The sequence below is a fragment of the Nocardioides sp. Soil777 genome (assembly GCF_001428425.1).
Taxonomy (GTDB): domain Bacteria; phylum Actinomycetota; class Actinomycetes; order Propionibacteriales; family Nocardioidaceae; genus Nocardioides; species Nocardioides terrigena.
Genome location: NZ_LMSN01000018.1, coordinates 112574 through 167607 on the forward strand (window position 1 = coordinate 112574; position 55034 = coordinate 167607).

A 55034-nucleotide genomic window follows, 5' to 3' on the forward strand; every position below is an offset into this window, starting at 1 on the left:
ACCCGGACCATCTCCTCGGCCATCCGCCACGGCTCGGGCACGTGCTCGAGGACGTTGGAGGAGTAGCAGACGTCCACCGAGGCGTCCGCGAACGGCAGCTGCATGCCGCTGCCGATGACCGTGCCGGCCCCGATGTCGCCCGCGCCGGCCAGCTCACCGACGTCGGAGTCGAGGGCGAGGTACGTCGCGCCCGCGGCCCGGAAGGCGTCGCGGAAGTAGCCCGGGCCGCCGCCCACGTCGAGCAGCAGAGCGCCGTCGAGGTCGGCGTACTGCCCGACCTGCGCAGCGGAGTCCTGGGCCAGCGCGGTGTAGAAGCGCGCCGGGTCCGGCTGCTCGTGGCGGAACTCCCCGAAGAGGTGGAGTGAGCGCCTCAGGTCGGCCCGCCAGAGTCGCCGTCCCGGGGAGGTGGGGGGCACCTCGGCGGGACGGGTCTGGCTCGGCACGCGCAGACCCTACCCCGCGGTAGCTGTAGGTTGTGCGGCAATGTCCGACGTCCACGACCTCTCCGGCCGCCACATCGCGTTCTTCTCCTGGCGGGACACGCACAACCCCGAGGGCGGCGGCGCGGAGCGCTACCTCGAGAAGATGGCCGACGGTCTCGTGGCCCGCGGCGCCCGGGTCACCATCCTCTGCGCGGCCCACGCGGCCGCGCCGCCGGACGAGACCGTGGACGGCGTCCGCTTCCTGCGTCGCGGCACCAAGCTGAGCGTCTACAAGGAGGGGGTCTCGGCCCTGGTCCGCCGCGAGCTGGGCCGCGTCGACGCGGTCGTGGATGTGCAGAACGGCCTCCCGTTCTTCACCCGCGCCGCCACTCGGAGACCGGTCATCGTGCTGGTGCACCACGTGCACCGCGAGCAGTGGCCGGTCGTCTACCCGGGCCTCAGCGGCCGGGTCGGGTGGTGGATCGAGCGCCGTCTCGCCCCGCGCCTCTACCGTGCCTGCCAGTACGTCGCCGTCTCTCGGGCCACCCGCGGCGAGCTCGTCGACCTCGGGGTCGACCGCGAGCGCATCGCCGTGGTGCACAACGGCACGGACCCGGTCATCCCGGTCGGCGTCGGCAAGGCGCCCCACCCCATGATCGCGGTCGTCGGCCGCCTCGTCCCGCACAAGCAGGTCGAGCACGCCATCGACGCGGCGCTGGCGCTGCGGACCCGCCATCCTGACCTGCGGCTGCACGTCGTCGGCAGCGGCTGGTGGGAGGCCGAGCTCCACGCGTACGCCGAGGCGCGCGGCGCCGGGGACACGGTGGTGTTCGAGGGGCACGTCGACGAGCGGCGCAAGCACGAGGTCTACGAGCAGGCCTGGCTGCTGGGCCTGCCCTCGCTCAAGGAAGGGTGGGGACTGGTGATCGGCGAGGCCGGCATGCACCGGACCCCCACCGTGGCCTACCGCTCGGCGGGCGGCACGCGCGAGTCCGTCGCCGACGGCCGCTCGGGAGTGCTCGTCGACGACGAGGCCGAGTTCACCGCGGTGCTCGGTCGTCTGGTCGACGACCACGAGGAGCGGGCCCGACTCGGCGAGGGGGCACACGCGATGAGCCACCAGTTCACCTGGGGCCACGCGCAGGAGTCCTTCGCCCACGTCGTGGCGAGCGCGCTGCGCGGCGAGATCATCGACAGCCAGGACCCCGACGAGGAGTGAGGCCGGTCCGTACACTGCGGTCCGGCATGGGCACGACCGACTGGCCGCGCCCGCGGGATCACTCGGAGACGGTGCCGTACTCGAGGGCCGGGGCCTCGGCGTTGGCCGGGGACTGGTCGGGGGCACCGGTCTGGGACGAGATGACGCCCATCAGCGTGGTGACACCAAGAACTGCTCCGGCAACGATGCTCACGAGCGGCGCAACGACAGATCCCATTGTGGATGACCCTCCTCAGGTACGACGCGGACCCTACCAGCCAGTACGCCCCCGTGCGCCATTTCGAGCGGCGAATACCCCACGCGTCATCCGCGCCGGCGTCGGCGCCGCCACAGCCCCGCCGCCAGCGCCGCCGTCGGAAGCAGCAACCAGGCCGCCCACGCGGTCGCCATCGCGACCCGCCGCGCACCCGACACCGGCACCTCCCGGGCCGGGCCCAGCTCGACCACCGTCAGGTCGCCGGCCAGCGTCGTCGTGCCCGCCACCGCAGGCACGGGGTAGCCCTCGATCTGCTCGACCACGACCACGGAGACCCCGGCCGCCCGCAGCGCGGCGGCCCGAGCCTCGGGCGAGGGGGCCTCGAGGGCGGTCTGCACCTGCGCCGTACGGGGGCCCTCCCCCGCGATGCGCGTGCCGGAGACGACGAGCTCGTCGTTGACCACGACCGGCCGGTCCGGGTATCGCCCGAGCGGGTCGAGCACACGCCGCCCGCCGTTGTTCCACACCGGGGCGCGGTAGCTCACGAAGGGCAGCGAGACCGCGTCACCGACCGGGGCAGCCGAGACCGCGTCCCGCGCGTCGTCGTACGCCGCCGGGTAGGACACGGCGGCCAACCGGCCGCTCACCCCCCACACGGCGTCCGGCATCAGGCTCAGCGGGACGAGCGCGAGGACGCCGCCCACCAGCACCCGCGACGCGCGGTCGGGCAGTCGCTCGAGCAGGCCGTCCACCGCGATCGCCACCAGCACCACCACGAGCGGCAGCGCGAGCCCGAGCAACCGGGAGCCGTCCCGCAGCAGTCCACCGCCGGGCACGTTCGCGGCCAGCCATCCCAGGACACCGGGGGCCGCCCAGCTCAGGACCGCCAGCCCGTAGCCCACGCCCCAGCAGACGACGAGGCCCGCGAGGCCGGTCACGCGGGCGCGACCCCGGGCCAGGCGGACGACCCCCGCCCCTGCCGCCACGACCAGCAGCACGGTCAGCGCCACGCCCGCCCAACCGGTGCGTGAGGTGGGGACCACCTCGGCGTTCCAGATGCCGCCGGAGGACAACGCCGCCAGGGGCCCCGGCAGGAGACCCTCGCCCGCGGTGGCGAACAGCTCCGCGCCGGCCGGGTCCGAGGTCGCCGACGACGGCTGGACGAGGCCGGCCACCACCCAGGGTGCGTTGGCCACGAGGAGCCAGCCGAGGAGGACCAGCGTGCGGCGGGGATCGCCGCGCCGCGTGCCCGCAGCCAGTGCGGCGACCGCCGTCACCAGCCCGGCGCTGGCGCTCAGGCTGCCGAGGAGCATCAGGAGCGGCACCCGCAGCGGCAGGGGCCGGCCCCGGTCGCTCCCCCGCAGCGTCACAAGCAGCCAGGGCAGGACGGCGTACCCGACGAGCAACGGCCAGTGGCCGATCAACAGGCGCTCCACGACGAACGGGCTCCACACCGCGATCGTCACGGCCACCAGGCGCGCGGCGACCGAGCGCTCCGCGACCAGGGCCGCGGCGCCGGTTCCGGCGCCCACGAGTGCCCCGACGAGCACCACCTTCTGCAGGAGGACGGCGGGAACGACGGCGTCGAGCACGGCCACCACGGCGTCGGAGGGGACGGCACGCGGCAGTGCGCTGCCGAGACCCAGGGTGTCGCTGCGCAGGTCCAGCTGCGGCACCCACACCATGTCGTAGCTCAGCACGTAGCCCCACCCCAGCGCCGGACCGAGCATGAGGAGGGACAACAGGAGTGCCCAGGCGGCGGGGAGGGCCGCGACCGTCCTCGACCGCGCCGTCGTGCCGGCCGGGGCAGCCGGGCGCTCTGCGGACACCACTCCTCCTCCGGGCCGATCGGGTGCTCCGGGCGGAGCGGGCGGGCGTCCGACCCTACTGGCAGGCGACCCCTTAGGCTCGCCCCGTGCCAGCCTTGGAACGTGCCCGCACGCTGGCGCAGACCAGCGCCGGCATCGCGATCGCGATGGGCATCATGAACATCGCGACCTACGCGTTCACCATGCTGGCGACCTATCTTCTCGGTCCCAAGGACTACGGCGCGCTCATCGCCGCCATGAACTTCCTGATCGTGGTCAGCGTGCTCTCCCTCGGGTTGCAGGCGACGGCCGCCCGTCGCATCTCCGCGGACCGTGGTCACGTCGCGCAGATCGAGCGCTCGATCATGCGCGTCACCTACCGCGCCGCCGCCGCGCTCGGGCTCCTGCTCCTGGCCTTGACCCCCGTCATCGACCGCGTGCTGCGTCTCGACAGCCTACCGACCACGGCGCTCATCGCCGTGTCCGCGGTGCCGCTCACCATCATGGGCGGCCAGGCCGGGATCCTGCAGGGCGAACGACGGTGGGCACCCCTGGGCCTGGTCTACGTGGCCGCGGGGCTGCCACGCCTGGTGATCGCCACCGCGTTGATCGTGGTCGCTCCCGGGGAGTTCACCGCCCTGCTCGGCGTGACCATCGGCTTCTTCGCACCGGCCGTCGTCGGGTGGTGGGTGCTGCGCGGCGGGCGCCATGCCGGGGACGCCAGTCCCGAGCACGGCGGCACCGCGATCCTCAAGGAGAGCCTGCACAACTCCCACGCGCTGCTGGCGTTCTTCGCGCTCTCGAACGTCGACATCATCGTCGCCCGCAACGTGCTCTCCGACCACGATGCCGGCCTGTACGCCGCCGGGCTGATCATCAGCAAGGCGATGCTCTTCCTCCCGCAGTTCGTGGTGGTGGTGGCCTTCCCCGCGATGTCCACCGTCCACGAGCGGCGCCGGGCGATGGTCCGCAGCCTCACCCTGATCGCGGGCCTCGGCGTGCTCGGCACCTTCGCTGCGTGGCTGCTCGCGCCCCTGGCCATGGTCTTCGCGGGCGGAGCCGGCTTCTCCGAGATCCAGCCGTACCTGTGGCTCTTCGCCATCCTCGGCACGCTGTTGTCCATGATCCAGCTGCTGGTCTACTCCGTCCTGGCCCGCCGGGGTCGCTGGACCGTGCTGGCCGTGTGGGCCGCTCTGGCCGTCGTGGTCTCCGTGGGCCTCATGCGGGACACGCTGCTGGGCCTGCTCACGACCGTGGTCGCCGCGGACGCCGTCCTGCTCGTGGTGCTGCTCGGCGCCACCGTCCACGTCCTGCGGGAGCAGGCGACCAGCGCCCCGGTGGCCGCCCCCGTCGTCTGACGCCCCTGCGCACCTGCGGCGGGTCGCCTCAGTGCGCCGCCTCGTGCCAGCTGCGTCCGGTGCCGACCGACACGTCGAGCGGGACCGCGAGGTCGGCGGCCGCTCCCATCTGCTCGCGGACCAGGGCGGCGAGCGCCTCGCGCTCCCCCGTGGCGACCTCGAACACGAGCTCGTCGTGGACCTGCAGCAGCATGCGCGAGCGCAACCCCTGCTCCGCGAGGACCGCCTCGACTCCCAACATGGCGACCTTGACCAGGTCGGCTGCCGAGCCCTGGATCGGCGCGTTGAGCGCCATCCGCTCGGCCGTCTCGCGCCGCATGCGGTTGTCGCTCGTGAGGTCGGGGAGGTAGCGGCGACGTCCCATGATCGTCTCGGTGAAGCCGGAGCGGCGAGCCTCGTCGACGATGCCGCCGAGGTAGTCACGGACCCCGCCGAAGGTCTCGAAGTACTCCTCCATCAACCCGGCGGCCTCCCCGGTGCTGATCCGCAGCTGCTGGGAGAGGCCGAAGGCGGACAGGCCGTAGGCGAGGCCGTAGTTCATCGCCTTGATCTTGGCCCGCTGCTCGGTGCTGACGGCGTCTGCGTCGACGCCGAAGACCCGGGCGGCGGTGATCGAGTGGAAGTCCTGGCCCGAGCGGAACGCCTCGATGAGCAGGGCGTCCTCGGAGAGGTGCGCCATGATCCGCATCTCGACCTGGCTGTAGTCGGCGGTCATGAGGCACTCGTGCCCCTCACCGACCACGAAGCCCTCGCGGATGCGCCGTCCCGCCTCGGTGCGGATCGGGATGTTCTGGAGGTTGGGATCGGTGCTGGACAACCGACCCGTCGCCGCGATGATCTGGTTGTAGGTCGTGTGGATCCGCCCGTCGGAGGCCACCGTCTTGAGCAGCCCCTCGACGGTCTGCCGCAGCCGGATCACGTCGCGGTGGCGCAGGAGGTGCTGCAGGAACGGGTGCTCGGTCTTCTCGAAGAGCTGCTGCAGCGCGTCGGCGTCGGTGGTGTAGCCCGTCTTGGTGCGCTTGGTCTTGGGCATGTCGAGCTCGTCGAAGAGCACCACCTGCAGCTGCTTGGGCGACCCGAGGTTGATCTCCTTGCCGATGACGTCGTAGGCGTCCTGCGCGGCGGCGCGGACCTGGTCGCCGAACTCGGACTCGAGCCCCTCGAGGTAGTCGGTGTCGACCGCGATGCCGGTCTGCTCCATCCGGACCAGGGTGTCGATGAGCGGCAGCTCCACGTCGGCCAGCAGCTGGGTGCCCCCGTGCTCCTCGACCGCGGCGTCGAGCGCCGCGGCGAGGTCGAGCACCGCCTTGGCCGTCAGCATCGCGACGTCGCTCGTGCCGGTGTCGTCGATCGCGTCCAGCGTGAGCTGGTCGGCGTCGCCGGTGTCCTGTCGGAGCTCGCGCTTGAGGTAGCGCAGGGTCAGGTCGGCGAGGTCGTAGGAGCGCTGGTCGGGCTGCACGAGGTAGGCCGCGAGCGCGGTGTCGACGGCCAGGCCGCCGAGCCGCCAGCCCCGCGCCGCCAGCGCCAGGATCGGCCCCTTCGCGTCGTGGAGCACCTTGGGACGCTCCGGGTCGGCCAGCCAGCCGGCGAGGGCCTGGTCGTCCTCGGGCGACACGTCGGCCACGTCGACCCAGGCAGCGGTGCCGTCGGCGGTGGCCACCGCGAGGGAGACGACCTCGCCCGTGCCCGCCCGCCAGGAGCCCTGGACGGCCACGCCGACCCGCTCGCCGGCCGACACGTGGGCCTGCAGCCAGGCCGCCACCCCGCCGGCGGGGAGCCGCTCGCCGTCGAGCTCGAAGCCCTCCTCGGCGACCTCGCCGCCCGGGTCGGGGTCGATGGTGTCCATGAGGCGGGTGCGCAGCTCGCCGCGGAACTCCAGCTCGTCGAGGAGCTCGAGCCCGGCGGTGCGGTCCCAGGGCTGGCGGGCCAGCTCACCGGGTCGCACGGGCAGGGTCAGGTCACGGACCAACGCGTTGAGACGCCGGTTGCGGATGACGTCGCCGAGGTGCTCGCGCAGCGCCTCGCCCTTCTTGCCGGTGATCTCGTCGGCCCGGGCGATGACGTTGTCCAGCCCGTCGAACTGGTTGATCCACTTCGCGGCGTAGCCCTGGCCCACACCGGGCACGCCGGGCAGGTTGTCGGAGGTCTCGCCCACGATGGCCGCGAGCTCGGGGTAGCGGTAGGGCGGCACGCCGTACTTGTCCTCGACGTAGGCCGGGGTGAGGCGGGCCAGGTCGCTCACGCCGCGCATCGGGTAGAGCACGGTGGAGGTCTCGGTGACGAGCTGGATGGAGTCGCGGTCACCGGTGAGGATCAGCACCTCCATGCCCTCGGCCACGGCCTGCGTGGTGAGCGTGGCGATGATGTCGTCGGCCTCGTAGCCGTCGAGCTCCATGTGCGTGATGTGGAGCGCGTCGAGGACCCGCTGGATCAGCGGCAGCTGGCTGCTGAACTCCCCCGGCGTCTTGTTGCGCTTGGCCTTGTACTCGGCGTACTCCTCGAGCCGGAAGGTCTGGCGCGACTTGTCGAACGCGACCGCGACGTGGGTCGGGACCTCGTCGCGCAGCACGTTGACCAGCATCGAGGTGAAGCCATAGACGGCGTTGGTGTGCTGCCCCGAGGCGGTGGCGAAGTTCTCCACCGGGAGCGCGAAGAACGCGCGGTAGGCCAGCGAGTGGCCGTCGAGGAGCAGGAGCCGGGGGCGAGGGGAATCCGTCTGCGACACGTCGCGACTCTAGCCGCCGCCACCGACACCCCGACCAGCCCGTCACCCGTCGTACGACGCCTCCCGTCGACACTCCCGGGGCGTCGGCCACAATGGCCGGCATGACGGAGAAGCCCACCACGGACCCCACCACCATCGACGTCGACGAGTTCGTCGCCCGCATGCCGGAGGGCATGGGCGCGCTCAACGCCACGATGGGCATCGAGATCACCGAGATCAGCGCCGAGCGGATCGTGGGGACGATGCCGGTCGAGGGCAACACTCAGCCCTACGGACTGCTCCACGGCGGGGCATCCGTCGTGCTGGCCGAGAGCCTGGGATCCATCGGCTCGGCCATCGCGGCGGCACCGGACCGGATCGCGGTGGGCGTCGACATCAGCGCCACGCACCACCGCTCGGCCACGTCCGGCACCGTCACCGGCGTCGCCACCCCGGCGCACATCGGACGCAGCATGGCGACCTGGGAGGTCGTGATCTCCGACGAGCGGGGCAAGCGCGTGTGCACCTCACGGATCACGTGCGCGTTGATCCCGGCCCGTTGACACCGGCTCGCTGACCGACGCGGACGCCGGCCCCGCAGGGCCGGGCCGGGTCAGCCGGCGATGTTCTCGCGGCTGATGCGCCGCGCCGCGAGCACGCGGTCGATGTGGCGGGAGCCGGCCGGGCGGGTGGCCGAGCGACCCGCCGAGCGACGGGCCGAGAGCTTGGCGCGTACGGCGACCGTGGTCGCGGCCCGCAGGGTGGCCTGCGGGGTGAACGACAGCCGGGCCATGAAGCGGTTGGCGTCGCGCGAGCTGGCGACCGCGGCCGTGGAGATCGTGGCGATGCCCTGGGCCTCCGCGAAGCGGACGGCCGCCTCGATGAGGGCGGAGCCGACGCCGTGACGGCGGAACTGCGGCAGCACGTGCGGCGAGACGGCGAGCACCGCCGGCTCGAGGTTGAGCGGGGTGAGCGTCGTGGCGCTGAGGTGGATCGCGCCGGCCACCTCACCGTCGTACTCGGCGACGACGATCGACTGGCCGGGGTCGGAGCCCGCCTCGTCGAGCACGCGGGCGAGGTCGGCGAGCTGCTCATCAGCCGTCCCGCGCCGCAGGATGTCGCCCCACAGCTCGCGCAGGGCGGGCAGGTCGTCCACGACGGCAGCGCGCACGGTCACCGGTGTCCGGCTCATGCTCCAACTCCCCAAGATCAGCCCCGTACTGGTGAGTCCCCCGTCCACCGGATCTGTCCGGCGCACCCCCGGACCCTACGCCCGTCGGTGGCGCGGTGTCCCGGGAGGTGCCGAAGATTTGTCCTCAGACGCCGAGGTAGGCCTCGCGCACGCTGGGGTCGTCGAGGAGCTCGGCCCCGGTGCCGGTCTTGACGATGCGCCCGGTCTCCAGTACGTAGGCGCGGTCACTGCGGGACAGGGCCTGCTTGGCGTTCTGCTCGACCACCAGGATCGTGGTCCCCTGCTTGGAGATCTCGGTGATGATGTCGAAGATCTGCTGGATGAGCATCGGCGCCAGGCCCATGGAGGGCTCGTCGAGCATCAGCAGCTTGGGTCGGGACATCAGGGCCCGTCCGATGGCCAGCATCTGCTGCTCGCCCCCGGACAGCGTGCCGGCCACCTGCTTGCGCCGCTCGCTCATCCGCGGGAAGAGGCCGAAGACGCGGTCGTAGTCCTCCTCGATGGCGGACTTGTCCTTGCGCGTGTAGGCGCCCATGTTGAGGTTCTCGGTGACGGTCATGCCCGGGAAGATGCCGCGACCCTCGGGCGTCAGCACGAGGCCCTTGCGCATCCGCTGGTCGGCGCGCAGCCTGGTGACGTCCTCGCCCTCGAAGACGACCTTGCCCGCGCTCAGGCCGCGCACCCCCGAGAGGGCCCGCATGGTCGACGTCTTGCCGGCGCCGTTGGCGCCGATGAGGGACACGACCTCGCCTTCGGCCACCTGCACGCTGATGCCGTGGAGGGCCTCGATCTTCCCGTAGCTCAGGACGGCGTTCTCAAGCTCAAGCAGCATCGTCGGGCTCTCCCAGGTAAGCGGCAATGACCTTCGGGTTGCGGGCGACCTCGGCGGGCAGCCCGTCGGCGATCTTCTGTCCGAACTCGAGGACCACGATCCGGTCGGTGACCCCCATGACCAACTTCATGTCGTGCTCGATCAGCAGCACCGTGTGGCCGAGGTCACGGATGCGGCGGATGAGGCCCATGAGGTCCTCCTTCTCCGCCGGGTTGAAGCCGGCTGCCGGCTCGTCGAGGCAGAGCAGCTCGGGCTCGGTGGCCAACGCCCGCGCGATCTCCAGGCGTCGCTGGTAGCCGTACGGCAGGTTGCGGGACAGCTCGTGGGCCCGGTCGGCGATGCCGACGAAGCGCAGGAGCTCCATCGAGCGGCGACGACCGCCGCGCTCCTCGAGGGTGTGCCGGCTGATCCCGAAGATCTTGGCCATCTTGCGCCGGAACGGGTTCTCGGGCAGCTCGTCCTCGCTCGGACGGACGCGGTAGAGGCGGAACAACGCGCCGAGCACGCTGGTCTTGTGCCTCGCATCGCAGCCGACCATGACGTTCTCCAGGGCGGACAGCTCCGGGAAGAGCCGGATGTTCTGGAACGTGCGGGCGATGCCCATCTGGTTGATCTTGTGGGACTTCACCCCCGCGATCTCCGTGCCCTTGAACCGGATGGTGCCGGAGGTCGGCGTGTAGACGCCGGTCATCGCGTTGAAGCAGGTCGTCTTGCCTGCACCGTTGGGGCCGATGAGACCCAGGATCTCGCCGCGGCGGATCTCGAAGTGCACGTCGTTGAGCGCGACGACACCGCCGAAGCGCAGGGTCACGTGGTCCACCTCGAGCAGCACGCTGCCCTTCTCGCCCGACGTGTGGATCGCGATCTTGTCGTGGTCGGAGGTGTCCTTCAACACCGGTGTGGTCTGGTCAGACATCAGTCGCCGCCTCCTCCGCCTCGTGCTTGCGATCCTCGAACTCACGTGCTCTTCGCCTGCTCGGCACCAGGCCCTGCGGACGCAGGATCATCACCAGGACCAGCGCCACGCCGAAGGCGAACGGTCGCCACTCCTGGAACTCCCGGAACCGCTCGGGCAGGTAGGTCAGCAGGAAGGCCCCGAGCAGCACGCCGTAGACGTTGCCGGACCCACCGATGACCACCATGGCCACGAACAGGAACGAGAGCTGGACCATGAACGCGTTGGGCTCGACGTACTGCTGCTTGCTGCCGAACAGGAGCCCGGCGATGCCGCCGACGGCCGCACCGATGGCGAAGGCCCACAGCTTGAACTTGAACGCGGCCACACCCATGATCGCGGCCGCGTCCTCGTCCTCGCGGATCGCCAGCCACGCGCGACCCACCCGGCTGCTCTCGAGCCGGAAGGCCAGGAAGATGACCAGGATCAGGATGCACAGGGCCAGCCAGTACCAGCGCTCGGCGTCGACGGTGTTGAAGAAGGGACGGCCGTCCACCTCCGGGCCGGGCGGCACGGGCACGCCACTGATGCCGGTGGCACCGTTGGTGACGCCGTCCAGGTTGCGGGCCGTGATGCGGATGATCTCGCCGAAGCCCAGCGTCACGATGGCGAGGTAGTCGCCGCGCAGGCGCAGGGTCGGCGCTCCGAGGATCACGCCGGCGGTGAGCGACATCGCGATCGCGATCGGGATGCACATCGCGAAGGGGACGGCCCACTCCTCGGAGAGGCCGAACCGGTTCTGGATGCTCTCCACGACCGGCGACGACGGCGACCCGAACAGGGCGATCGAGTAGGCGCCCAGGGCGTAGAAGCCGACGTAGCCGAGGTCGAGCAGTCCGGCGAAGCCGATCACCACGTTCAGTCCGACCGCGGCGATCATGTAGACCACCACGAGGAACAGCACGCTGGCCCAGTCCGAGCCGCTCGAGCTGAGGTCGGTGCGGATGTAGGCGAACGGCAGGATGTTGAGGAACGGCAGGTAGAACGCGAACGCGATCACCAGCAGCAGTCCGACCTTGCGCGCCCAGTTGGGGGCGGCGGCGAGCCGGTCCCGCAGCTTGAGGCCACGGTAGGCGTCGAGGATCTGGCTCATGCGCGTGCCTTTCCGAGGGACTCGCCCAACAGGCCGGTCGGGCGGAACATCAGGACAACGACGAGGACGACGAAGGCCGTGACGTTGGCCCACTCCGAGCTCCACACGGTCGAGGCGTAGACCTCGGCGATGCCGAGGAGCAGGCCACCGACGAGTGCGCCTCGCAGGTTGCCGATGCCGCCGAGCACGGCGGCGGTGAACGCCTTGAGCCCGATGATGAAGCCGATGTCGAACTTCGTGATGTCGTACTGGATCGTGTAGAGCAGCGCCGCCACACCGGCCATCGCGCCACCGAGGACGAAGACCAGCATGATCACGCGGTTCTGGTTGACACCCATCAGCGAGGCGGTGTCGGGGTCCTGGGCGACGGCCCGGACGCCGCGACCGAGGCGGCTCTTGTTCACGAAGGTGTCCAGCGCCATCATCATCACGATCGCGCCCACGATGATGATCACGCGGGTGTTGGTGATGGTGAGGTCGATGCCGGGGATGGTGAACAGCTCCTTGGTCTCGAGGACCGAGGGGATGTTGACCGTGACCCGGCCGAACGGCGGGCCGAAGAGGACCTCGAAGACCTGGCCGAAGAGCTCGACGAGCACCAACGAGCAACCGATGCCGGTAATGAGGAAGATGAGGGGTGGCGCGCCCTTCTTGCGCAGCGGGCGGTAGGCGATCCGCTCGACCGCCAGCGCCGTGCCTGCCGAGGCGATCATCGCCGCCAGGAGTGCCAGGAGGGTGGCCCCGATGACGACGGGAAGGGTCTCACCGGTGGAGACCCCGAGCACCGTGTAGACGCCGAGCACGGTCCAGGTGCCCACCATGAACACCTCGGAGTGGGCGAAGTTGATCAGCTTCATCACGCCGTACACCATCGTGTAGCCGAGCGCGACGAGCGCGTAGATCGATCCGCGGGTGATGCCGTCGAGCGTGTGACGGTCGAGGCCGCTGAACAAGGCGTCGAAGTCCACTCAAGGACCCCTCTCAGACTCAGGCCCCGGTCGGGGCCAAGGATCGGGGGCGACCGGTCATCCCGGCCGCCCCCGCGGTGCTTGGTGCTACTTGTGGGTCAGGCCCAGGTCACGGAGCGACCTCGACCTCCGGCACCAGCGTGCCACCCTCGTTCTTGTAGGCCCAGTAGGACACGTTCTCCTGCGGGACGTCGCCGTTCTCGTCGAACGCGATCTCCTTGCTGAGGCCCTCGCCGGTGTAGCCGTCGACGAACGTCTCGACCTCTTCGCGGGTGCGGGCACCGTCGTCGAGGGCCGCCAGGAAGACGGTCATCGCGTCGAAGCCCTCGGCGGCGTAGGCGCCAGGCGCGTTGCCGAACTGCTCCTCGTAGTCGGCAGCGAAGGTGCTGTCCTCCTCGATGGGGGCGCAGGGGCACATCACGACCGCGCCCTCGCCGGCGTCGCCCACCGCGTTGCCGAAGTCGGCACCGTAGAGGCCGTCACCACCGACGAACGGGGCTTCGATGCCGGCGTCGCGCATCTGCTTGAGCAGCGGCGCGGCCTCGGCGATGTAGCCACCGTAGAAGACGGCGTCGGGAGCGGCGGACTCCATCTTGGAGATGGTGGGCGCGAAGTCGGTCTGGCCGACCTCGGTCTTGTCGCGCTGGACCATCGCGTCGCCGAGGGTCTCCTCGACGCGGTCGGCCAGCGGCTCGCCGTACGCCTCGGAGTTGTCGACCACGAACACCTTGGAGGCGCCGACCTCGTCGGTGAGGTACTTGGCGATCGCCGCACCCTGGTAGTCGTCGTAGGGGACGAGGCGGTGGAAGACCTCGACCTGGTCCTCCTGCGTGAGGTCGGTCGCGGTGGCCGACTGGCTCACCATGGTCACGCCGGCGTCGTTGTAGATGCTCTTCGTCGCACGGGTCTCGCCCGAGAAGGCGCCGCCGATCACACCGATGAAGGTCTCGTCGCCCGCGATCTGGGTCGCGACCGGGGTGGCCTTGGCCGGGTCACCCTCGGTGTCGAACTTCTCCAGCGCGACCGTGCAGTCCTCGTTGTCCCACTGCTCCAGCGCCAGCTCGGCGCCGTCGACGGACGGGAGCACGATGCTCGCGTTGGCGCCGGAGAGGGCGCCCATCACGCCGATCTTGAAGTTGCAGTCCTCACCGGAGGCGCTGCCGCCATCGTCGGTGTCGGTGGTGCCACAAGCGGATGCCGTGACGGTCAGGGCGAGTGCGAGTGCACCCAGCCCCACTCGAGTGTTACGCCTCAAGGCCTTCTACCTCTCGTCAGGTCTCCGGCTCGACTACCGGGGACGCAGAGTTCATGGAGGAAGGCAACCCGCACACCGAGTCGACCGCGTCCCTCCGTCGCGGAAACGTACACCTCCGGGACCCGCCCTGTAAGCACCTTTGGATGCACACCCCGAAACATGACTAATCCGTTACCGAACCGTGCGCCCCGATCAGGAGGGTGTGGGGCTCCCCGGGCCGTGCTCCACAACTCCTTCGGCGACCTGGCGCATCGACAGGCGAAGATCCATCGCGGTCTTCTGGATCCACCGGAAGGCGTCCGGCTCGGTGAGCCCGAGCTGCTCCTGGAGGACCGCCTTGGCTCGATCGACCGCCTTGCGCGTGGCCAGCGACTCGGAGAGGTCCGCGACCTCCTTCTCGAGGACGGCCATCTCGCCGAAGCGACTGACGGCCATCTCGATCGCCGGCACCAGGTCGGTGCGGGAGAACGGCTTGACGAGGTAGGCCATCGCCCCGGCGTCGCGGGCCCGCTCGACGAGGTCTCGCTGGGAGAACGCCGTGAGAATCACGACCGGGGCGATGCGGGCGCCGGCGATGTGCTCGGCCGCGGCGATGCCGTCGAGGACCGGCATCTTGACGTCCGTGATCACCAGGTCGGGGCGCAGCCGCTCCGCCAGCTCGATCGCCTGCTGGCCGTCCGAGGCCTGGCCCACGACCTCGTACCCCTCCTCGGCCAGCATCTCGGCGAGGTCCATGCGGATCAGGGCCTCGTCCTCGGCGATGACCACGCGGCGTACGGCGGGAGCGGGGTGGGTGTCGGGCTGCGTCACGGCCGCAAGGCTAGTCCGATACGGTTTCCTCGCCGAACCGCCCCGGTACTCCAATGGCAGAGAGAGTGGTCTCAAACACCATCCAGTGTGAGTTCGAATCTCACCCGGGGCACAGCCACTGATGTCGGTGGCCGATGGCACGGTGCACCCGTGTACGACGCGCCGGTACGGATCGCCGCCCTCGAGCTGGTGGCCCGCGGGGCGAGCCTGAGCGAGGTCGCTCGCGCAACGGGTGTCCACCGCTCGACGCTCCGGGCGTGGCGCGACGCGGACAGCGCCCTGCCGGTCGAGTGCTTCCGGTGCATCTCCTTGCACCCTGCCCGGGGAGACGCCTACTCCGCCCTGCTCGGCTACTACCTGGGCGACGGGTGTGTCTCGACCTTCCGGCGCCACACCACGTTGCGGGTCTCGTGCGACGCCACGCTGCCGGGGATCATCACCGACGTCTCCCGCGTCGTCGGAGACATGCACCCGTCCGGCGGGGTCTTCCACGTCGCGGCCCCCGGCGTCGTGGTGGTGTCGACGAACTGGAAGCACTGGCCGTGCCTCTTCCCCCAGCACGGCCCGGGCCGCAAGCACGACCGCCCCATCGTCCTCGAGGACTGGCAGCGGGACGTGGTCAGTGCACACCCGGCCGACTTCCTGCGCGGGCTCTTCCACTCCGACGGCTGCCGGGCCGACAACTGGGCCACGCGGATGGTGGGCGGCGAGAAGCGGCGCTACGACTACCCCCGCTGGCAGTTCACGAACCGCTCCGACGACATCCGCGCGCTGTGCTGCTGGGCGCTCGACCTGGTCGACGTCCCGTGGCGCCGGTCCGGCCGCTGGGTGGTGTCCGTGTCACGACGCGAGGCGGTGGCGCGGCTCGACGAGCTGATCGGCCCGAAGACCTGAGCACTGCGCCAGGAGCAGGAAGGGCGATCAGCGAGGGCGGCGGTATGCCGGAGCGACCCCGTTGATCGCGTCGCCCATCCGGTGGATGCGCAGCGCGTTGGTGGAGCCGGGGATGCCGGGGGGCGAGCCGGCGATGATGACCACGAGGTCACCCTCGTCGACGCGGCCGATGTGCAGCAGCGCCTCGTCCACCTGGCGCACCATCTCGTCGGTGTGCTCGACCTCGGCGCCCTGGAAAGTCTCGACCCCCCACGTGAGGGCGAGCTGCGAGCGCGTGCGCGCCTCGGGGGTGAACGCCAGGACCGGGATCGGGCCGCGGTAGCGCGAGAGGCGCTTGGCCGAGTCCCCGCTGACGGTGAAGGCGACGAGGAACTTGGCACCCACCGCCTCGGCGACCTCGGCGGCCGCCTTGGCGATGATCCCGCCGCGGGTGTGCGGCTGCCAGTCGATCGAGCGCATGTGGTGCAGCCCGTGGTCCTCGGTGGACTCGATGATCCGGGCCATGGTCTGGACGGCGGTGATGGGGTGCTCCCCCACGCTCGTCTCGCCGGACAGCATCACGGCGTCGGCACCGTCGAGCACCGCGTTGGCGACGTCGCTGGCCTCGGCACGGGTCGGGGCGGGCGAGCCGATCATCGACTCGAGCATCTGGGTCGCCACGATGACGGGCTTGGCGTTGCGACGGGCCTTCTCGATGATCCGCTTCTGGTGGATCGGCACGTCCTCGAGCGGGCACTCCACCCCGAGGTCGCCGCGGGCGACCATCAGGCCGTCGAAGGCGTCGACGATCTCGTCGATGTTGTCGATCGCCTGCGGCTTCTCGATCTTGGCGATGACGGGGATGACGATCCCCTCCTCGCGCATGACCTTGCGGACGTCCTCGGCGTCGGCGGCACTGCGCACGAAGCTGAGGGCGATGAAGTCCACGCCGAGGTGCAGCGCCCAGCGCAGGTCCTCGGTGTCCTTCTCCGAGAGCGCAGGCACGGACACCGCGACACCCGGGAGGTTGATGCCCTTGTTGTTGCTCGCCTTGCCGCCGACAACCACCTCGGTGACCACGTCGGTCTCGGTGACGTCGACGACCCGCAGCCGCAGCTTGCCGTCGTCGATCAGGACGGGGTCGCCGACCTTCACGTCGCCCGGCAGTCCCTTGTAGGTCGTCCCGCACACGTCGACGTCACCCGGCACGTCGCGCGTGGTGATGGTGAACGTCGCGCCGCGCTTGAGCTTGACCGGGCCGTCGGCGAAGGTCGCCAGCCGGATCTTGGGGCCCTGGAGGTCGGCGAAGATGCCGACCCCGTGGCCCGACTCGTCGCTGGCGCGCCGCACCAGCGTGTAGACGGCCTCGTGGTCGGCGTACGCCCCGTGGCTCATGTTGAGGCGGGCCACGTCCATGCCGGCGTCGACGAGTTCACGGACACGCTCGGGGGTGGACACCGCAGGGCCGAGGGTGCAGACGATCTTTGCTCTACGCACACCTCGACCCTAGCGGATCTTTGATCGATCCAAAGGTCCCCGTCCGGTGAATGTCGGACGAACCGGCGTCAGACCACGAGGGGACGGTCGGTCGGCCTCACCGGCGACGGCAGCGTCGTCGAACCGGTGAGCCAGGTGTCGACGGCCGACGCGGCCGCACGCCCCTCGGCGATCGCCCACACGATGAGCGACTGACCGCGGCCCACGTCGCCGGCGACGAAGACGCCGTCCACGCTCGAGGCGTACGACGCGTCGCGCGCGACGTTGCCCCGCGCGTCGAGGTCGACGCCCAGCTGCTCGATGAGACCGGGCTGCTCGGGACCGGTGAAGCCCATGGCGAAGAGCACCAGCTGCGCGGGGATCTCGCGCTCGGTGCCCTCGATCGGCTGGAACTTCGCGTCGACCTCGATCAGGCGCAGGCCCGACACGTGGCCGTCGTCGTCGCCGAGGAACTCCTGGGTCGAGACGGCGTACATGCGGTCGCCGCCCTCCTCGTGCGCCGAGGACACCTTGAAGGTCATCGGGTAGGTCGGCCACGGCTGGCCGGACGGACGGTCCTCCGGCGGCTGGGCCATGATCTCGAGCTGCGTGATCGAGCGGGCGCCCTGGCGGATCGACGTGCCGAGGCAGTCGGCACCGGTGTCGCCGCCACCGATGATCACGACGTCCTTGTCGGTCGCGGTGATCTGCCCCTCGACCTCCTCGCCGAGAGCGACGCGGTTGGCCTGCGGCAGGAACTCCATGGCCTGGTGGATGCCGCCGAGCTCCCGGCCGGGCACCGGCAGGTCCCGCGCCTGGGTGGCGCCCATGGCGAGCACCACGGCGTCGTACCGCTCGGTGAGCTGGTCCCCCGTCAGCGTGGCGCCGACGTCGACCCCGGCGCGGAAGACGGTGCCCTCACGGCGCATCTGGTCGAGGCGCCGGTCGAGGTGCTTCTTCTCCATCTTGAACTCGGGGATGCCGTAGCGCAGCAGCCCGCCGATCTTGTCGGCGCGCTCGTAGACCGCGACCGTGTGCCCGGCCCGGGTGAGCTGCTGGGCCGCCGCGAGCCCCGCGGGACCCGACCCGATGACCGCGACGGTGCGACCCGAGAGCCACTCCGGCGGCTGCGGGCGGACGGCGCCGGACTCCCACGCGCGGTCGATGATCGAGACCTCGACGTTCTTGATGGTCACCGGGTCCTGGTTGATGCCCAGGACGCAGGCCGTCTCGCACGGCGCGGGGCACAGCCGCCCGGTGAACTCCGGGAAGTTGTTGGTCGCGTGCAGCCGCTCGATCGCACCGTCCCAGTCGTCACGCCAGACCAGGTCGTTCCACTCCGGGATGATGTTGCCCAGCGGGCAGCCCTGGTGGCAGAACGGGATGCCGCAGTCCATGCAGCGGCTGGCCTGGGTGCTGATGATGGGCAGGAGGGCGCGGCCGATCCCGTCGGGGTAGACCTCGTTCCAGTCCTTGACACGCTCCTCGACCACGCGTCGCGTGGCGACCTCGCGGCCGTTCTTCAGGAATCCCTTCGGATCAGCCATGAAGCACCTCCATGATCCGTGCGTTCGCCTGGTCCTCGTCGAGGCCCTCCGCGAGGGCCTCGGCGCGGGCGTCCAGCACTCGCTTGTAGTCGCGGGGCATCACCTCGGTGAAGCGGCCCAGCGCGTTGTCCCAGTCGTCGAGCAGCGCGGTGGCGACCGTCGAGCCGGTCTCCTCCGCGTGCCGGGTGACCAGGGCCTTGAGCTGCTCGACCGCGTCGCCGGTGACGGGGCCGAGGTCGACGAGCTCGGGGTTGACCCGGCCCTCGTCGAGGTCGAGCACGAAGGCGTGGCCGCCGGACATGCCCGCGGCGAAGTTGCGTCCGGTCGGGCCGAGCACCACCACCACGCCGCCGGTCATGTACTCGCAGCCGTGGTCCCCGACGCCCTCCACCACCGCGGTCGCGCCGGAGTTGCGCACGCAGAAGCGCTCGCCCGCCTGGCCGCGGAGGTAGATCTCGCCCGACGTGGCGCCGTACGCGATCGTGTTGCCCGCGATGATCTGCTCGTGGGCCTCGAACGTCGCCGACCTGTCGGGACGTACGACGATGCGCCCGCCCGAGAGGCCCTTGCCGACGTAGTCGTTGGCGTCGCCCTCGAGGCGCAGCGTGATGCCGCGCGGCACGAACGCACCGAACGACTGCCCCGCCGACCCGGTGAAGGTGATGTCGATGGTGCCGTCGGGCAGGCCCTCGCCTCGGTAGCGCTTGGTCACCTCGTGGCCGAGGATCGTGCCCACGGTCCGGTTGACGTTGCGGACCTGCACCTGGGCGCGGACGGGCTCGCCGTCCTCCAGCGCCGGTGCGGCCAGCTTGACCAGCTCGTTGTCGAGCGCCTTGTCGAGCCCGTGGTCCTGGCCGTGCGTGCAGCGCAGGTCCTGGTGCTCGAACTGCCCGAACTCACCCGAGCGCGAGGCCTGGTGCAGGATCGGCGTCAGGTCGAGACCGGCGGCCTTCCAGTGGTCCACCGCCTGCGCGATGTCGAGCGACCCCACCTGTCCGATGGCCTCGTCGAGGGTGCGGAAGCCGAGCTGCGCGAGCAGCTCGCGCACCTCCTCGGCGATGTAGGTGAAGAAGTTGACGACGTACTCCGCCTTGCCGCTGAAGCGCTCGCGCAGGACGGGGTTCTGCGTCGCGACGCCCACGGGGCAGGTGTCGAGGTGGCAGACGCGCATCATGATGCAGCCGCTGACGACCAGCGGGGCGGTGGCGAAGCCGTACTCCTCCGCGCCCAGCAGGGCGGCGACGACGACGTCGCGCCCGGTCTTGAGCTGGCCGTCGGCCTGGACGACGATGCGGTCCCGCAGACCGTTGAGCAGCAGCGTCTGCTGGGTCTCGGCCAGGCCGAGCTCCCACGGTCCGCCCGCGTGCTTGAGCGACGTCAGCGGCGACGCGCCGGTGCCGCCGTCGTGGCCCGAGATCAGCACCACGTCGGCGTGCGCCTTGGACACGCCGGCCGCGACGGTGCCGACGCCGACCTCCGACACGAGCTTGACGTGCACGCGCGCGCTCGGGTTGGCGTTCTTGAGGTCGTGGATCAGCTGCGCCAGGTCCTCGATCGAGTAGATGTCGTGGTGCGGCGGCGGGCTGATGAGCCCCACGCCCGGCGTGGAGTGCCGGGTCTTGGCCACCCACGGGTAGACCTTGTGGCCGGGCAGCTGGCCGCCCTCGCCGGGCTTGGCGCCCTGCGCCATCTTGATCTGGATGTCGTCGGCGTTGGTGAGGTACTCCGACGTCACGCCGAAGCGTCCCGACGCGACCTGCTTGATCGAGCTGCGGCGCTCGGGGTCGTGGAGCCGGTCCGCGTCCTCGCCGCCCTCACCGGTGTTGGACTTGCCGCCCAGCCGGTTCATCGCGATGGCGAGGGTCTCGTGCGCCTCCTGGCTGATGGAGCCGTAGGACATGGCGCCGGTCGAGAACCGCTTGACGATCTCCGAGACGGGCTCGACCTCGTCGATGCTGATCGGCTGCCGGCCGGTGGCCTCGCCGTCCTTGAAGCGGAACAGCCCGCGCAGCGTCATCAGCCGCTCCGACTGCTCGTCGACCCGCGAGGTGTACTGCTTGAAGATGTCGTAGCTGCCCGACCGGGTGGCGTGCTGGAGGCGGAAGACCGTCTCCGGGTCGAAGAGGTGCGGCTCGCCCTCGCGGCGCCACTGGTACTCGCCGCCGATCTCGAGCTCGCGGTGGGCGGGCGCGATGCCGCCCCGCGGGTACGCCGTGGCGTGCCGGCGGGCGACCTCCTCGGCGATGGTGTCGAGCTCGATGCCGCCCAGCTTGGACGTGGTGCCGGTGAAGTAGCGGTCGACGACGGACTGCGAGAGCCCGACGGCCTCGAAGATCTGCGCCCCGGTGTAGGACGCCACGGTGGAGACGCCCATCTTGGACATCACCTTGAGGACGCCCTTGCCCAGGCCCTTGATGAGGTTGGCCACGGCCTTCTCGGGCTCGGCCTTGACGTAGTAGCCCTCCCGCGCGAGGTCCTCGACGGACTCCATGGCGAGGTAGGGGTTGACCGCCGCGGCGCCGTAGCCGACGAGCAGCGCCACGTGGTGCACCTCGCGGACGTCACCGGCCTCGACCAGCAGGCCGACCTGCGTGCGCGTCTTCTCCCGCACCAGGTGGTGGTGGACCGCGCCGGTCAGCAGGAGCGACGGGATCGGGGCGAGGTCGGCCGTGGAGTGCCGGTCCGAGAGCACGATGATGCGCGCTCCCCCGGCGATCGCCTCCGACACCTCGGCGCAGATCTCGTCGAGCCGCTGCGCCAGCGCCTCGCCGCCGCCCGCGACGTCGTACAGGCCGCGGGAGACGTGGGTGATGAAGCCGGGCATGTCGCCGTCACGGTTGATGTGGCGGATCTTGGCCAGGTCGTCGTTGGAGATCACCGGGAAGGGCAGCACGACCTGACGGCACGACGCGGGGGTCGGCTGGAGCAGGTTGGCCTCCGGACCGATGGTGCCGCTGAGCGAGGTCACGAGCTCCTCGCGGATCGCGTCCAGCGGCGGGTTGGTGACCTGCGCGAAGAGCTGGGCGAAGTAGTCGAACAGCAGCCGGGGCTTCTCGCTGAGGGCCGCGATCGGCGTGTCGGTGCCCATCGAGCCGAGCGTCTCGGCACCGGTGTTGGCCATCGGCGTGAGCAGGACGCGCAGCTCCTCCTCGGTGTAGCCGAAGATCTGCTGGCGCCGCGTCACGGAGGCGTGGGTGTGGACGATGTGCTCGCGGTCGATGACGTCGTCGAGGTGGATCAGGCCGGCGTGCAGCCACTCGTCGTACGGGTGCTCGGCCGCCAGCTCGGACTTGACCTCCTCGTCCTCGATGATCCGGTGCTCGTCGGTGTCGATGAGGAACATCCGGCCCGGCTGGAGGCGGCCCTTGCGGACCACCGTGGCGGGGTCGATGTCGAGCACCCCGACCTCGGAGGCGAGGACGACGAGACCGTCGTCGGTGACCCAGTAGCGCGAGGGGCGCAGGCCGTTGCGGTCGAGCACGGCGCCGATCTGCGAGCCGTCGGTGAAGACGACGCAGGCCGGGCCGTCCCACGGCTCCATCATCGAGGAGTGGAACTGGTAGAACGCACGTCGCTTGGCGTCCATCTCGGCGTGGTTCTCCCAGGCCTCCGGGATCATCATCAGCACCGAGTGGGGCAGCGAGCGACCGCCCATGTGCAGCAGCTCGAGGACCTCGTCGAAGGACGCGGAGTCGGAGCTGCCGGGCGTGCAGATCGGGAAGAGCCGGTCGAGGTCGCCGGGGATGAGGTCGCTGGAGAGCAGCGCCTCGCGGGCCCGCATCCAGTTGCGGTTGCCCATCACGGTGTTGATCTCGCCGTTGTGCGCGATGAAGCGGAACGGGTGGGCAAGCGGCCAGCTCGGGAACGTGTTGGTTGAGAAACGCGAGTGCACGACCGCCATCGCCGACGCGATCCGCTCGTCCACCAGGTCGGGGAAGAAGTGGCCGAGCTGGTCGGTGGTGAGCATGCCCTTGTAGGCCAGGGTGCGCGAGGAGAGCGACGGGAAGTAGACGTCCGTCTCGTGCTCGGCCCGCTTGCGCAGGCAGAAGGCGAGGCGCTCGAGGGCCATGCCGCTGACACGCTTGGCGGAGCCGGACACGAAGAGCTGCACGAAGGTCGGCATGACGCTGATCGCGGTGGCCCCCAGCGTGGAGGGGTCGACCGGGACATCACGCCAGCCGAGGACGGTGAGGCCCTCCTCGGTCGCGATCTGCTCGATCCGCGCTCGGGTGGCGGCCACGGCCGCGTCGTCACCGGGGATGAAGGCCGTCCCGACGGCGTAGCTGCGCTGCGCCGGGAGGTCGAAGTCGACCACGGCGCGCAGGAAGGCGTCGGGCACCTGCATGAGGATGCCCGCACCGTCGCCGGAGTTGGTCTCGGCTCCGGCGGCGCCGCGGTGGTCGAGGTTGCGCAGCGCGGTGAGCGCCTTGGCCACGATGTCGTGGCTGGCGACACCGGTCAGGGTGGCCACGAACGCCACGCCGCACGCATCGTGCTCGTGGCGGGGGTCGTAGAGCCCTTGTGCTTCAGGTCCGGCCCCAAGTCCGGAACGTGCTCCGGGTGCGGGCGGCGGGAAGGCGTGCATCTGGCTTTCTCCCGTCGTCGTTCGCCGGACACACCGCACAGTCCCGCGTGGTGCGAGGTGCTCGTGGTGGGGTCCGGCGGTGGATGTGGCGATCGGCAGGGGACGGCGTTGGCCCGCGCGTCAGGAAATCTATCACCGGCGGCGCCACGGGGTGAGACGGCGATCTCAGCCCTCAGACGCCCCGGTCGCCGGACGGGTGGTCGGCTCCTCGTCGTCGGCTCGGTCGTGGTCGAGGCGCTCCTGGGTGTAGACCTGCTCCTCGCGGCCCGGACGCCTGACGGCGGACCACGCGAAGTACGCCGCCGCGAGCACGAAGAGCACGATGGAGGTCCAGACGTTGAGCCGCAGGCCGCCCACGTCGATCAGCTGGACCTCGTCGATCCGCAGGTTCTCGATCCACACCCGGCCGAGCGTGTAGAGCATCACGTAGAGCGCGGCCACCCGCCCGAAGCCGAGCCGGAACCGCTTGTCCAGCCACACCAGCAGCGCGAAGGCTCCCAGGCACCAGAAGAACTCGTAGAGGAACGTCGGGTGGTACGTCGCGACGTCCGGGTAGGCGTCCGGCCGGTGGGCGGGGTCGATCTCCAGCGCCCAGGGCAGGTCGGTGGGACGACCGTAGAGCTCCTGGTTGAACCAGTTTCCCCAGCGCCCGATGGCCTGCGCGACCAGCACCCCGGGAGCGATGGCGTCCAGGAGCGGGAGCAGCTTGATGCCGCGCAGCCGAGCGCCGATCATCACGCCCACCGCACCCAGGGCGATCGCGCCCCAGATGCCGAGCCCACCGCGCCAGATGTACAGCGCGGCCACGGGGTTCTCGCCCTCCCCGAAGTACAGCTGCCAGTCGGTGAGGACGTGGTAGAGCCGGCCGCCGACGAGGCCGAACGGGACGCCCCAGATCGCGAGGTCGCCGATGTCCCCGGCGCGGCCCCCACGGGCCTGCCAGCGGCGCTCACCGATCCAGATCGCCGCGACGATGCCGAGGATGATGCTCAGGGCGTAGCCGCGGATCGGCAGCGGTCCGAGGTACCACGTGCCCTGGCTGGGGCTCGGGATGGAGTGGACGAGGATCTCGGGCAGCACGGTCAGGGTGCTCATGACTCACTCAACAGGGTCTCGATGTCGGCGGACAGCTGGGCCGGGGACACGTCCTGGTTCCAGAACGCCGGCGCCTGGCCGGACGCGTCGACCGCGATCACCTGGGAGCCGTGGCTCCCGAGGTCGAAGCCACCGCTCTCGAGCTCCTCGGCGTCCGCGACGAAGATCCCAACGCTCTCGCCGAGCTCCACGGTCTCGTCCCGGCTGGCCCGGCCGCCGACGGCGGTCACGCCCGCCTGCTCGATGCCGTAGCCGTCGAGGTAGTCCTGCATCACCGGCGGGGTGTCGACCTTCGGGTCGGTGGTGACGAAGGCGACCTGGACCTGGGACCGGTCGTCCTCGTCGAGGCGGTTGACCGCGCCGGCGATCGAGGACATCACCAGCGGGCAGACATCGGGGCAGGTCGTGTAGCCGAAGAAGACCAGGGTCAGCCGGGCACCCGGGTCGGCGAGCGACAGGTCCTCGCCGGTGGTGGTGGCCAAGGTGGTGCCCGCGACCTCGAAGGGCGGGTCCACGAGGGTGCCGGTGAACTCGGTGGCGCTGCTCGAGGAGCCTCCGCAACCGGCCAGCAGGACCGCGGACAGGAGGGCCGTCACCACGGCCCCGGGGGTCCTACGCACGACGCACCCCACCTGCCAGGTCCTCGGTGAGCACGCGCAGCGCGGACAGCCCCGCGCCCGGGTCGTCGGCGTGGTCCAGCAGGGTGCGGACGAAGGCGGACCCGACGATGACGCCGTCGGCGTAAGACGCCACCTCGGCCGCCTGGTCGCCGGTGCTGACGCCGAGCCCGACGCAGACCGGCAGGTCGGTGGTCGCCTTCGTGCGCGCGACGAGTGGGCCGGCGAGGTCGCTGGTGGTGGTCCGCGCCCCGGTCACGCCCATCACGGCGGTCGCGTAGACGAAGCCCCGGCACGCGGCCGTCGTCATGGCGACCCGGTCCTCGGTGCTGCTGGGGGCGACGAGGAAGACCTTGTCGAGACCGTGGGCATCGGCCGCCTCGATCCACTCACGGGCCGAGTCGGGGGTGAGGTCGGGCGTGATGAGGCCCGCTCCCCCGGCGGCGGCGAGGTCGGCGGCGAAGCGCTCCACGCCGTAGCGCTCGACGGGGTTCCAGTAGGTCATCACCACGGTGGGCGTCCCGGTGGCGGCGACCGCCTCCACGACGCGCATGACGTCGCTGGTGCGGGTGCCGGCCTCGAGGGCGGCCTGGGCGGCCGCCTGGATCGTGGGCCCGTCCATCACCGGGTCGCTGTAGGGCAGGCCGACCTCGATGATGTCGCAGCCGGCGTCGACCATGGCCAGCATGGCCTCGATCGAGCCCTCCACGCTCGGGTAGCCCGCGGGCAGGTAGCCGACCAGCGCGGCGCGCCCCTCGGCGCGGGCGGTCGCGAAGGCGGTGGCGGTGGTCGCGCTCACTCGGGGTCTCCGGTCTCGTCGTCGGGCTGGCCGAGCTTGAACCACTCGGTGGCGGTGCCCATGTCCTTGTCGCCGCGGCCGCTCAGGTTGATGAGCACCGTGGCCTCCGGCCCCTTCTCGGCGGCCAGCTCGCGGGCCACGTCGATGGCACCGGCCACGGCGTGGGCCGACTCGATCGCCGGGATGATGCCCTCGGTGCGGGCCAGCAGGGCGAGGGCGTCCATCGCCTGGGTGTCGGTGATCGGGCGGTAGGTCGCCCGGCCCGTCTGGGCGAGGTGCGCGTGCTGCGGCCCGACGCCCGGGTAGTCGAGGCCGGCCGAGATCGAGTGCGACTCGACCGTCTGGCCGTCCTCGTCCTGCAGGACGTAGGTGCGGGCCCCGTGCAGGACCCCCGCCTCACCGGCGTGGATGGTGGCCGCGTGCCGCCCCGTCTCGACCCCGTCGCCGCCGGGCTCGAAGCCGTAGATCTTGACGTCCTCGTCGTCGAGGAACGCGGTGAACAGCCCGATGGCGTTGGACCCGCCGCCGACGCAGGCGGCGATGGCGTCCGGCAGGGCGCCGTACTGCTCGAGGACCTGGGCGCGCGCCTCGTCGCCGATGCCGCGGGTGAAGTCGCGGACCATGCTGGGGAAGGGGTGCGGGCCGGCGGCCGTCCCGAAGAGGTACGCCGTGTGGTCGACGCTGGCGACCCAGTCTCGCAGCGCCTCGTTGATGGCGTCCTTGAGCGTCGCGCTGCCCGAGTCGACCGCCACGACCTTGGCGCCGAGGAGATTCATCCGGGCGACGTTGAGCGCCTGCCGACGCGTGTCGACCGAGCCCATGTAGACGGTGCAGTCGAGCCCGAAGTAGGCCGCCGCGGTGGCGCTGGCAACGCCGTGCTGCCCGGCGCCGGTCTCGGCGATGACGCGCTGCTTGCCCATCCGGCGGGTGAGCAGCGCCTGCCCGAGCACGTTGCGGATCTTGTGGGCGCCGGTGTGGTTGAGGTCCTCGCGCTTGAGCAGGATCCGGGCGCCGACCTGCTGGGAGAGGCGCTCGGCGTGGTAGAGCCGGCTCGGGGTGCCGGCGTAGTCGCGGCAGATCGCCTCGAACTCGGCGACGAAGGCCGGGTCGGCCATCGCGTCGTGCCACGCCTGGGTGAGCTCGTCGAGCGCGGCGACGAGGGCCTCGGGCATGAACCGCCCGCCCCATGTGCCGCCGTAGTAGCCCTGGTCGTCGGCGTCGTACTGGCTGACCTGCTGGCTCATCGCTGCACTCCTGTCATGGCACGTACGGCGCCGGTGGGGTCGCCGTCCCTGACCAGCGCCTCGCCGACGAGCACGGCGCGCGCGCCCTCGCCCACGAACCGGGTCACGTCGTCGGGGCCGCTGATCCCCGACTCGGCCACCAGCACCCGGTCCTCGGGGACGAGGGGGGCGAGGCGGCCGAAGGTGTCGTTGTCGACCGCGAGGGTCTTGAGGTTGCGCGCGTTGACGCCGACGAGCTCGGCGCCGAGGGCCACCGCCCGCTCGGTCTCCGCCTCGTCGTGGACCTCGACGAGCACGGTGAGCCCGAGCTCGCGCGCCTCGTCGTGGAGCCGGCGCAGGTCGTCGTCGTCGAGGGCGGCCACGATGAGCAGCGCGAGGTCGGCACCGGCGGCGCGGGCCTCGACGAGCTGGTAGCTCGTGACGATGAAGTCCTTGCGGAGCACCGGGGTCTCGACGGCCGCGCGAACGGCGACGAGGTCGTCGAGCGATCCCCCGAAGCGGCGGCGCTCGGTGAGCACGGAGATCGCCGCCGCACCGCCCGCGGCGTAGGCCGCGGCGAGGGACGCGGGGTCGGGGATGTCGGCGAGATCGCCCTTGCTGGGGCTCTTGCGCTTGACCTCCGCGATCACGCTGGAGCCGGGGGCGCGGAAGTGCGGCATCGGGTCGCGGGCGGGGTCGACGTCGGCCAGCGCGGCGCGGACGTCGGCGAGCGGCCGGACGGCCTCGCGACCGGCGAGGTCCTCACGGACGCCGACGATGATCTGGTCGAGCACGGACATGGGGTCAACCCTCTCACTCCACCGGTGGCGGGGCCGACGGTGGCTCAGGCTGCGAGCCAGGACCCCGGCAGGTTGCGCGCCACGGTGAACACCACGGCCACCCCCATCCCGACCACCCAGACGGCGGTGGGCACGGTGAGGGGGCGCATCGCCTCTCCCCCTCGCCACAGCACGACGACCCGTCGCAGCCAGAGCACGAGCACGACGGGGAGCGCCACGACGAGGAGCAGGTTGCTGGACGCGGCGGCCGAGAGGTCGAGCTGGGTGAGGTCGTGGACCGCACGGAGGCTGCCGCAGGCAGGGCAGTCGAGGTGCGTCAGCACCTGCGTGGGGCACCAGCCCCAGCTGCCCGGCCGGTGGGGGTCGCGGACGGCGAGCGCGAGGGTCGCGACCGCGACGAGGGCGGCGGCACCGAGCGGTGCGGCGAGCCGCTGCGCCCGGGCGCCCATCAGGTCAGTGCGGGTCGCCGTGGAACCCGAGCCGGGCCATCACGAGGAAGAGCGGGAGGGCGACGACGCCCAGCGCGATGCCGACCCAGAAGAGCGTCATGCTGACCGGCGAGAGCATGAGCGCGATCGAGCCGACCAGGAAGCCGAGCATGGCCACGCTCACCGCGGTCCACGCAGCGGGGGTGTTGCCGTGGTTGTTGGCCATGGGTGCTCCTTTGGTGCGAGGCGTGCGGTGCTGGCGAGGGGCGCGATCGGCGACCCCGATCGGACGCCGGTCAGTCTAGGGGCCACTACCGGTCGGTCGGGTCATGCCCCTCGTCGAGGGCCTTCCAGATCTCCAGGTTGCCCTGCGGTTCGGCGGGTGCCGCCTCCCCTGCCGGGGCGTCGTAGCGGCGACCCATCTCGGGCCAGGCGGGCACGAGGCGGACGGCGAGCAGCGTGGTGACCACGCAGCCGACGGCGGCGAGGCACGCCGCGGCGTACCAGCCGGTGAGGTGGACGTCCGCGGTGTCGGCGCCCGACGCGGCCATGAGCTGGTCCGCCACCGAGTCCTGCAGGGTGAAGAGCGCCCACACCGTGGTGACGACCAGCCCGACGGCGGCGAGCGCGGCGACGCCCATCACGAGCCGGCGGAAGCGACCGCGGGTCACGAGAACGACCCCCCAGCCGGCGAGCACGACGAGGCTCAGCGCCCCGGCGAGCGGCATCTCCCCAAGCCCCTCGGCCACCGCCGAGCCGACGACGGCGGCGTCCCCGGCAGTCTCGGTGCTCAGCTGGCCGGACGTGCCCTCGACCCAGGCCCGGGTGCCGGCGACGGCCGCGAGGCCGGCACTGGCCAGCCCGGCGAGCACCACCGGCCCGAAGCCGGTCCGGGGACGCTGCTCGTCGTCGGGCGCCGGCGTTGAGGACTCGGGCGTCGAGGGCTCGGGCGCTGAGGGCTCGGGCGTCGAGGGCTCAGCCATCGAGCCGGTCCGCGTCGAAGCAGGTGCGGTCCCCGGTGTGGCACGCGGCGCCGACCTGCTCGACGCGGATCAGCAGGGTGTCCCCGTCGCAGTCGAGCCGGACCTCGTGGACGTGCTGGGCGTGGCCGGACGTCTCGCCCTTGACCCAGTACTCCTGGCGCGAGCGGCTCCAGTACGTCGCCCGGCGGGTCTCCAGGGTGCGGGCCAGCGCCTCGTCGTCCATCCAGCCGAGCATGAGCACCTCGCCGGTGTCGTGCTGCTGGACGATCGCGGGCACCAGTCCGTCGGCCGAGCGCTTGAGGCGGTCGGCGATGGCGGGGTCCAGGTCGGTCACCCCTCCAGTATCAGGGGTCGATCCGCTCGCCCTCGCGGCGGCGCCACGTGGCGGCACACTCGGCGGTGACCGGTCCCGGCGCCGGCATGTCGCGGCCGTCCCACGTCCTGATCGCCTGCACGTCGCGCGTCGTCGACACGAGGAAGGCCTCGTCCGCGCGCTGGGCGACCTCGATCGGCTCGTCGACCTCGCGACCACCGCACCACTCGAGCACCAGCGCCCGGGTGACTCCGGCCAGGCACCCGCTCGCCAGCGTGGGGGTGCGCAGCTCGCCGTCGACGACGTAGAAGACGTTGGAACCGGTGCCCTCGCACAGGTGTCCGACCGTGTTGGCGAAGATCGCCTCGGTCCCGCCCTGCCGCTGGGCGTGGGCGAGCGCGATGACGTTCTCGGCGTACGACGTGGTCTTGAGCCCCGCCGTCGCCCCGCGCTCGTTGCGTGTCCAGGGCACGGTGGCGACCGTGGTCGACTCCCCCGTCGGCTCGAGGGCGGACCAGGCCACGACGAGGGTGGCCGGGCCGTCCCCGCGTCCCGAGCCCATCGGCGCCGGCCCCGCGGTGTAGGTGATGCGCAGTCGCCCGAGCGGGTCGCCGGCACCCTCCAGCACCGCGTCGATGCCGCGGCGCACCTCGTCCTCGTCGGGAGCCTCGAGCCCGAGACCGGTCGCGGACCGGGCCAGGCGGTCGAGGTGGCGGGTGAGGGCGAACGGGCGGCCGTCCAGGGTCTTGACGGACTCGAAGACACCGTCACCGACGGTGAACCCGTGGTCGGTGACCCCGAGCACCGGGCCGGTCGGGTCGGTCAGCAGGTCACCGTTCATCCACGCGCGCATGGGGTCACTCTAGGCAGCCGGGACCCCGCGGAACCGCCCGGGAACACGCGGTGGGGGACCCGGTTTTGGCACCCGCCGCACCGTCGGCTAATGTTCCACTCGCACTTCCCGCCGGGTCACCGGAGGGGAAGCGCAGGCGGACATAGCTCAGTTGGTAGAGCGCAACCTTGCCAAGGTTGAGGTCGCGAGTTCGAGTCTCGTTGTCCGCTCGGAGAGGTCTCTCCACCGGGTCCCTCCCTGGAGGGCCCCCCGCGGTGGGTTGGCCGAGAGGCGAGGCAACGGACTGCAAATCCGTGTACACGGGTTCAAATCCCGTACCCACCTCCACACAAGTCAAGACCTGGGCGATTGGCGCAGCGGTAGCGCGCTTCCCTGACACGGAAGAGGTCACTGGTTCAATCCCAGTATCGCCCACCAGATCGACGAACAGCCCCTGACCTGCGAAGCCGCAGCTCAGGGGCTGTTTGCTTCTCTCGCCCGATGGAGGCGGGGGCTTCTCCTCAGAGCAGCCCCAGGTCGTAGGCCCTGCGGACCGCCTCGGTGCGGTCCGCGCCCCCAGCTTGCGGTGGTTCGGACGAGCTCCAGCGCCACTCGTCCCGCGACCGATCGTCAGTCCCGCTCTCCGTCGCCCGAGTCCTGCTCGCCGGCCCACCACTCGGCGTCGCGCTCCTCGAGCACGTCCTGGAGGTCGCGCCACGCCTCCTGGTCGTCATGCTCGTGTGCGGGTTGTGTCATCTGCCCATGGTGCTCCGGCGCAAGGCACGGTCGCAACGGGCACGGGCGGCATCCGGAGCGGGGCGACCGAAGTCGGCGGAGCGCTAGTCCGAACGGGCGGTTTACGCCGCAGGAGCCACGCACCTAACCTGAGGGAACGAGCTTGTGACCGGCTGGATCCGGGGGGATTCGCTGGGTCACGCTGAGCCACCCGTCGGCAGGCCGCGCAGGACGCGCGCCGACGGGTGGCTTCGTCTTGTCCCGGAACCATCGCTGGACGTCGCCTTCGACTGCCCGACCGTCGAGTAGGTTGGAGGCACGACTGCAAGGGCCAGCGGCCGACGATGGGTCCATGGACATCGCGTGCCGGTCCTGCAGCAACGCAGGCGGTAGCCGACATGCATCCACGCCCCAGCAGCGACCACGTCCAGCGGGGCTCGTCCAGCTCCCCGGCCACCCGGTGATCTCCTTCGTCTGGTCCCCCGGCGAGCGTCTCCCCGCCGGCACCGGCGGCTCGGAGAACTTCACGATCGGCCACGTCCGCGAGCTCAACCGCCGCGGCGTCGACGCCCGGGTCGTCACCTGCGGCCTGGGTACGGCGGACGGTCGCCGGGAGTTCGACGCGATCCCGTTCCTGTCCCTGGGGTCGTGGTCCGAGGTGAGCGCGCTCGAGGGCACGGTGGTGTTCGTGAGCGACGCCCCGCCCGTGCCCACCCGCCGTCCGGCGTACCAGGTCCTGCACGTCCCCCCTCCGCTGCGCGCCCGGCAGCGGGCGGAGGTCGCCGCGGCGACGCGGGACCGGACGCTCATCGCCACCAGCAGCTACGCGGCCGACCTGTGGAGCAGGTTCCTGGACGTGGACGTCGCCGACATCCACGTGGTCTACCCGTTCGCCGAGCCGGTGTTCGCCAGCCACGACCGGCCCGACCACGTCGGTCGCCGCGTCCTGTACGCCGGGCGCCTCACCCCGAGAAGGGCATCTACACCCTCCTGGCGATGCTCCACACCGACCTCATCGACCAGGACCCGTCCCTGACCTTCACGGTCACCACCGCGGGGGCCGACAAGCCCCAGGGCCGGACCATCGAGCGGATGCTGCGCACGCATCCGCGGATCCGCCTCGTGGAGGCGCGCACCTCGCCCGCAGACGTGGCCGCCCTGATGGCGGAGCACGACGTCGTCGTCATGCCGTCCAACGGGCAGTACTGGCACGAGACCTTCGGCATCGTCTCCATCGAGGCGCAGCACTCCGGCTGCCGCGTGGTGGCCTCCGACGACGGTGGTCTCCCCGAGACCGACTGCGGTGCCCTCGACCTCATCGCGCCGGACAACTCCGAGGCCCTCGCCCACGGCATCCTGGAGGCCCTGGCGCGGGGAGCCGTCCCCGATGCCCAGCGCGCGGCGGCCGCGAGGTCGTTCACGGTGTCCCAATCCGTCGACCAGCTGCTCGCGGTCCTGCGGGAACCGTCCGCTCCCACGCCGTGGAGCATCGTGCAGGAGCTGGAGGAGCTGGTCCGGCTGCCCTCGCCGGACACGACCCCGCGTCCGGTGCCGGTGCGCGCCCTCGCCGGCATGCCCGTCCCGTCGGTCCGAGCGGGAGAGATGGCATGAGTCCCCAGTCCCCCGGCAACCGCCAGGCCAACGACGCCGACCGGCGCTACCTCGACCAGGTGCTGCCGAGCGTCCGCACGGTCACGGCGCTCAGTGTGCAGGCCGGGCAGTCGACCGACCCCGGGATCCGCGGGCTGGCACGGCTCACCGCCGCCACCCAGCGGGCCCGGGGCAGGACCGCGGTCCGTCTGGTGTCGTCGTGGACGGTCCGGGACGCGGACGGCCCACGACCCCCTCTCCCCACGTCGCGGGGCAAGTCCGCTCCGGTCACGCCCCTGGAGGACGGGCACGTCCTGGACCTGCGCTACCTGGCCGACCTGCACGAGCACGCACTGGCCTCCCTGGCCAGCGCCCGCACCGAGATGGTCGAGGGGATCAACCGGCAGGGCCGGCGGATCGCCGAGGACTCGATCCGCGCGCACTCGCGCGAGCTGGCGGCCATCGAGGGCTTCACCTTCACCGGACCGGCGCCGGCCCGGCCGCCCGAGGACTGACGCACCCGGCACACCGTCCAGACCGGTGCTCACCTGATTTGGCGAGGCTCACGCGCGGCGCAGACAAGCCACCCGCGTGCGGAGTAGCGTCGTCGCTGCCGCGTCGGCGGGGAGTCCCTCCCCCGAGATTCCCCTCCGACGTGGTCCACCGTCACGTCACCGGAGTCCGGTGCACGGTGGCCCGCGGACAGGCGACGCCTAGGGTGTCGACATGAGCGGTGACGACGTCGAGCGGACCCCCGACGGCCACCACATCGTCGTCGACGGTCGCCGATGGCGGGCCACCGACACCTCGATCCCGGAGCCGCTGCGAGCGGAGCTGGTCAAGGAGCTCATGCGGGCCCGCCGCCTCGTGGGCAGCCGCGGTGACGCGGCCCGCCCGTTCGTCCACGACGCCAAGGTGGCCCTCGGGGAGCGCGGCGAGCCCTGGTGGGAGGAGCCGTCCGAGGAGGGACGGCGGGACCGCCTCGCTGCGACCGTCCGGGCGCTGCTGAGGCACCGGGAGACGAGCACCATCTGCCCCAGCGACGCGGCCCGCGTGGTGGGCGGCGAGCAGTGGCGCGACCTCATGCCCGTGGCCCGCGACGTCGCCCGCGAGCTGCACGAGCAGGAGGTCGTGGAGGTCCAGCAGGGTGGGACGCGCGTCGACGACCCACGGTCAGCGCGCGGCCCGGTGAGGCTCGCGGCGGGTCCGGCGCTCGAGCGCTGACCGCTCAGCGACCGAGGAGCCCCCGGCCGCCGCGGCCGGGGAGGACCCGCTCCACGCGGTCCCGGGCGATCGCGGCCCGTGCCGCGTTGTCGCCGCAGGCCCCGTGCACGCCGCCGCCCGGGTGCGCCGACGCCGACCCGAGGTAGAGGCCACGGACCGGGGTCTCGGCGCGTCCGAGCCCCGGGACCGGCCGGAACACCAGCTGCTGGTGCAGCTGGGCGGTGCCGCCGTTGAGGGCACCCCCGACCAGGTTGGCGTCGCGGGCCTCCATCTCGCGCGGTCCCAGCACCCGGCGCGCCAGCACCCGGTCGCCGAAGCCGGGCGCGGCCTTCTCCAGCCGCGCCTGCATGCGGTCGGCGAACCTCTCGCAGTCGTCGCGGTCCCACGTGCCCCGGATGCCGCCGTCCCCGGCGTCCGAGGTGGCTCGCTGGGGCACGTGGGCGTACGCCCAGAACGACTCGGTGCCCGCTGGCGAGCGGCTGGCGTCGGACGTCGTCATCTGGCCGGTGAGCATGAAGGGAGCCGCTGGCACTGCCCCGGACTGCACCTGGCTCATCGCCTGCGACATGTCGGCCACCGAGTCGGCGACGTGGACGGTCCCGGGGGCCAGGTCGGGCGCGCCGGTCCACGGGACGCCGCTGTCGAGCGCCCAGTCGACCTTGACGGTCCCCGGATCGAGCTCGAAGGTGCGCAGGGCACGGGTGACGCGGTCGGGCACGTCCGCGGGGTCGAGCAACCGGGTGTAGAGCGTCGGGGCCAGCACGTCGGCCACGACCGCGCGTCGTACGGCGTACCGCTCACCGTCGGCGGTCCGGACGCCCGTGGCCCGTCCCCGCTCCACGTCGACGCGGGTGACCTCGGCACCGGTCCGGATCTCGCCCCCGCGCGCACGGAAGCGACGCGCCAGCGCCTGGGTGAGCTCGCCGGCGCCGCCTTCGGGGACCGGGAAGCCGACGGTCTGGCCCATCATGGCGAGCAGCATCCCGAGCAGCGAGGAGCCGGGGGCGTCGAGCGGGATGTCCGCGTGGGCCGCGTTGCCGGCGAGGAGCACGCGGGCCGCCTCTCCCCCGAAGCGCTGCCGGCCGAGCTCGGACACCGGGGTGAGCAGCGTCTTGACGAAGCCGAGCCCCCCGACGTGCCGCAGGGCGGCCAGCACGCCGACAGCGTGGCGGACGGGCGGGAAGGGTGTGAGCAGGGCGCCGATGAGGTGGGGGCCCACCCGGTCCCACTGGGCGCAGAGCTCGAGCCAGGCCTCGCCGTCGCCGGCGCAGTGTGCCTCCAGGCCGGCGGCGGTCGCCTCCCGGTCGTGGTGCAGCACCGCCCAGCTGCCGTCGGGGAACGGGTGACCGAGCACCGAGGGCGCGTGCCGCCAGGACAGGCCGTGCTCCTCGAGGTCGAAGGACCGGATCGTCGGGGACGAGGCGGCCAGGGGGTAGAAGGCGCTGAACGTGTCGTGCACGAAGTCCGGGTGCAGCTCGCGGTCGCTGCGCACGGCGCCGCCGACGTCGGGCTGGGCCTCCAGCAGGAGGACCGACCAGCCCGCGTCGAGCAGCCGGTTGGCCGCGACGAGGCCGTTGGGCCCGGCGCCCACGACGACCGCGTCGTACGTCGTGCCCGTCATCGGGCCAGCGCCTTGCGTCGCCGGCCCAGCTCCGCGACGTTGCGGGCGATGCCCACCAGGGCGTTGCCGTGGGTGCCGCGGAGCGCGTTGCGCTCCTGACGCGACTCCAGCACGTTGCCGGGACCGAGCTCGACCTCGCGCTCGAGGTCCTGGGCGGCCAGCGTGAACAGCGGGCCGACCAAGCGGTCGTAGACCGGCGGGAGGACCCGGAAGCCGAACCGGATCACGTGGTTGGCGGCGTTCGACTGCCCTCCGCGCCAGGGGTGGGCCGCGGCCGCCAGGACCCGCGCCGCCACCCGCTCGGGCGTCTGGACGGGGAACGGCGGACGCCCGACGGAGTCGCCGTAGGTCGCGGCCTGCTCGTAGATCGGCGTGTCCACACCGCCCGGCGCGACGTAGCCGAAGCGCAGCGCCGGCCGGTCACGGTTGTCGACGCGGAGCTGGCGCACGAGCCCGCGCAGGCCCCACTTGGACACGACGTACGCCGCCATGTCCGGCACCGCGATGTGCCCGATCAGGGAGCCGACGAGCACGACGCTGCCCTCTCCCTGCCGGCGGAGCACGGGGAGCACGTGCCGGACGAGGTTGACCGAGCCGTGCAGGTTGGTGGCCAGGACGGCGTCGAAGACCTCGACGGGGACGTCCTGGATGCGGCCGTAGGCGACGACCCCCGCGTCGCCCACGACGACGTCGAGCCGGCCGTGCCGCTCGACCGCAGCGGCGACCGCGCGGCGTACGTCGTCGTCGTCGGAGACGTCGGCGGGGGTCACCATCGTCGTGGCGGCGCCGAGTGCGTCGCAGTCGGCGGCGACGCGCTCCAGGGCCTCACGCCCGCGGGCGAGCAGCACCAGGTGGTCGCCCCGGCGGGCGGACAGCCGGGCGGTGGCCTCGCCGATGCCGCTGGAGGCACCCGTCACCAGGACGACCCGGGGACTCATCGACGCCCTTCGGCGATCAACGCGAGGCGGCGCAGCGTCTCGGTGTTGCGCCACTTGAGCGTCACGCCCCGCACCGGCCGCGGCGCCAGGACGCCCGGCCCGGAGACGGCGTCCTCGATGATGCGCACCTCGGTCTCGGCCCCCACCGGCAGCAGCCGGATGCTCACCTCCGCCTCGCCGACCGGCCAGGCCCGGGCCCGCAGCGTGACCGAGTGGCCCGGCACCGTCGCCGTGACCTCGGTGTTGTCGTCGATGAGCAGGGGCCACAGGCCCACCGAGTGGTGGAGCTTGCTGCCGACGGCCGGCCAGTCGTCGTCGACCTCGCGCATCCGCGAGGCACCCACCACCCACACCGGGTAGAGCCAGCCGTCGCTCAGCACCTCCCAGACCTGCTCGGGGGTCGCGTGCACGAGTCGGGTGTTCTCCGCCATGGTTCGGTTCCTGTCGTCGGGGTCCCACCACGCTAGCGATGCGCGCCCGGCTCGCCCACCACCCCGAGGGGCCGTCCCGGGGTGACGTGCGTCCCTGCGAGGATGGGGACGGTGGCCTACTTCGAGCGCACCGGTGAGACCTGCTGGACACCGACCCGGCACGTGGGCGGGGCGTGGGACGTCGACGAGCAGCACGTCGCCCCGGCACTCGGCCTGATGGCGCACCTCGTCGAGGCCGACCGGGACCGGCGTCGCGAGGACGGCCTCGTGCTGACCCGGCTGTCCTACGACATCCTCGGCACCCTGCCGATGGACGAGGTGAGCGTCGAGGTGCACGTCCGCCGGCCCGGTCGCACCATCGAGCTGGTCGAGGCCGTGCTGTCGCACGCGGGCCGGCCCGGGGTCGTGCTGCGCGCGTGGCTGCTGGGCTCGGGCGACACTGCAGCGATCGCCGGCACGGACCTCCCCCGGATCCCCGGCCCCGACGAGATGGAGCCGTGGGACCCCACGTCGGTGTGGCCGGGCGGGTTCATCGAGTCCGTCGACGTGCGTCGCGACCGACAGGCACCCGGGCGGGGGTCCTACTGGGTCACGACGGACGTGCCGCTCGTCGACGATCCGGTCAGCGCCACGGCCCGCGCGGCGGCGCTGCTGGACATCGCCAACGGGATGACCGTGCGGGCCGACCCGGGCGAGGTGGCCTTCCCCAACCTGGACCTCACCGCGCACCTCTTCCGGGCGCCGGCGACGGGGTGGCTGGGATTCGACACCACGGTGTCCTTCGGACCCTCGGGCCACGGCCTGACCAGCACGGTGCTCCACGACGAGGCAGGACCCGTCGGCACGATCGCCCAGTCGCTCACCGTGCGCCCGAAGCTGACCTGAGGGAGTCAGTCCTCGTCCGCCGCCTCCTCGCCGTGGGTGCCGGGACGCGGCGCCCAGGGCAGCTCCTTCGCGGGCCGTACGACGATCAGCCGGTCGCCGCGGGCCAGCAGGGTGACCACGGGGTCGAAGTAGCGGTAGACCTTCTCGTCGCGGATCACGGCGATGACCTGGTCGGGCAGCGACTGCGGCTGCTTGCCGACCTCGTTGACCAGCAGGTCGCGCTCGGCGACCTCGAGCCCCTCGCCGTAGGTCAGGAGGTCCTCCATCACCGAGCCGAGCATCGGCGACATCGACGACAGGCCGAGCAGGCGGCCGACGGCGTCGGAGGAGGTGATGACCGAGTTGGCTCCCGACTGCTTCATCAGCGAGACGTTCTCCTGCTCCCGCACCGCCGCCACGATCCACGCGTCGGGGTTGAGCTGGCGCACGGTCAGCGTCGCGAGCACGTTGGAGTCGTCGCGGTCGGTGGTGATGATGACCTGGGTGGCCGTCTGCACCCCGGCCCGCCGGAGCACCTCGCGCCGGGTGGCGTCGCCGGTGACGACGGCCAGCCCGTCGGCGTGCGCCTCCTCGAGGGCCAGCGCGCTCGGGTCGACGATGACGATGGCCTCGCGGTTCTGGCCGTTGTTGACCAGGGTGTCGACCGCGCTGCGGCCCTTGGTGCCGTAGCCGACGACGACGACGTGCTCGGACTCTCCCATGCTCTTCCTCCACCGGGCGACCCGGAACATCTCGCGGCCCTGGGAGGCAAGGACCTCCAGGGTGGTGCCGATCAGCAGCACCAGGAAGGCGATGCGGAGCGGGGTGATGATGAATGCGTTGACCATGCGGGCCTGGGTGGTCACCGGCGCGATGTCGCCGTAGCCGGTGGTGCTCAGCGTGACGGTCGTGTAGTAGATCGAGTCCGTGAAGCCCACCGCGTAGTCGGTGGCGGGGTCGTTGCCGTCGCGGTAGCCCTCGCGGTCGAAGTAGACCAGCAGGACGGTGCCGACCAGGATCGCCAGCGCCAGCAGCAGACGGCGCCCGAGCTCCCACCAGGGGGACCGCGCCGGGTCGGGGAGGGCGACCATCGTCTTGCTCAACGAGCTGGTGTCGCGTGGGGGGAGGTCCGGCACGCTCAGGAGTCTTTCACGGTGATGCGGCTGCGCAGGCGCTGCACGAGCTCGTGGCGGGCCCGCGTCGTGGTGCCCTGCGGGAACACCGTGTCGAAGGACGCGTTGACCGCGGCCCCGATGAGCACGGCGATGGCCAGGAGGTAGAGCCAGAGCAGCACCGCGATGGGGGCGGCCAGCGGTCCGTAGATCGACCGGGACTCCGCGGCCGTGACGGTCAGGACCCAACGCAGCACGAACGAGCCGCCGACCCACGCCACCAGCGAGAACACCGCGCCCGGGAGGTTGAACGCCCAGTTGGTCCGCACCGGCACGGACACGTGGTAGAGCGTCGCGAGGAAGCAGACGCACAGGAGCAGCACCAGCGGCCAGTAGAAGCCCATCAGGAACTCGAAGCGTGGGGGCAGCCACCGCTCGACCAGGCTCGGGCCGGCCACCACCAGCGGGATGCTGACCACCCCGGTGAGCATCGCCAGGACGTAGAGGACGAACGACAGGGCGCGGGTCTTGACGATCCCCCGGTGCCCGCCGAGCCCGTGCATGATCGTGATGGTGTCGACGAAGACGTTGAGGGCGCGCGACCCCGACCACAGGGCGAGCACGAAGCCGACCGAGATGACGTCGTACCGACCGCCCTCGAGCACCGTGTCGATGGTCGGCCGGATGATGGTGTCGACGGCCCGCTCGGTGAGCGCCTGGGAGGACAGGTCGAGGACCGCCTGCCGCACGTCGTCCAGCTGGGCCGCGGTGAAGCGGTCCGACACGTAGCCGATCGCGCCGGCCATCGCGAAGACCAGCGGCGGCACCGAGAGGATCGCGAAGAAGGCCGCCTCGGCGGCCAGCCCGGTCACCCGGTAGCGCATGCACGATCCCACCGTCGCGACGGTGATCCGCCAGAGGTGCTCGCGGACCGTCACACCCCTCGCCCGAAGGGTGCGCAGCGCCGGATGCTGCTGCCCCACCGTGACCATGGGGCCTACGGTATCCACCATGCAGGCCCATCTCCGGGACGCCACCAACCAGGCCCCGCCACTCGTCGGTCACAACGTCGTCACCTCCGACCTCGCGCTCAGCGAGGCGGTGCTCCGGCACGCCTCCGCCGACGTCCTCGACGACCTGGTGCCGCTGGGTGCCGAGGCCGGGACCGCCGACGCCCGCGAGCACGGGATGCTCGCCAACCGCCACCACCCCGAGCTGGTCCCCTACGACCGCTACGGCACCCGGATCGACGAGGTCGCCTTCCACCCGTCGTGGCACTGGCTCATGGAGCGCGCCGTCGGCCACGGCCTCGCTGCCGCCCCCTGGACGTCGGACGAGCCGCACGCGCACGTACGCCGCGCGGCCGGCTTCCTCGCCTGGTCGCAGACCGAGCCCGGCCACGGTTGCCCCGTCTCGATGACGTATGCCGCCGTCCCGGCGCTGCGGGCCGACGACGCGATCGCGAAGGAGTGGACGCCGCTGCTGGCTTCGCTGCGCTACGACCCCGGGGTGCGGGCCCACACGGCCAAGCTCGGCGCGCTCGCCGGCATGGGCATGACCGAGAAGCAGGGCGGCTCCGACGTCCGGGCCAACGTGACGCAGGCCCGCCCGACCGGGGACGACGGCTGGTACACGCTGCACGGCCACAAGTGGTTCACGTCCGCGCCGATGAACGACGTCTTCCTCGTGCTCGCCCAGGCCGAGGAGGGCGTGACCTGCTTCGTGGTGCCGCGGGTCCTCGACGACGGCACCCGCAACCGGATCGACGTCGTCCGCCTCAAGGACAAGCTCGGCAACCGCTCCAACGCCTCCTCCGAGCTCGAGCTCGACGGCACCCTGGCCCAGCGGCTCGGCGACGAGGGCCGCGGCGTGCGCACCATCATCGAGATGGTCGCCGCCACCCGGCTCGACTGCGTCCTCGGCTCCGCGTCGCTGATGCGCCGGGCGCTCGCGGAGGCGTCGTGGCACGTCACCCACCGCTCGGCCTTCGGCGGGCGGCTCGTCGACAAGCCGTTGATGCAGAACGTCGTGGCCGACCTCGCGGTGGAGTCCGAGGCCGCCACCGCGCTGGGCCTGCGGCTCGCGGCGGCCGTCGACCGGCCCGGGGACGCCCACGAGGCCGCGCTGCGGCGGATCGCACTGCCGCTGGCGAAGTTCTGGGTGTGCAAGCGCACGCCGCCCATGGTCGCCGAGGCGCTCGAGTGCCTCGGCGGCAACGGGTACGTCGAGGAGTCCGGCATGCCGCTGCTCTTCCGCGAGTCCCCGCTCAACTCCGTGTGGGAGGGCTCGGGCAACGTCAACGCGCTCGACGTGCTGCGCGCGCTGTCCCGCGAGCCCGAGACGCTGGAGGCCTGGATCACCGAGGTCGGCGCCGCCCGCGGCGAGGACCCGCACCTCGACCGCGCGGTCGACGACACGCTCACGCTCCTCGGCGACGTCACCTCGCTCGAGGTGTCCGCCCGTCGCCTCGCCGGCCAGATGGCCGCCTGCCTGCAGGGCTCGCTGCTCGTCCGCTTCGGGCCGACCGAGGTGGCCGACGCGTTCTGCTCCATCCGGCTCGGGGCGTCGTACAACGGGACGTTCGGCACCCTCGCGGGGGCCGACCTCGCCGCGATCGTCGGGCGCACGACCCCGGTGGTGGCCTGATGGCCACCCGCGAGTGGGACGCGTCGACGTACGACTCGCTGCCGCTCCCCCACGTCGCCTGGGGCCAGCGGGTCCTGGACCGGATGCGGCTCACGGGCGACGAGCGGGTGCTGGACGCCGGGTGCGGCACCGGTCGTGACGGCGCCGCGCTGCTCGAGCGCTGGCCGGGGGTCGACCTCGTCGGCATCGACGGGTCGGCGCAGATGATCGAGCAGGCCCGCACCCGGCTCGGCGACCGGGCCGAGCTGCACGTCGCGGACCTGACCGAGCCGCTGCCCCTCACCGAGCCCGTCGACGCGGTGATGAGCGTGGCCGCCTTCCACTGGATCACCGACCACGACCTGCTCTTCGCCCACCTCGCGGCGGCGATGCGCCCGGGCGCACGGCTCACGTCCGACTGCGGCGGGCAGGGACAGCTGGCGGTGATGACCGCGGCCCTCGTCGAGGTGACGGGCGACGGCAAGTTCGGCACGTCGTTCAAGGGCGTGGACGAGACGCGCGCGTCCCTGGAGGGCGCGGGCTTCGAGGTCGAGGACGTGCGGCTGCGGCCCGACCCCCTGCGCCTCGAGGACCCGGAGCTGATGGAGACCTACCTCGCGACGGTCAACCTCGGCTCGCACCTGGAGGCGCTGCCGGCCGAGGAGCACCGGCCGTTCGTGCGTGCGGTGCGGGAGGCGATGACCGAGCCGGTCATCGACTACGTCCGGCTCGAGATCGACGCCACCCGCCGCTGAGCCTCACCCCAGCGCGGCCGACACCACGTCGCGGGCCTCGGCCTGCACCTGGGCGAGGTGGTCCGGACCGCGGAACGACTCGGCGTAGATCTTGTAGACGTCCTCGGTGCCACTGGGCCGCGCGGCGAACCACGCCGACTCGGTGGTGACCTTGAGCCCGCCGATCCGCGCGCCGTTGCCGGGCGCCTCGGTGAGCTTGCCGGTGATCTCCTCCCCCGCCAGCGACGTCGCCGAGACGTCGTCGGGAGAGAGGGCCGCGAGCTTGGCCTTCTGCGCGCGGTCGGCCGGGGCGTCCACCCGGGCGTACGCCGGGTCGCCGTGCTCGGCGACGAGGTCGGCGTAGTGCTGGCTCGGGGTCCGGCCCGTGCGGCCGAGGATCTCGCTGCCGAGCAGGCAGAGCAGCAGGCCGTCCTTGTCGGTGGTCCAGGTCGAGCCGTCGCGGCGCAGGAACGACGCGCCCGCCGACTCCTCGCCTCCGAAGCCGAACGAGCCGTCGATGAGCCCGGGCACGAACCACTTGAAGCCCACCGGGACCTCCACCAGCGGCTTGCCGATCGAGGCGGCGACCCGGTCGATCATCGAGCTCGAGACCAGCGTCTTGCCGATCCGGGCGCTGTCCGGCCAGTCCGGTCGGGCGCCGCCGAAGAGGTAGCCGATGGCGACGGCGAGGAAGTGGTTGGGGTTCATCAACCCGGCGTCGGGGGTGACGATGCCGTGCCGGTCGGCGTCCGCGTCGTTGCCGGTGGCGATGTCGTACTCGTCCTTGCGCCGGATCAGCGACGCCATCGCCGACGGGCTCGAGCAGTCCATCCGGATCTTCTCGTCCCAGTCCAGCGTCATGAAGCGCCACGTCGGGTCGACGAGCGGGTTGACCACGGTGAGGTCGAGACCGTGCCGGTCGGCGATCTCGCCCCAGTAGTGCACGCTCGCGCCACCCAGCGGGTCGGCGCCGATGCGGACGCCCGCCTCGCGGACGGCGTCCAGGTCGAGCACGGACGGCAGGTCGTCGACGTACGTGCCGAGGAAGTCGTAGGACGAGGCGTGGGCGCGGGCGCGCGTGAACGGGATGCGTCGTACGCCGCCCATCCCGGCCGCGATCAGCTCGTTGGCCCGCGCGGCGATGACGCTGGTGGCGTCGGTGTCGGCGGGACCGCCGTGCGGGGGGTTGTACTTGAAGCCGCCGTCGGCGGGCGGGTTGTGCGACGGGGTGACGACGATGCCGTCGGCGAGGCCGGAGCCGGTGGCGCGCCCGCCGTTGGCCCGGATGATCGCGTGGGAGACCGCCGGGGTCGGCGTGTAGCCGTCGCGGTCGTCGACCAGCACGGTGACGTCGTTGGCGGCCAGCACCTCGAGCGCCGTCGCCCACGCGGGCTCGGACAGGGCGTGCGTGTCGCGGCCGATGAAGAGCGGCCCGTCGTAGCCCTGCTCGCGGCGGTAGTCGCAGATCGCCTGCGTCGTCGCCGCGATGTGGGTGTCGTTGAACGAGGTCTTGAGGCTCGAGCCGCGGTGCCCGCTCGTGCCGAACGCGACCTGCTGGTCGACGTCGCCGGGGTCCGGGACGCCCGTGTAGTAGGCGGTGACCAGGTGGGCGACGTCGACCAGGTCGCGGGCCTCGGCGAGCTGTCCGGCGCGGGATGCTGCATCTGCGGGTGCCATGGCGCCATCTTGGTGCCCACCGCCTCGCACGTCGAGGACCGGCACCCGGAGAAAAGTTCGTCGAGGATGTCGAAACGCGTCGCACCCGACCGTCATCGTGATGAGGTCGCACCCGCGGCCCACCACCCAGGAGGGAACCAGATGAGCCGATACCTGATCCTGCTCCCGGCCCCGGAGGCCGAGTGGGCCTCCCTGCCGGAGTCCGAGCACGAGAAGGGACACCGTTCGCACGTGCAGTTCCACGAGGAGCTGCGCGCCGGGGGCCACACGATCCTCACCGTCGGGCCGCTCGAGCCGTCGGCGCAGGCCACCTCCATGCGCCCGGACGGCGACGGCGGGGCGCTCGTCACGGACGGGCCGTTCTCGGAGACCGCCGAGCAGGTCGTCGGCTTCTACCTCGTCGAGACCGACGACGAGGCTGACCTGCGTGCCGCGTGCGAGCGCTTCGCGGCCCGTGGTGAGCACATCGAGTTCCGCCGCATGGCCGAGTAGAGGGAGAGACACATGACCGAGTACGTCGTACTGATCGTCGGCGACGCCGACCGCTGGTGGACCACCATGAGCGAGCAGGAGCGCAAGGACGGCTACGCCGAGTACGGGCGCTTCGCGCAGCAGCTCGCCGAGCGGGGCCACCGGATCGCCGGGGGCGCCGAGCTCCAGGCGAGCACCACGGTCCGCACCGTCCAGCCGGGCGGCACGGCCGTCACCGAGGGCCCTACGCCGAGAGCGCCGAGCAGGTGGCCGGCTACTTCCACATCGACACCGAGGACGTCGACGACCTCGTCGAGTGCTGCCGGATCATCGCCGCGGTCGGCGATGCCGTGCAGGTGGTCCCCACCGTCGTGCCCGAGTCGAGGCCGTCATGAAGTACCTCGTGCTGCTCATCGGCGACGGCGAGGTGAAGCCCTGGGACCAGCAGACCCCGGAGGAGCAGGCCTCGGCGATGGAGCTCTTCGGGGCCTTCGACGCGGCGTGCGCCGCTCGGGAGGGGGTCGAGCTGCTGGCCGGCGAGGCGCTGTCGGGCCCCGCGGACGCGACGACCCTGCGCACGCGTGGCGGGCGGCTCCAGCTGACCGACCGTCCGTACGCCGAGGTGATCGAGGGCATGGGCGGCTTCTACCTCGTCGAGGCCCCCGACCTCGACGTGCTCGTCGAGCTGCTGGGGATCCTGCCGGCCTACGACATGCAGGTCTCCCCCGTGGTCGACGTCGCCTCCTGAGCGTGGACGTCCTCGAGGTCACCGTGCGCGAGGAGTGGGGCCGGCTCGTGGCCCTGCTCCTCGCGCAGTTCCGCCGACTCGACCTCGTCGAGGACGCGCTCGGCGACGCGGTGGAGGCGGCCAGCCGCACCTGGCCCCGCGACGGCGCGCCCGACAACCCGACCGGCTGGCTCCTCACCACGGCCCGCCGCCGCCTCCTGGACCGGCTGCGCACCGAGGAGGTGGCGCGGCGGAAGCACCCACTGCTCGCCACCGAGGCCGAGCGGCGGGGAGAGGGAGTGCGCACCATGGCCGACCCCGGATCGGTCGTCGAGGACGACCTGCTGCGGCTGGTGCTGATGTGCGCGCACCCGGCCCTGTCCCCCGAGTCCGCCTGCGCGTTGTCGCTGCGGCTCGTGCTGGGGGTGCCGACGCCGGACGTGGCGCGGCTGTTCCTCGTCCCGGAGGCGACCATGGCGGCGCGGATCACCCGCGCCAAGAAGCGCATCGTCGGGGCAGGGATCCCCTTCGCCGTGCCCGACGCCGGCGTGCTGCCCGACCGCCTCGACACGGTGGCCCACACCGCCTACCTCGCGTTCACCGCCGGCTACGCACCCGGCACCGGTCCCGACCTGCTCCGTGCCGAGACCTCCGGCGAGGCGATCCGGCTGGTGCGCGTCGTGCTAGCCCTCCGACCCGACGAGCCGGTGCTCGTCGCCCTCCTGGCGCTGCTGCTCCTCCAGCACTCGCGCCGCGACGCCCGGGTGGCGGACGGTCGCCTCGTGCTGCTCCCCGACCAGGACCGCTCGCGCTGGCACCACGAGGAGATCGCCGAGGCTCTCACCCTGCTCGGCCACCCGGCCTTGGCCGGACCGATCACCGTGCAGGCGGCGTCGTACACGCTGCAGGCACGGATCGGCGCCGAGCACGCCCGGGCGTTGCGCCCGGAGGACACCCGGTGGGAGCGGATCGTGACGCTCTACGACACCCTGCTGGCCGTCGCGCCCTCCCCGAGTGCCCGCCTCGCCCGCGCCGTCGCGGTCGCCGAGGCGCGCGGCCCGGCGGCGGGGATCGCCGCCCTCGAGGGCGTCGACATCCCGTCCAGCCACCGCGTCGCCGCGGTGCGCGCCGAGCTCCTGGCGCGTGACGGCGACACGGTGGCCGCGCGTGCGGCGTACGACCAGGCGATCGCCGCCTGCCGCAACGACGTGGAGATCGCCCACCTGCGTGCGCGGCGGACGGCCCTGGACTGATCGCTAGTCGGTCGGCACCTGCTGCTGCTTGGCCAGCACCGTGAGCCCGTCGTCGACCACGAATCCGCGGGCCCGGTCCTCGTCGGGGTCGACACCGATGCGCGCCCCCGGGGGCACCACCACGCCCTTGTCGAGGATCGCGTTGCGCACGACGGCCCCTTCACCGATGTGCACACCGTCCATCAGCACCGAGTCGGAGACCTCCGCGCCGTCCTTGACCCACACCGCGGGCGACAGCACGGACTGGTTGACGGTGCCGCCGCTGACCACGACGCCGGGCGAGAGGATCGAGTTGTACGTCGACACCTTGGCGCCGCTGGCGCCCTCCACCAGCTTGGCCGGCGGGTGCGGGCCGTAGCTGGTGTAGATCGGCCAGGCCTGGTTGTAGAGGTTGAAGACGGGCAGCGGCGAGACGAGGTCCATGTGGGCCGCGTAGTAGGACCGCATCGTGCCGACGTCGCGCCAGTAGCCGCGGTCGCGGTCGGTCGAGCCCGGGACCGTGTTGTCCTTGTAGTCGTAGACGGCCGACTCGGACTTGTCGACGAACCACGGCACGATGTCGCCGCCCATGTCGTGCTTGGACTGCTCGAGCTCGGCGTCGCGGACGACGGCGTCGCGCAGCGCGTCGGCGGTGAAGACGTAGTTGCCCATGCTGGCGAGCACCTCGTGCGGGGAGTCGGGCAACCCGATCGGGTCGGTCGGCTTCTCGAGGAAGGCCCGGATCCGCTGGGGGTTGCCGGGGTCGACGTCGATGACGCCGAACTGGTCGGCGAGCTCGATCGGCTGGCGGATCGCGGCGACGGTGCAGCCTGCGCCGGACTCCACGTGCGCGGCCACCATCTGGGAGAAGTCCATCCGGTAGACGTGGTCGGCGCCCACCACGACGACGATGTCGGGCTGCTCGTCGGTGAGCAGGTTGAGCGACTGGTAGATCGCGTCCGCGCTGCCGAGGTACCACTGCTTGCCCATCCGCTGCTGCGCGGGCACCGGCGTGACGTAGTTGCCCAGCAGGTTGGACATCCGCCAGGTCGTCGTGACGTGCCGGTCGAGGCTGTGCGACTTGTACTGCGTCAGCACGACGACCTTGAGGTAGCCGGAGTTGACGACGTTGGACAACGCGAAGTCGATGAGGCGGTAGATCCCTCCGAACGGCACCGCCGGCTTGGCACGGTCGGCCGTCAACGGCATCAGGCGCTTGCCCTCACCGCCGGCCAGGACGATGGCGAGGATCTTCTTGCGGGCGGGTGCGGCACTCATGCACCGAAACTAGTGGCGCGCGGACGGCGCGGTCGACCCATTGGCACGAGTAAGTTCCCGGTCATGCGAATCGACGTGCTGAGCAAGGAGTACCCGCCCGAGGTCTACGGCGGCGCCGGCGTCCACGTGGCCGAGCTGGTGCGTGCGCTCCGCGCACAGCCCGATGTGGACGCACGGGTGCGCTGCTTCGGCGCACCGCGTGACGAGGCCGGCACCACGGCGTACGCCGAGCCGTCGTCGCTGGCGGAGGCCAACGGCGCGATCCGCACCCTGGGCGTGGACCTGGCGATGGTCGACGACTGCGCCGGGGCGTCGCTCGTGCACTCGCACACGTGGTACGCCAACATGGCCGGCCACCTCGCCTCCCTCATGCACGGCATCCCGCACGTGGTCAGCGCCCACTCGCTGGAGCCGATGCGGCCGTGGAAGGCCGAGCAGCTCGGCGGTGGCTACGCGCTCTCGAGCTGGGTGGAGCGCACGGCCTACGAGGGCGCCGCCGGCATCATCGCGGTGAGCGCCGCGATGCGCGACGACGTGCTGCGCAGCTATCCCGCCGTCGATCCCGCGCGTGTGCACGTGGTGCACAACGGCATCGACACCACCGACTGGTCCCCCGTCCACAACCCCGACCGGGTGCGCGAGCTGGGCCTCGACCCCGACCGGCCGAGCGTGATCTTCGTCGGCCGCATCACCCGGCAGAAGGGGCTGCCGCTGTTCCTGCGCGCCGCCGCCCAGCTGCCGCCCGACGTCCAGCTCGTGCTGTGCGCCGGTGCCCCCGACACCCCGGAGATCGAGGCCGAGGTGCGCGGGCTCGTCGAGGAGCTGGCCGCCACCCGCACCGGCGTCGTGTGGATCGCCGAGATGCTGCCGCGCCCCGACGTGGTCGCGCTGCTGACCGCGGCGACGGTCTTCGCGTGCCCGTCGATCTACGAGCCGCTCGGCATCGTCAACCTCGAGGCGATGGCCTGCGAGACCGCGGTCGTCGCCACCGCCACCGGGGGCATCCCGGAGGTCGTCGTCGACGGGTCCACGGGGTGGCTGGTGCCGATCGACCAGGCCACCGACGGCACCGGCACCCCGCTCGACCCCGAGCAGTACGTCGCCGACCTCGCCGCCGCCCTCGTCGACGCGGTCAGCGACCCCGCCCGCGCCGCCGAGCGTGGACGGGCCGGGCGCGCCCGCGCCATCGAGGCCTTCTCCTGGCCGGCGATCGCGGAGCGGACGCTGGAGATCTACCGCTCGCTGACCTGACCGTCGTACGGGCTGGGCCGTGCGTAGACCCGCGGACACAACTCCCTCGGCGCGCCGCTCTCACGCGTGCAACCCGGCGGCGCACCAGGGTTGTGTCCGCGGGTCTACGAGCCTGTGGATGACGTACGTCGCGCTGTCGCAGGATTCGGCATGCTCGCGCCATGGATGTGGTCGAGGTCGTACGCCGTCGCGGTGGGCTCGCGACGCGCGCGGACCTCGTCCGGGCCTGCTCCCGCGCGGACGTCGACCGGGCGCTGCGGACCGGTGCACTCGTCCCCGTGTCGCACGGGCGCTACTCGCTTGCCGAGATCGCTGACGCGCCCCGTCGCGCCCACGCCGCCAACGGGGTCCTCAGCCTGACCAGTGCCGCGCTGCACCACGGGTGGGAGGTGCTCCGGACTCCCGAGCAGCCGCACGTCCTGCTCCCACGCAAGCGCCGGATCAGCCCGGAGCGTCGCCAGGGCATCGTCGTACACCGGGGCGACCTGTCTCCCCGCGACCGTGCCGGCATCGCGACCAGCAAGCTGCTGACCCTCACCCAGTGCCTGCGCCAGCTCCCGCACGACGAGGCACTCGCCGTCGCCGACTCGGCCCTGCGCGCGGGGGACGGCGACCTGCTCGGGCGAGTGGTCGAGGAGGTCCGTGGACCCGGCAGCGACCAGGTGCGCGCCGTCGCGGCTGCGGCGAGACGCGAGGCCGCCAACCCGTTCGAATCGGGCTTGCGCTCGATCACCCTCAGTGTGCCCCGCCTCGCGGTCGAGCCCCAGGTGGTCATCTCCTCCGCCCATGTCTGGGCTCGCCCCGACCTCGTCGACGCACGTCTGCGCGTGGTCGTCGAGGCCGAGTCCTACGAGTGGCACGGTGACCGCGCGGGATTCCGCAAGGACGTCCGCCGCTACACGCTGCTGACGGCCGAGGGGTGGGTGGTGCTGCGGTTCACGTGGGAGGACGTCATGTTCCGTCCCGACTGGGTGCGGCGGGTGATCTCACGCGCCGTCGGCCTCGTAGACACGCGGACGGAACTCACCTCACCGGTCAGCGGCGCCGCCTGAACCGGACCGTTGAGCGGGGTTGTGTCCGCGCGTCTACGCGAGCGCCGGGTGCCCCGGGATCAGCCGAGGACGAGGCCCGGGTAGAGCGGGTGCTTGTCGAGCAGCTCGCCGCTCGCGGCCTTGGTGCGGTCGGCCACGCCGTCGGCCAGGACGTACGACGCCTTCGACGGGCCACCGGCCTTCGTGGTGCCGGCCTCGGTGTTGCTCAGCACATCGACGATGAGCTCGGCGACGGTGTCGAACTCGTCGTGGCCGAAGCCGCGGGTGGTGAGCGCGGGAGTGCCGAGGCGGATCCCGGAGGTGTACCAGGCGCCGTTGGGGTCGGCCGGGATCGAGTTGCGGTTGGTGACCACGCCGGCGTCGAGGAGCGCGGACTCGGCCTGGCGGCCGGTCAGGCCGAAGCCGGACACGTCGAGCAGGACGAGGTGGTTGTCCGTGCCGCCGGTGACCAGGCGGGCGTCGCGCTTGAGGAAGCCGTCGGCGAGCGACTGGGCGTTGTCGGCGATCTGCTGGGCGTAGGCCTGGAACGAGCTCTGGCGGGCCTCGGCGAAGGCGACGGCCTTCGCGGCCATCACGTGCGAGAGCGGACCGCCGAGCACCATCGGGCACCCGCGGTCGACGTCGGCCGCGAACTCCTCCTGGGCCAGCACCATTCCGCCGCGCGGGCCGCGCAGCGACTTGTGGGTCGTGGTGGTGGTGATGTGGGCGTAGGGGACGGGGTCCTCCTCGCCGGTGAAGACCTTGCCGGCGACGAGCCCGGCGAAGTGCGCCATGTCCACCATCAGCACGGCGCCGACCTCGTCGGCGATCTCGCGCATCTTGGCGAAGTTGACCCGGCGCGGGTAGGCCGAGTAGCCGGCGACGAGCACCAGCGGCTTGAACTCGCGGGCCTTGGCTGCGACCGCGTCGTAGTCGAGGAGGCCGGTCTCCGGGTCGGTGCCGTACTGCTGCTGGTGGAACATCTTGCCGCTGATGTTGGGGCGGAAGCCGTGGGTCAGGTGCCCGCCGGCGTCGAGCGACATGCCCAGGAGGCGCTGGTTGCCCAGCTCGCCGCGCAGGGTCTCCCAGTCGGCCTCGGTCAGCTCGTTGACGTTCTTGGCCTGCATCTTCTGCAGGTAGGGCGACTCCACCCGGTTGGCCAGGATCGACCAGAAGGCGACGAGGTTGGCGTCGATGCCCGAGTGCGGCTGCACATAGGCGTACGGCGCGCCGAACAGCTCGCGGGCGTGCTCGGCCGCCAGCGACTCGACCGTGTCGACGTTCTGGCAGCCGGCGTAGAAGCGGTGACCGACGGTGCCCTCGGCGTACTTGTCGGAGAACCAGGTGCCCATGGTCAGCAGCACGGCCGGAGAGGCGTAGTTCTCCGAGGCGATGAGCTTGAGCGAACCCCGCTGGTCGGCCAGTTCCTGGCGGGTCGCGTCGGCGATCCGCGGCTCGACGGCCCCGATCACCTCGAGGGCCTGGGTGTACGCGCTGCTGATGAGGGAGTCCGTCATGCGGCACAGCCTAGAGGCAGGCGCAGCACCGGGCTCGCGCGTGTCCGCGGCCCTGCGCGAGTGTGACGTGGAACGCATCCGACGCGCGATGCCGCCTGAAACCGCGCTCGTCGTCTCACTATGTGGCGCGCCGTCTCTCATCATGAGATTTCGGCTTGTGGACAGGGTGTCCGGGAGTTGAGACTCCTTGACATGAGTCTTGCTGCCACCACCCAGTTCCTCGTGGTCCGACGCCACGTCGACCTCGGGCGCACGTGCAGCTCGATGTGTTGGCACCGCTGAACCTCGCCGCCCCCCGCACATTCCGCGCTCACCGTTGCGCGCGGCCCTCAGCGAAGAAGGACACGTAACCCGTGACCAGCACCCCGACCGCTCCCGCCGGCTCCCCCACCGCGGCAGCCCCCGCCAAGCCTGTCCGCCGCAAGCGCGGCGAGGGTCAGTGGGCCCTCGGCTACTCCGAGCCGCTCAACAAGAACGAGCAGACGAAGAAGGACGACAACCCCCTCAACGTCCGGGCCCGCATCGAGAACATCTACTCCAAGCGCGGCTTCGACTCCATCGACCCGGCCGACCTGCGCGGTCGCTTCCGCTGGATGGGGCTCTACACGCAGCGCGCTCCCGGCTTCGACGGCGGCAAGACCGCCATGCTCGAGGAGGAGGAGCTCGACGACCGCTACTTCATGATGCGCGTGCGCACCGACGGCCAGGTCCTCGGCGTCGAGCAGCTGCGGGCCCTCGGCGAGACGTCGACGACGTACGCCCGGAACACCGCGGACATCACCGACCGCAACAACATTCAGTACCACTGGATCGAGGTCGAGAGCGTCCCCGCGATCTGGGAGCGCCTCGAGTCGGTCGGCCTCATCACCGTCGAGGCGTGCGGCGACTCGCCGCGCCCGTTCCTCGGCTCGCCGGTCGCCGGGATCGCCAAGGACGAGATCATCGACGGCTCCTCGGCGCTGGCCGAGATCAAGGCCCACGCCATCGGCAACCCGGAGTTCTCCAACCTGCCGCGCAAGTTCAAGACGGCCCTGACCGGACACCCGAGCCACGACGTGGCGCCCGAGGTCAACGACATCTCCTTCGTCGGCACCGTCCACCCCGAGCACGGCCCCGGCTTCGACCTCTGGGTCGGCGGCGGCCTCTCCACCAACCCGATGCTCGCCCAGAAGCTCGGCGTCTGGATCCCGCTCGACGAGGTCGTCGACGCCTGGGTGGGCGTCGTGTCGATCTTCCGCGACTACGGCTACCGCCGGCTGCGCTCGAAGGCACGTCTGAAGTTCCTGGTCGCCGACTGGGGCAAGGAGAAGTTCCGCGAGGTGCTCGAGACCGAGTACCTGAAGCGTGAGCTCGTCGACTGCCCCTCCCCCGCCACCCCGGTCTCCCAGGGCGACCACATCGGTATCCACGAGCAGAAGGACGGCAAGTTCTACGTCGGCGCCGCGCCCGTCGTGGGCCGCATTGACGGCACCACGCTGAGCGCCCTGGCCGACCTCGTCGAGCAGTACGGCGCGCTGGGCGCGCGCCTCACGGCGTACCAGAAGCTCGTCGTCCTCGGCGTGGACGCAGCCGACACGGAGGCCTTCGCCGACGGGCTGGAGAAGATCGGCCTGACCGCCCGTCCCAGCAACTGGCGTCGCAGCACCATGGCCTGCACCGGCATCGAGTTCTGCAAGCTGGCGATCGTGGACACCAAGGAGCGCGCCCGACTGCTCGTCACCGAGCTGGAGAAGCGTTTCCCCGAGCTCGACACCCCGATCACGATCAACGTCAACGGGTGCCCCAACGCCTGCGCCCGCACCCAGGTCGCCGACATCGGCCTCAAGGGCCAGCTGGTCATGGACGACGACGGCAACCAGGTGGAGGGCTTCCAGGTGCACCTCGGTGGCGCGCTGGGCCTGCAGGCCAACTTCGGCCGCAAGCTGCGCGCGCACAAGGTGACCAGCGCCGACCTCGACGACTACGTGACCCGCGTCGTCACGGCGTACCTCGCCGACCGCACCGACGGCGAGTCGTTCGCGACCTGGGCTGCCCGCGCCGACGACGTCCACCTGCGCGGGGAAGTCGCCGCCTCGTGAGCGGGCGCGCGGTCACCCAGCACTGCCCCTACTGCGGCGAGACCACCCTGTGGCCGCTGGAGGAGGGCTGGGAGTGCCGGTCGTGCCTGCGCGCGTTCTCCGTGAAGTACCTCGGCCTCACCCGTCCCGACACCAGCAGAGGAGGTGCCCGATGAGTCTCTCCACCCAGGCCGCCCGCGACTTCAAGGGCACCCACACCGCCGGGCGCACGCCCGAGGAGCTGCGCGAGCTGGTCTCGCACGTCGGGGCCGAGCTCGAGCTGGCGCCGGCCGAGAACATCATCGAGTGGGCCGTCGCGACCTTCGGCGAGCGCTTCTGCATCACGTCCTCGATGGGCGACGCGGTCCTGGCCCACCTGGCCTCGACCGTCGCGCCTGGCATCGACGTGGTCTTCCTCGACACCGGCTACCACTTCGCCGAGACCATCGGCACCCGCGACGCCGTCGAGGCCACCCTGCCCGTCAACCTCCGCACGGTGAGCACCCCGCTGACCGTCGCCGAGCAGGACGAGCAGTACGGCAAGGACCTCTACAGGACCGACCCCGACCTCTGCTGCGCGCTGCGCAAGGTCCAGCCCCTGGCCGACACGCTCGGAGAGTACGACGCCTGGGCCACCGGCCTGCGCCGGGCCGAGACGCACAACCGGGTGATCGCCCCGGTCGTCGGCTGGGACGCCAAGAAGCAGAAGGTCAAGGTCTCCCCCATGGCCCGCTGGACCGACGAGCAGGTCGAGCAGTACATCGCCGACCACGGCGTGCTGGTCAACCCGCTCGTGCACGACGGCTATCCCTCGATCGGCTGTTGGCCCTGCACCCGTCGCGTCGCTCCCGGCGACGACCCGCGCAGCGGCCGCTGGGCCGGGACCACCAAGACCGAGTGCGGGATCCACGCATGAACACACCTCGCGTCCCGCAGCAGAACCCCAGTCCCCTCACCACCGACAACGGCGTCGACCACACCACCGCACAAGATGGGAGGCCTCTCTGATGGCCGCTCCTGCACTGGTTGCCCTGGCTCACGGAAGCCGTGACCCCCGCTCGGCCGCGACGATCACCGCGCTCGTCGACGAGGTCCGCTCGATGCGCCCCGACCTCCGCATCGAGGCCGCGTTCCTCGAGCTCTCCAAGCCGTCCTTCGAGACGGTCGTCGCGCGGCTGGTCAAGGCCGGCTTCGACGAGATCGTCGTGGTGCCCCTGCTGCTCACGGAGGCCTACCACGCCAAGGTGGACGTCCCCGAGGCGATCGCCGCGGCGGCGTCGCGCCACGAGGGCCTCAAGATCCGCGCCTCCAAGATCCTGGGCATGGAGGCCACCTTCCTCGAGGTGCTCGACCTGCGGCTGCGCGACGCCCTCAAGGAGGCCCGCGTCCGCGAGCTCGACGCCCTGGTGCTGGCCGCTGCCGGCTCCTCCGACCCGCTCGCCAACCAGGCCGTGGCGCGACTCGCCCGCACCTGGGGCACCCGCCACAAGCTCCCCGTGACGGCCGCCTTCGCGTCGGCCGCTCCGCCGGCGGCCG

54 protein-coding genes and 4 tRNA genes (2 of these 58 running past the window's edge) are annotated in these 55034 nt (G+C 71.8%); 25 read left to right on the forward strand and 33 right to left on the reverse strand.

The features are described from left to right. Window positions 1–443 carry the 5' portion of a class I SAM-dependent methyltransferase gene (locus tag ASG88_RS17585; RefSeq protein ID WP_235534907.1) on the reverse strand. The gene continues 334 nt to the left of window position 1, outside the view, so 443 of the gene's 777 nt are visible here — the first part of the coding sequence; its start codon is at window positions 441–443; its stop codon lies beyond the left edge, outside the window. A 40-nt stretch (window positions 444–483) separates the two neighbouring features. Between ASG88_RS17585 and ASG88_RS17590 the strand changes: the two genes are divergently transcribed. Next, window positions 484–1641, forward strand: coding sequence for a glycosyltransferase family 4 protein (locus ASG88_RS17590; RefSeq protein WP_056888746.1), 1158 nt, complete (start codon window positions 484–486; stop codon window positions 1639–1641). Window positions 1642–1699: 58 nt separating this feature from the next. Here ASG88_RS17590 and ASG88_RS23155 read toward each other — a convergent pair whose 3' ends face one another. Together ASG88_RS23155 and ASG88_RS17595 are read right to left on the reverse strand one after the other, a co-directional pair. Beyond that, entirely contained in the window at window positions 1700–1858 is a 159-nt protein-coding gene (locus ASG88_RS23155; protein ID WP_107765781.1) for a DUF2613 family protein, read from the reverse strand. 86 nt (window positions 1859–1944) lie between these two features. Continuing rightward, window positions 1945–3666 carry a hypothetical protein gene (locus ASG88_RS17595; protein WP_056888747.1) on the reverse strand — a complete coding sequence of 574 codons (1722 nt, stop codon included), beginning with the start codon at window positions 3664–3666 and terminating at the stop codon, window positions 1945–1947. Between the two features lie 86 nt (window positions 3667–3752). Between ASG88_RS17595 and ASG88_RS17600 the strand changes: the two genes are divergently transcribed. Then, a complete protein-coding gene (locus tag ASG88_RS17600) occupies window positions 3753–5003 on the forward strand; it encodes a lipopolysaccharide biosynthesis protein (RefSeq protein WP_157559806.1) in 1251 nt (416 codons plus the stop codon). A gap of 28 nt (window positions 5004–5031) precedes the next feature. Here ASG88_RS17600 and polA read toward each other — a convergent pair whose 3' ends face one another. After that, window positions 5032–7728 carry a DNA polymerase I gene (polA, locus tag ASG88_RS17605; RefSeq protein ID WP_056888749.1) on the reverse strand — a complete coding sequence of 899 codons (2697 nt, stop codon included), beginning with the start codon at window positions 7726–7728 and terminating at the stop codon, window positions 5032–5034. 101 nt (window positions 7729–7829) lie between these two features. Between polA and ASG88_RS17610 the strand changes: the two genes are divergently transcribed. Next, on the forward strand, window positions 7830–8270 hold the full coding sequence (locus tag ASG88_RS17610; RefSeq protein ID WP_082600703.1) for a hotdog fold thioesterase: 441 nt from the start codon (window positions 7830–7832) through the stop codon (window positions 8268–8270). Window positions 8271–8320: 50 nt separating this feature from the next. On the opposite strand, the gene ASG88_RS17615 is transcribed toward ASG88_RS17610, so the two are convergent. From ASG88_RS17615 to ASG88_RS17645, 7 genes are all read right to left on the reverse strand, one after another. Beyond that, entirely contained in the window at window positions 8321–8899 is a 579-nt protein-coding gene (locus ASG88_RS17615) for a GNAT family N-acetyltransferase (RefSeq protein ID WP_082600644.1), read from the reverse strand. A gap of 124 nt (window positions 8900–9023) precedes the next feature. Beyond that, on the reverse strand, window positions 9024–9728 hold the full coding sequence (locus tag ASG88_RS17620) for an ABC transporter ATP-binding protein (RefSeq protein ID WP_414858648.1): 705 nt from the start codon (window positions 9726–9728) through the stop codon (window positions 9024–9026). Further along, entirely contained in the window at window positions 9721–10647 is a 927-nt protein-coding gene (locus ASG88_RS17625) for an ABC transporter ATP-binding protein (RefSeq protein WP_082600646.1), read from the reverse strand. Before ASG88_RS17625 ends, ASG88_RS17620 begins: the two co-directional genes overlap by 8 nt. Next, complete coding sequence (locus ASG88_RS17630; RefSeq protein WP_056888752.1) at window positions 10640–11779, reverse strand: branched-chain amino acid ABC transporter permease; 1140 nt, start codon at window positions 11777–11779, stop codon at window positions 10640–10642. Before ASG88_RS17630 ends, ASG88_RS17625 begins: the two co-directional genes overlap by 8 nt. Next, the gene (locus ASG88_RS17635; protein ID WP_056888753.1) at window positions 11776–12747 is read right to left on the reverse strand and encodes a branched-chain amino acid ABC transporter permease; all 972 of its coding nucleotides are present in this window, start codon (window positions 12745–12747) and stop codon (window positions 11776–11778) included. The genes ASG88_RS17630 and ASG88_RS17635 overlap by 4 nt, the downstream gene beginning before the upstream one ends. 109 nt (window positions 12748–12856) lie before the next feature. After that, on the reverse strand, window positions 12857–14002 hold the full coding sequence (locus ASG88_RS17640) for a branched-chain amino acid ABC transporter substrate-binding protein (protein WP_200956489.1): 1146 nt from the start codon (window positions 14000–14002) through the stop codon (window positions 12857–12859). 192 nt (window positions 14003–14194) lie between these two features. Continuing rightward, complete coding sequence (locus tag ASG88_RS17645; RefSeq protein ID WP_056888755.1) at window positions 14195–14812, reverse strand: ANTAR domain-containing response regulator; 618 nt, start codon at window positions 14810–14812, stop codon at window positions 14195–14197. A 39-nt stretch (window positions 14813–14851) separates the two neighbouring features. Between ASG88_RS17645 and ASG88_RS17650 the strand changes: the two genes are divergently transcribed. Both ASG88_RS17650 and ASG88_RS17655 read left to right on the forward strand, forming a co-directional pair. After that, a tRNA-Leu gene (locus ASG88_RS17650) sits at window positions 14852–14924 on the forward strand. Between the two features lie 38 nt (window positions 14925–14962). Then, complete coding sequence (locus ASG88_RS17655; RefSeq protein ID WP_056888756.1) at window positions 14963–15706, forward strand: helix-turn-helix domain-containing protein; 744 nt, start codon at window positions 14963–14965, stop codon at window positions 15704–15706. A 27-nt stretch (window positions 15707–15733) separates the two neighbouring features. Here the strand turns inward: ASG88_RS17655 and pyk are convergent, their stop codons facing one another. From pyk to ASG88_RS17720, 13 genes are all read right to left on the reverse strand, one after another. Then, on the reverse strand, window positions 15734–17182 hold the full coding sequence (gene pyk, locus ASG88_RS17660; RefSeq protein WP_056888757.1) for a pyruvate kinase: 1449 nt from the start codon (window positions 17180–17182) through the stop codon (window positions 15734–15736). 68 nt (window positions 17183–17250) lie between these two features. Continuing rightward, a complete protein-coding gene (locus ASG88_RS17665; protein WP_056888758.1) occupies window positions 17251–18708 on the reverse strand; it encodes a glutamate synthase subunit beta in 1458 nt (485 codons plus the stop codon). Then, window positions 18701–23293: a glutamate synthase large subunit gene (gene gltB, locus ASG88_RS17670; RefSeq protein ID WP_056888759.1), complete on the reverse strand. Its 4593-nt coding sequence runs from the start codon at window positions 23291–23293 to the stop codon at window positions 18701–18703. The genes ASG88_RS17665 and gltB overlap by 8 nt, the downstream gene beginning before the upstream one ends. A gap of 165 nt (window positions 23294–23458) precedes the next feature. Continuing rightward, the gene (gene lgt, locus ASG88_RS17675) at window positions 23459–24388 is read right to left on the reverse strand and encodes a prolipoprotein diacylglyceryl transferase (protein WP_082600649.1); all 930 of its coding nucleotides are present in this window, start codon (window positions 24386–24388) and stop codon (window positions 23459–23461) included. Next, window positions 24385–25008, reverse strand: coding sequence for an SCO family protein (locus ASG88_RS17680; RefSeq protein WP_162259863.1), 624 nt, complete (start codon window positions 25006–25008; stop codon window positions 24385–24387). Before ASG88_RS17680 ends, lgt begins: the two co-directional genes overlap by 4 nt. Then, complete coding sequence (gene trpA, locus ASG88_RS17685) at window positions 25001–25804, reverse strand: tryptophan synthase subunit alpha (RefSeq protein ID WP_056888761.1); 804 nt, start codon at window positions 25802–25804, stop codon at window positions 25001–25003. Before trpA ends, ASG88_RS17680 begins: the two co-directional genes overlap by 8 nt. Next, window positions 25801–27048, reverse strand: a complete 1248-nt coding sequence (trpB, locus tag ASG88_RS17690) for a tryptophan synthase subunit beta (protein ID WP_056888762.1) — start codon at window positions 27046–27048, stop codon at window positions 25801–25803. Before trpB ends, trpA begins: the two co-directional genes overlap by 4 nt. Further along, a complete protein-coding gene (gene trpC, locus ASG88_RS17695; RefSeq protein ID WP_056888763.1) occupies window positions 27045–27827 on the reverse strand; it encodes an indole-3-glycerol phosphate synthase TrpC in 783 nt (260 codons plus the stop codon). Before trpC ends, trpB begins: the two co-directional genes overlap by 4 nt. Window positions 27828–27871: 44 nt before the next feature. Further along, entirely contained in the window at window positions 27872–28276 is a 405-nt protein-coding gene (locus tag ASG88_RS17700) for a DUF2752 domain-containing protein (RefSeq protein ID WP_056888764.1), read from the reverse strand. 4 nt (window positions 28277–28280) lie between these two features. Continuing rightward, entirely contained in the window at window positions 28281–28481 is a 201-nt protein-coding gene (locus tag ASG88_RS17705; protein ID WP_056888765.1) for an HGxxPAAW family protein, read from the reverse strand. A gap of 85 nt (window positions 28482–28566) precedes the next feature. After that, entirely contained in the window at window positions 28567–29238 is a 672-nt protein-coding gene (locus ASG88_RS17710; protein ID WP_056888766.1) for a Trp biosynthesis-associated membrane protein, read from the reverse strand. After that, entirely contained in the window at window positions 29231–29572 is a 342-nt protein-coding gene (hisI, locus tag ASG88_RS17715; protein WP_056888767.1) for a phosphoribosyl-AMP cyclohydrolase, read from the reverse strand. Before hisI ends, ASG88_RS17710 begins: the two co-directional genes overlap by 8 nt. Before the next feature lie 10 nt (window positions 29573–29582). Then, window positions 29583–30404, reverse strand: coding sequence for an aminotransferase class IV (locus tag ASG88_RS17720; protein ID WP_056888768.1), 822 nt, complete (start codon window positions 30402–30404; stop codon window positions 29583–29585). A gap of 136 nt (window positions 30405–30540) precedes the next feature. Here ASG88_RS17720 and ASG88_RS17725 point away from each other — a divergent pair. The 3 genes from ASG88_RS17725 to ASG88_RS17735 all read left to right on the forward strand — a co-directional run bounded on the left by ASG88_RS17725 (window position 30541) and on the right by ASG88_RS17735 (window position 30821). Beyond that, a tRNA-Gly gene (locus ASG88_RS17725) sits at window positions 30541–30613 on the forward strand. A 44-nt stretch (window positions 30614–30657) separates the two neighbouring features. Continuing rightward, window positions 30658–30731: transfer RNA gene (locus ASG88_RS17730), tRNA-Cys, on the forward strand. A gap of 15 nt (window positions 30732–30746) precedes the next feature. Beyond that, window positions 30747–30821 (forward strand) — tRNA-Val (locus ASG88_RS17735). A gap of 192 nt (window positions 30822–31013) precedes the next feature. Here the strand turns inward: ASG88_RS17735 and ASG88_RS24095 are convergent. Further along, complete coding sequence (locus ASG88_RS24095) at window positions 31014–31139, reverse strand: hypothetical protein (RefSeq protein WP_268791521.1); 126 nt, start codon at window positions 31137–31139, stop codon at window positions 31014–31016. A 331-nt stretch (window positions 31140–31470) separates the two neighbouring features. Between ASG88_RS24095 and ASG88_RS23895 the strand changes: the two genes are divergently transcribed. The 4 genes from ASG88_RS23895 to ASG88_RS23900 all read left to right on the forward strand — a co-directional run bounded on the left by ASG88_RS23895 (window position 31471) and on the right by ASG88_RS23900 (window position 33932). After that, window positions 31471–32154, forward strand: coding sequence for a hypothetical protein (locus tag ASG88_RS23895; RefSeq protein WP_157559807.1), 684 nt, complete (start codon window positions 31471–31473; stop codon window positions 32152–32154). Continuing rightward, complete coding sequence (locus ASG88_RS17745) at window positions 32115–32729, forward strand: glycosyltransferase family 4 protein (protein WP_056888770.1); 615 nt, start codon at window positions 32115–32117, stop codon at window positions 32727–32729. Before ASG88_RS23895 ends, ASG88_RS17745 begins: the two co-directional genes overlap by 40 nt. Then, window positions 32726–33223 carry a hypothetical protein gene (locus tag ASG88_RS17750; RefSeq protein WP_056888771.1) on the forward strand — a complete coding sequence of 166 codons (498 nt, stop codon included), beginning with the start codon at window positions 32726–32728 and terminating at the stop codon, window positions 33221–33223. The genes ASG88_RS17745 and ASG88_RS17750 overlap by 4 nt, the downstream gene beginning before the upstream one ends. Before the next feature lie 211 nt (window positions 33224–33434). Beyond that, window positions 33435–33932 (forward strand): DUF3253 domain-containing protein, encoded by a 498-nt coding sequence (locus tag ASG88_RS23900; RefSeq protein ID WP_056888772.1) that lies wholly within the window; start codon window positions 33435–33437, stop codon window positions 33930–33932. Window positions 33933–33936: 4 nt separating this feature from the next. Here ASG88_RS23900 and ASG88_RS17760 read toward each other — a convergent pair whose 3' ends face one another. Genes ASG88_RS17760 through ASG88_RS17770 form a run of 3 tightly spaced genes read right to left on the reverse strand, consistent with a single transcriptional unit; the run spans window position 33937 to window position 36922 of the window. Then, the gene (locus tag ASG88_RS17760; RefSeq protein WP_056888773.1) at window positions 33937–35553 is read right to left on the reverse strand and encodes a phytoene desaturase family protein; all 1617 of its coding nucleotides are present in this window, start codon (window positions 35551–35553) and stop codon (window positions 33937–33939) included. Beyond that, the gene (locus tag ASG88_RS17765; protein ID WP_082600653.1) at window positions 35550–36491 is read right to left on the reverse strand and encodes an SDR family NAD(P)-dependent oxidoreductase; all 942 of its coding nucleotides are present in this window, start codon (window positions 36489–36491) and stop codon (window positions 35550–35552) included. The genes ASG88_RS17760 and ASG88_RS17765 overlap by 4 nt, the downstream gene beginning before the upstream one ends. After that, on the reverse strand, window positions 36488–36922 hold the full coding sequence (locus ASG88_RS17770) for an SRPBCC family protein (protein WP_056888774.1): 435 nt from the start codon (window positions 36920–36922) through the stop codon (window positions 36488–36490). Before ASG88_RS17770 ends, ASG88_RS17765 begins: the two co-directional genes overlap by 4 nt. Before the next feature lie 111 nt (window positions 36923–37033). On the opposite strand from ASG88_RS17770, the gene ASG88_RS17775 reads away from it, so the two are divergent. Then, window positions 37034–37807 (forward strand): thioesterase family protein, encoded by a 774-nt coding sequence (locus tag ASG88_RS17775; RefSeq protein WP_056888775.1) that lies wholly within the window; start codon window positions 37034–37036, stop codon window positions 37805–37807. Between the two features lie 5 nt (window positions 37808–37812). Here the strand turns inward: ASG88_RS17775 and ASG88_RS17780 are convergent, their stop codons facing one another. Together ASG88_RS17780 and ASG88_RS17785 are read right to left on the reverse strand one after the other, a co-directional pair. After that, window positions 37813–38922: a potassium channel family protein gene (locus ASG88_RS17780; protein WP_414858647.1), complete on the reverse strand. Its 1110-nt coding sequence runs from the start codon at window positions 38920–38922 to the stop codon at window positions 37813–37815. Window positions 38923–38924: 2 nt separating this feature from the next. Continuing rightward, entirely contained in the window at window positions 38925–39890 is a 966-nt protein-coding gene (locus ASG88_RS17785; protein ID WP_056888777.1) for a YihY/virulence factor BrkB family protein, read from the reverse strand. A 19-nt stretch (window positions 39891–39909) separates the two neighbouring features. On the opposite strand from ASG88_RS17785, the gene ASG88_RS17790 reads away from it, so the two are divergent. After that, window positions 39910–41544, forward strand: coding sequence for an acyl-CoA dehydrogenase family protein (locus tag ASG88_RS17790; protein ID WP_056888778.1), 1635 nt, complete (start codon window positions 39910–39912; stop codon window positions 41542–41544). Further along, entirely contained in the window at window positions 41544–42278 is a 735-nt protein-coding gene (locus tag ASG88_RS17795) for a class I SAM-dependent methyltransferase (protein WP_056888779.1), read from the forward strand. The genes ASG88_RS17790 and ASG88_RS17795 overlap by 1 nt, the downstream gene beginning before the upstream one ends. Before the next feature lie 3 nt (window positions 42279–42281). Here the strand turns inward: ASG88_RS17795 and pgm are convergent, their stop codons facing one another. Then, complete coding sequence (gene pgm / locus ASG88_RS17800; RefSeq protein ID WP_056888780.1) at window positions 42282–43934, reverse strand: phosphoglucomutase (alpha-D-glucose-1,6-bisphosphate-dependent); 1653 nt, start codon at window positions 43932–43934, stop codon at window positions 42282–42284. Between the two features lie 141 nt (window positions 43935–44075). Here pgm and ASG88_RS17805 point away from each other — a divergent pair, with 141 nt between their 5' ends. From ASG88_RS17805 to ASG88_RS17815, 4 genes are all read left to right on the forward strand, one after another. After that, complete coding sequence (locus ASG88_RS17805; protein WP_056888781.1) at window positions 44076–44426, forward strand: YciI family protein; 351 nt, start codon at window positions 44076–44078, stop codon at window positions 44424–44426. A 245-nt stretch (window positions 44427–44671) separates the two neighbouring features. Beyond that, a complete protein-coding gene (locus ASG88_RS24100) occupies window positions 44672–44800 on the forward strand; it encodes a hypothetical protein (protein ID WP_268791525.1) in 129 nt (42 codons plus the stop codon). Further along, the gene (locus tag ASG88_RS23610; RefSeq protein WP_056888782.1) at window positions 44797–45153 is read left to right on the forward strand and encodes a YciI family protein; all 357 of its coding nucleotides are present in this window, start codon (window positions 44797–44799) and stop codon (window positions 45151–45153) included. Before ASG88_RS24100 ends, ASG88_RS23610 begins: the two co-directional genes overlap by 4 nt. A gap of 2 nt (window positions 45154–45155) precedes the next feature. Beyond that, a complete protein-coding gene (locus tag ASG88_RS17815) occupies window positions 45156–46385 on the forward strand; it encodes an RNA polymerase sigma factor (protein ID WP_056888783.1) in 1230 nt (409 codons plus the stop codon). Between the two features lie 3 nt (window positions 46386–46388). Here the strand turns inward: ASG88_RS17815 and glgC are convergent, their stop codons facing one another. Beyond that, window positions 46389–47642 carry a glucose-1-phosphate adenylyltransferase gene (glgC, locus tag ASG88_RS17820; RefSeq protein WP_056888784.1) on the reverse strand — a complete coding sequence of 418 codons (1254 nt, stop codon included), beginning with the start codon at window positions 47640–47642 and terminating at the stop codon, window positions 46389–46391. 63 nt (window positions 47643–47705) lie between these two features. Between glgC and glgA the strand changes: the two genes are divergently transcribed. After that, complete coding sequence (glgA, locus tag ASG88_RS17825) at window positions 47706–48893, forward strand: glycogen synthase (RefSeq protein WP_056888785.1); 1188 nt, start codon at window positions 47706–47708, stop codon at window positions 48891–48893. 161 nt (window positions 48894–49054) lie between these two features. Continuing rightward, entirely contained in the window at window positions 49055–49945 is an 891-nt protein-coding gene (locus ASG88_RS17830) for a DUF559 domain-containing protein (protein WP_056888786.1), read from the forward strand. 59 nt (window positions 49946–50004) lie between these two features. Here ASG88_RS17830 and ASG88_RS17835 read toward each other — a convergent pair whose 3' ends face one another. Then, window positions 50005–51441, reverse strand: coding sequence for a glycine hydroxymethyltransferase (locus ASG88_RS17835; protein ID WP_056888787.1), 1437 nt, complete (start codon window positions 51439–51441; stop codon window positions 50005–50007). Window positions 51442–51794: 353 nt separating this feature from the next. Here ASG88_RS17835 and ASG88_RS17840 point away from each other — a divergent pair, with 353 nt between their 5' ends. From ASG88_RS17840 to ASG88_RS17850, 4 genes are all read left to right on the forward strand, one after another. Then, window positions 51795–53519, forward strand: a complete 1725-nt coding sequence (locus tag ASG88_RS17840) for a nitrite/sulfite reductase (RefSeq protein WP_056888788.1) — start codon at window positions 51795–51797, stop codon at window positions 53517–53519. Further along, complete coding sequence (locus ASG88_RS23160) at window positions 53516–53674, forward strand: Insertion element protein (protein ID WP_107765820.1); 159 nt, start codon at window positions 53516–53518, stop codon at window positions 53672–53674. The genes ASG88_RS17840 and ASG88_RS23160 overlap by 4 nt, the downstream gene beginning before the upstream one ends. Continuing rightward, window positions 53671–54414 carry a phosphoadenylyl-sulfate reductase gene (locus ASG88_RS17845; RefSeq protein WP_082600657.1) on the forward strand — a complete coding sequence of 248 codons (744 nt, stop codon included), beginning with the start codon at window positions 53671–53673 and terminating at the stop codon, window positions 54412–54414. Before ASG88_RS23160 ends, ASG88_RS17845 begins: the two co-directional genes overlap by 4 nt. Before the next feature lie 91 nt (window positions 54415–54505). Further along, window positions 54506–55034 carry the 5' portion of a sirohydrochlorin chelatase gene (locus ASG88_RS17850; RefSeq protein ID WP_056888789.1) on the forward strand. The gene runs 215 nt beyond the window's last position, so the window shows 529 of its 744 coding nt (coding positions 1–529); it begins with the start codon at window positions 54506–54508; its stop codon lies beyond the right edge, outside the window.

What these genes read in the sequence shown, in the direction of transcription:
- pgm (WP_056888780.1), bottom strand. Translation starts at nt 43,934, where the DNA reads ATGGCACCCGCAGATGCAGCATCCCGCGCCGGACAGCTCGCCGAGGCC.
- ASG88_RS17705 (WP_056888765.1), bottom strand. Translation starts at nt 28,481, where the DNA reads ATGGCCAACAACCACGGCAACACCCCCGCTGCGTGGACCGCGGTGAGC.
- ASG88_RS24095 (WP_268791521.1), bottom strand. Translation starts at nt 31,139, where the DNA reads ATGACACAACCCGCACACGAGCATGACGACCAGGAGGCGTGGCGCGAC.
- trpC (WP_056888763.1), bottom strand. Translation starts at nt 27,827, where the DNA reads ATGTCCGTGCTCGACCAGATCATCGTCGGCGTCCGTGAGGACCTCGCC.
- ASG88_RS17835 (WP_056888787.1), bottom strand. Translation starts at nt 51,441, where the DNA reads ATGACGGACTCCCTCATCAGCAGCGCGTACACCCAGGCCCTCGAGGTG.
- glgA (WP_056888785.1), top strand. Translation starts at nt 47,706, where the DNA reads ATGCGAATCGACGTGCTGAGCAAGGAGTACCCGCCCGAGGTCTACGGC.
- ASG88_RS17765 (WP_082600653.1), bottom strand. Translation starts at nt 36,491, where the DNA reads ATGAGTCCCCGGGTCGTCCTGGTGACGGGTGCCTCCAGCGGCATCGGC.
- glgC (WP_056888784.1), bottom strand. Translation starts at nt 47,642, where the DNA reads ATGAGTGCCGCACCCGCCCGCAAGAAGATCCTCGCCATCGTCCTGGCC.
- ASG88_RS17590 (WP_056888746.1), top strand. Translation starts at nt 484, where the DNA reads ATGTCCGACGTCCACGACCTCTCCGGCCGCCACATCGCGTTCTTCTCC.
- ASG88_RS17760 (WP_056888773.1), bottom strand. Translation starts at nt 35,553, where the DNA reads ATGACGGGCACGACGTACGACGCGGTCGTCGTGGGCGCCGGGCCCAAC.
- ASG88_RS17665 (WP_056888758.1), bottom strand. Translation starts at nt 18,708, where the DNA reads ATGGCTGATCCGAAGGGATTCCTGAAGAACGGCCGCGAGGTCGCCACG.
- ASG88_RS23155 (WP_107765781.1), bottom strand. Translation starts at nt 1,858, where the DNA reads ATGGGATCTGTCGTTGCGCCGCTCGTGAGCATCGTTGCCGGAGCAGTT.
- ASG88_RS17630 (WP_056888752.1), bottom strand. Translation starts at nt 11,779, where the DNA reads ATGAGCCAGATCCTCGACGCCTACCGTGGCCTCAAGCTGCGGGACCGG.
- ASG88_RS17710 (WP_056888766.1), bottom strand. Translation starts at nt 29,238, where the DNA reads ATGGCTGAGCCCTCGACGCCCGAGCCCTCAGCGCCCGAGCCCTCGACG.
- gltB (WP_056888759.1), bottom strand. Translation starts at nt 23,293, where the DNA reads ATGCACGCCTTCCCGCCGCCCGCACCCGGAGCACGTTCCGGACTTGGG.
- ASG88_RS17745 (WP_056888770.1), top strand. Translation starts at nt 32,115, where the DNA reads ATGCTCCACACCGACCTCATCGACCAGGACCCGTCCCTGACCTTCACG.
- ASG88_RS17845 (WP_082600657.1), top strand. Translation starts at nt 53,671, where the DNA reads ATGAGTCTCTCCACCCAGGCCGCCCGCGACTTCAAGGGCACCCACACC.
- ASG88_RS17625 (WP_082600646.1), bottom strand. Translation starts at nt 10,647, where the DNA reads ATGTCTGACCAGACCACACCGGTGTTGAAGGACACCTCCGACCACGAC.
- ASG88_RS17720 (WP_056888768.1), bottom strand. Translation starts at nt 30,404, where the DNA reads ATGCGCGCGTGGATGAACGGTGACCTGCTGACCGACCCGACCGGCCCG.
- ASG88_RS17615 (WP_082600644.1), bottom strand. Translation starts at nt 8,899, where the DNA reads ATGAGCCGGACACCGGTGACCGTGCGCGCTGCCGTCGTGGACGACCTG.
- trpB (WP_056888762.1), bottom strand. Translation starts at nt 27,048, where the DNA reads ATGAGCCAGCAGGTCAGCCAGTACGACGCCGACGACCAGGGCTACTAC.
- ASG88_RS17830 (WP_056888786.1), top strand. Translation starts at nt 49,055, where the DNA reads ATGGATGTGGTCGAGGTCGTACGCCGTCGCGGTGGGCTCGCGACGCGC.
- ASG88_RS17805 (WP_056888781.1), top strand. Translation starts at nt 44,076, where the DNA reads ATGAGCCGATACCTGATCCTGCTCCCGGCCCCGGAGGCCGAGTGGGCC.
- ASG88_RS17785 (WP_056888777.1), bottom strand. Translation starts at nt 39,890, where the DNA reads ATGGTCACGGTGGGGCAGCAGCATCCGGCGCTGCGCACCCTTCGGGCG.
- ASG88_RS23610 (WP_056888782.1), top strand. Translation starts at nt 44,797, where the DNA reads ATGAAGTACCTCGTGCTGCTCATCGGCGACGGCGAGGTGAAGCCCTGG.
- ASG88_RS17770 (WP_056888774.1), bottom strand. Translation starts at nt 36,922, where the DNA reads ATGGCGGAGAACACCCGACTCGTGCACGCGACCCCCGAGCAGGTCTGG.
- ASG88_RS17610 (WP_082600703.1), top strand. Translation starts at nt 7,830, where the DNA reads ATGACGGAGAAGCCCACCACGGACCCCACCACCATCGACGTCGACGAG.
- ASG88_RS17795 (WP_056888779.1), top strand. Translation starts at nt 41,544, where the DNA reads ATGGCCACCCGCGAGTGGGACGCGTCGACGTACGACTCGCTGCCGCTC.
- ASG88_RS17700 (WP_056888764.1), bottom strand. Translation starts at nt 28,276, where the DNA reads ATGGGCGCCCGGGCGCAGCGGCTCGCCGCACCGCTCGGTGCCGCCGCC.
- lgt (WP_082600649.1), bottom strand. Translation starts at nt 24,388, where the DNA reads ATGAGCACCCTGACCGTGCTGCCCGAGATCCTCGTCCACTCCATCCCG.
- ASG88_RS17790 (WP_056888778.1), top strand. Translation starts at nt 39,910, where the DNA reads ATGCAGGCCCATCTCCGGGACGCCACCAACCAGGCCCCGCCACTCGTC.
- ASG88_RS23895 (WP_157559807.1), top strand. Translation starts at nt 31,471, where the DNA reads ATGGACATCGCGTGCCGGTCCTGCAGCAACGCAGGCGGTAGCCGACAT.
- ASG88_RS23900 (WP_056888772.1), top strand. Translation starts at nt 33,435, where the DNA reads ATGAGCGGTGACGACGTCGAGCGGACCCCCGACGGCCACCACATCGTC.
- ASG88_RS17750 (WP_056888771.1), top strand. Translation starts at nt 32,726, where the DNA reads ATGAGTCCCCAGTCCCCCGGCAACCGCCAGGCCAACGACGCCGACCGG.